This window comes from uncultured Lactobacillus sp., from assembly GCF_947367085.1.
GTDB lineage: Bacteria > Bacillota > Bacilli > Lactobacillales > Lactobacillaceae > Lactobacillus.
In genome coordinates, this window is record NZ_CANBCP010000009.1 from 1 (window position 1) to 55,723 (window position 55,723).

A 55,723-nucleotide genomic window follows, 5' to 3' on the forward strand; every position below is an offset into this window, starting at 1 on the left:
GGGTTATAGCCAAGTGGTAAGGCAATGGTTTTTGGTACCATCATGCGCTGGTTCGAATCCAGCTAACCCAATAGTTCGAAAGAACACCCAACCCGAGAAAAAGAGGTCATCAATCTGATGACCTCTTTTCTTTGTAATCTTAATTAGAATCCTGATTCAACTTCACCACGCCAATTAATGAAGCCATCAGTGATATTAGTTATATTTTTGTAACCCTTATTTAGTAATAACCTACAGGCATGTTTTGAACGTATTCCTGTATGGCAGATGAAGTAGTATTGATCATCTTTAGGGAAATTAAATTGATGAATTTCTTCAACAGGAAAATTAATACTTTCAGGAACATGTCCAAAAGCAAATTCAACCGGTGTACGTACATCGATTAAATGAATGTTAGGATTATCGCGTAAAAGTTCTTTAAGTTTTTGTGTTGATATCTTGTGCATTTTTAACCTCCAAAAATTATTTAAACAACAAAATTTGTTCAACTATCGAAATTTTTATGAATTTTTTAAGAAGAAAGGACCGCTAAATGACAAGACTAGTTAAAGTTGGTGTACGTGGAGATGGAATCGACTGGAAAACTGCACTCAAAACCTTAAAAGCAGATGATGTCTTGTTGCTTGCACCAGGATATTATCAATGGCCTCGAGGTTTGGATGTGACCGATATAACTATCAAAGGAACTGGGGCTAGTCCAGAAGATACAATTATTGAAACATTTTTTACCTTAGGCCCGGATTGTAATTTCTTCACAGTTGAGAATGCCTGTATTCAAGCTAAAGCACGTAATAACGCAATTTTTGTCGAAGAAAGTACAGATACATATTTAACACTTAGAAACGTAGTGATCCGCGGAAATGAAGATGATACTGCTGGTATTGCAGTAAATGGACGATGCACGTTAGAGCTGTTTTCTACACAAGTATTAAATGCTAGTGTGTCAATGTTTAAGAAGTCTAACTTTAGAATTACAATGAATGACTCATTAATCGACTATCCTTCTGAAAAATATTCTGCTTTGGGTATTCAAGGTAAGGGAACATCGATTATTTCACATTCACATATCAACGGAAGTATCAGTACTTATCCAGAATCTAATAGTGAGTTAGATCTCAATAATTCACTGGTTAAAACAGCTTTAATTCATGGGTCAACTTGGGTAAATATGCTTAATTCTGAAATTTTATCACGACAGGATGCGGGTCTTTATATTTCTGATGAATCTTGGGTAAATATCGTAAATTGTAAATTTAAAGGTGGGGTATTTATTGATAAAAATACGCGCACCATTATGCAAAATACCCAGCTGGATCGGATAATTTGTTGTGATGAATCAAAACTTACATTGATCAATTGTGCAATTATCAGCCATGCAGATTTTCAAGATAATAGCATTTGTGATGCTATGCGCAGTGCTTTTTCTGGGAGTGAAGAGTTCGAATTCTTTATTGCCTTGAATAAAAACGCATCATTAACAGGTAAAGATTTAGTTTTAAATCCTAATAATACAGTGATGGCCGTTCAAGATGATGCTAAAGCAAAGCTGGGTATTCTATCTCTTAGCAGCAAAGACTTAGATATTGAATGTAATAAGCGCACTAATATTGAGATTTCTGGTGTTAGATGGAATGCCAAAAAAAGTGATAAGTAATGGTGTTTACCAATTAGACCAATTTAAGATACAATAGTAAACGGAAGAGTATTATTAAGATAGAGGTGGATGTCATGCAAGAACCAATGTATATCAAAATTCATAATCAAATAAAAAAAGACATTGAAAACAAAAAATATACTGTTGGACAAAGAATTCCTGCAGAAAGACAACTAGCCTTGAAATTTAATGTTTCTCGAATGACTTTGCGTCAGGCGATTAAGACTTTAGAAGATGAAGGGATTTTAGAACGTCGACTTGGTAGCGGAACTTATGTTGCAAGTCAAAAAGTTCAAGAAAAAATGTCTGGAGTAATGTCTTTTACTGATATTACTAGATCAAATGGTCAAGTTCCTTCAAGTAGGTTAATTTCTTATCGCGTGACTAAACCATCATTATCAGAAAAAGAAAAATTGAAGATAGAAGATACCGATTTAGTTTTAAGAATGGAACGGGTGCGTTCAGCTGACAAAGTACCAATTTGTTATGAAGTAGCGACTATTCCATTTAAATTAGTTTCTAAATTTTCAAAAGATGAAATTTCAACTAGTTTGTACAAAACTTTAGAACAAAAAGGTAATTATAAGATAGGAAATGTAGTGGAACATATTGGAGCTAGTGTAGCTAGTGAAAATGATGCGCGACTTTTATCGGTGCATAAGGGTGAAGCATTGGTAACTAGAAGACAGGTAACTGAGTTATCCAATGGTATCCCATTTGAATATGTTCGTGCATCATATGTTGCAGAAAGATTTGAATTTACATTTGCTAAGTAAAAATTAGAAATAAGCAAAAAAGGGTAGTATCCATGTGAATACTACCCTTTTTTGCTTATTTAAGATCTTCTTTGATTTTTGTGGTTGAGATACCTGGTGTTCTTGGCAAGTAAACTACGTCGCAATAAGGCTTTAAAAAGTCGAATTGACCTTTCCAGTCATCGCCCATGACAAAAGTATCAATGTCGTATTTTTGAACATCTTTGACTTTTTGATCCCAATCTTGTTCAGGAATAACCTCATCAACATAACGGATCGCTTCTAAGATGTACTTTCTTTCAGCATAATCGTTGTAAGCTTGCTTATGTTTTTTGAACTCATTGAATTCATCAGTTGATAAACCCACAATTAAATAGTCGCCCAATTCTTTAGCACGCTTAAGCAGACGTACATGGCCGTAGTGTAATAAATCGAAAGTTCCGTAAGTAATTATCTTTTTCATAGTTGTCTCCTTATAGATATTTATATTTTAACAAATGAGAAGTGAAGAAATAGTAAAAGTTTTAATTTTTTTAATTAAAGATTAGGGAGTTTGATAGAATATTTATAATTAGGAGAAATTATGAAAAGCTTTTTATTTACTGTTTATTTATCATGTATCAAATTTCTATTGAAATTTACAAAAACTGATGACAATTTATATGTTGTTTTAAATGGCGGAGGCCGTTCTGGCTCTAATGGATATATTTTCTATAAATATTTAAAGCAAAATCATCCTGAAATCCAGGCCGTTTTAGTTGAGCCTTGGCCGACAAGTCACTTACCTTGGGCTACATGGAAAAAAATCGGTCAAGCTAAATATTTATTTACCACTCATCAGCCATTTAAAATTAAGAAGAGCCAAGTTTGTACTTGCTTTTGGCATGGTATCCCTTTAAAGAGAATGGGCTTTATGGCAGCTAATGATAGTTATCAAAACGATGTCAAAAACATGCGCATTTGGCAAAAACAAGCTGATCGCGTTGTATCAAGTAGTCCTTTATATGAAACATTAATGACGTCTTGTAGTGCAATCGAAGGTGAAAAATACATCGAAACTGGGTTCCCAAGAATTGATGCTTTATTTACGCCTGCTATTACAAAACAAAAGCTGTTAAAAGATCTTTTTGATACTGACGACTCACAGGCAAAAATAGGTATTTATATGCCAACTTTTAGATTTGAATTGAATGATGCTAGTGTCATGGAAAAAATTAAATCTGGAAACTTTTTTGCTTTTGATGATTTTGATGGCGAAAAGTTAAATAAAGAACTGCAAAAATTGCATCAATATTTGATTATCAAACTACATCCTTATGAAATGAAGCTAGTAGCAAGCAAAACGCACTTGTATTCAAATATCTGCTTTTTAAACAATTCTTATCTAACTGATAAAGATATTGATTTATACGAAATGTTAGCTAGCACAGATTATTTAATGACAGATTTTTCATCAATTTATTTTGACTATCTCCATTTAGACAAGCCGATCTACTTTGTAACTAATTATCTTGAGCAATATCAAAAAATTCGTGGTTTATTGCTTGCACCATATGAAGATGTGGTGCCAGGCAGATGTATTAATGATCAACATCAAATGATTAAAGCATTAAGTGTCGGTAAAGATGATTTTGAAAAGACGAGAAAATATTGGCTCAATTTAACATATACGATTGATAGCCAAGGTAATTGTCAGCGTAATTTTGAGAAAGCTAATAGTTAGGTGAGAAGTTTTGAAAAAAACATTACTCAATATTCTTTATAATGCTGTATATCAGATATTTTTGGTTTTGGTTCCTTTAATTACAGTTCCGTATTTATCTAGAAACTTGGGACCAAGCACCTATGGTATTTATAGTAATGTTAACAATACTATTCAATTTTTAATGGTATTTTGTTCATTATCTATTTCTTATATTGGGATGCGGACGATTTCTCGTACTCGCGCTCATTCAACTCCACAAGAATTAACTGAAGCCTTTTGGGGATTATGGTATTTCCAAGCTTTAGCAAGTGTAGTCATGATTTTAGCTACAGTTGCATTTGTGACTATTGTCAAAGTTAAATACTGGAACTATATCTTATTGATGGTGCCATTTATGATTTCGGCTCAACTTGATATCTCCTGGTTTTTCCAAGGATTAGCCGAATTTGGGAAAGTGGTTCTTCGTAATACAATAGTTAAGCTATGTTCTGTAGTCTTAATTTTTGGCTTAGTTAGAAATCCTAGTGATTTGTGGAAGTACTTATTGATTATGTCTTTGTCGACATTAGCTGGGTCAATGGTTTTTTGGATTAATATTCGTGAATACGTTGGCAAGCCCGTAAAACATTTTTATCGACTAAAAGAATCAGTGATTGCAATTATCACTTTATTGATCCCACAGATTGCAACGCAAGTTTATACATCACTTGATAAGCCAATTTTAGGACTTTATCAAAATTCCACACAGGTTTCTTTTTATGATAATTCGCAAAGAATTTCAAATATGATCTTGGGAGTTATTACAAGCATCACTTTAGTTATGATGCCAAAAATGGCGGCAGAAGAAAAAGAAACACAAAAAGTTGTTTTAAAAAAATCTCTTGAAGTAACTGTCATGTTGGGGTTAATCTTTGCTGTAGTTGTAATGGTTAATACCAAGCAATTTGTGCCATTCTTTTTTGGTAATAAATATATTCCAATGACTAATTTGATGTTTTGGTTTACATTAACAATTGTCATTATTCCTTTAGGGGGAGTTTTTGCCAATCAGTTTGCTTTAGCTAATAAACGCGATAAAGAATATGCTATTCCAGTTGTTATTGGGGCAATTTGTGAAGTTATTTTGACTTATTTCTTAGATCGTAGTCTAGCTGCTACGGGAGCTTTAATTGCAATCTTAATTACAGAATTAGTTGTATGTATATTGCGGGTTTGGATTGTAAGAGATGACTATGAATTTGGATATGTGTTTCATGATATTCCCAAATATTTCTTGATTGCACTAATTTCATTTGCAATTGGGATGGTTATTCCAAATATTATTCCATCTGCATTTTTGAATATGGCATTTAAGTCTATTATTGTAATGGCAATATATGCAGGATTAATGTTTATCTTTAAATTTGATCTTAATAAGGACATAATTTTATTAGTTAAGAAGTTTATGAAGAAGGCTTAGGAGGATGTTATGCCTAAAGTTAACGTTTTGGGAGTAGATTTTGATAATTATTCTTTAGAAGAATTCAAGGATCAATTTATCAGTCGCATTAATAACCATTTATCGACGATGATTGTGACTGCTAATCCAGAAATTGTTATGCTTGCTCAGCAAGATCATGACTTTATGAAGTTACTTCAAAATGATCCTGACTTTATTACTGCTGATGGAATAGGTGTGGTTTTAGCGGGCAAAATGCAAAAAACACCTTTAAAAGAAAGAGTGACAGGCTATGACTTATTCACTTGGTTCATGCATGTTGCTAGCTTGCGTAAATTACGCGTTTATCTAATTGGTGCCAAGCCTGAAGTGATTGAAGCTGTTAAAGAAAAAATTGCTAAAGAATATCCCGGCATCGTCTTAGTAGGCGCTCAAGATGGCTACTTTAAAGAAGATCTCAATACTATGGCCAAAAAAATCGAGGCAACTAAGCCAGATATGGTTTTTGCGGCAGTTGGTTTTCCTAAACAAGAACAACTAATTTCTATTATGCGCAAAGACAATTTACCTGCTTTAATGATGGGAGTTGGCGGCAGCTTTGATGTGTTCTCTGGACAAGTAAAACGTGCACCAGAAGCCTTTCAAAAGACTCATCTTGAATGGTTTTACCGTTTAATTACAAATCCTACACGTTTTAAAAGAATGCTTGCCTTACCTAAATTTGTAGTAGAAGTACAAAAAGATAAAAAGAAAAAGTAAGTAATAAAGCTAGTATTAGAAAGAATAATCATAGATGAAAGTTTTACATGTAAATGCGGGTCTTGAAAAAGGCGGAGGCTTATTTCATATCGTTAACTTATTAACTCAGGCTAAAGAAAGTGGTGAAGATTTTGAATTACTTACTTTAGCAGATGGTCCAGTTGCCAAAGCCGCTCAAGCTGCTGGTATTAAAACAACTGTTTTGGGTACTAAGAGCAGATATGATTTAGGAGCTTTAAAACGGTTAACTAAGTTTATTAATGACAATAACTTTGATATTGTCCATTCTCATGGTGCTCGTGCAAATTTATTTGTCGATTTAATCCATAAAAAAATTGATGCCAAATGGATCGTGACTGTCCATTCCGATCCTTTGAGAGATTTTGAAGGTCGCGGATTTTTGGGCGATATATTCACTAAGTTAAATATCAAAGCTTTGAAACAAGCAGATGGGGTTTTTGCTATTACTCAAAATTTCGCTGATCTGTTAGTTGATAAGATAGGCTTACCTAAAACTAAAATTTGCGTGATTTATAATGGCATCTTTTTTCATCCAGATTCTCAAATCCCGCCAAAATACGATCATCCATACTTTAACGTCGTAAATGTTGGTAGAACAGAAAAAGTTAAAGCACAAGATATGCTCTTGAAAGCTTTAAAACAGACAGGCGACCCTAATATTCATTTGCATATTGTGGGGGATGGCTCGCAATTAAATAATTTAAAGGCATTAGCTCGTGATTTGGGCATTAATCAGCAGGTAACTTTTCATGGCTTTTTGAGTCATCCAGAAATTGTAGAACTTTATCGGAAGATGGACTTAGCAGTTCTGACATCATATTCAGAAAGCTTTCCGTTAGTCTTGCTTGAAGCAAGCGATAATTTATTGCCAATCTTGTCTACTAGTGTTGGGGATGTGCGTAAGATGATCCCAGATGATGAACACGGCTTTGTGATTAAGATTGGTGATCAAAACGATCTGAGTGATGATTTGAATAAAGCTAGCCAAATGAGTAAACAGCAACTTAAACAAATGGCTAAAATTGAAAAAGAGTACTTGAGCCATAATTTTTCTATAAAAAATCAATTAGTTGCTATTAAGAATTACTATGAATTAGTGCTGGATGAAAAATAAAATGATTACAAAAACTCGAAAGCTAAACATTTTAGTAGGAATTGTTTTTTTACTGCCAATTATTGTATTGTCCGTAACCAATTTTGATAATAAATTACAATATGCCTATATTGGAGATTGCGTAATTGGATTAGTTTTACTATTAGCGATTTTTAGTACTGATTTACGTGATCTTGATCAATGGTTTTTAGAAAAAACAACTAGTACGCTGACAGTTTCTGTAGCTTTAATAAATCTTGGCAGTCAGTTGGGGTTATACAGTGTCAGTATCGGTAATTTTATTTTTGAATTAGCACTTATTTCATATGCCTTGAGTTTGTATTTTACGGAGAGACATTTCAATATCAAAAACCTGATCTTGATTACTTTAAATATGAATACATTAGCCAATTTTATGACCAGAAGTGGTGATATCGCTATACTCGTAATTTCAGTTTTGGCATTGGTTTTATATTTTGAAAGATTTCTAATTACGCACACGGAACAATTTAGGTTATTAATTTTACTAACTTATCTAATTCCAACTTTGATTGCAATTGTTTGGTTCATACCTGAATGGCCAATTATTCACCTTAACAATCTTAATTGGTTGATTGAAGCTATTGGCGTAGTTTTAATCGTTTTGATCGCGATTTTTTTGTTAAGAAATAGAGAGAAATTAGTCTTAACTAGTCATATTATCTTTGGCACCATTATTTACCTTGGAGTAAGTGAATTAGCATTATTATTTGCTCAACCACAAATCTTGAGCGTCTCTTTTTTAGTTTTGATGCTTTTAGTTTATCTAAGCTTATTAAATTTCCTGGGAAATATCGAGCTTGCTAATACTCAGCGCAAAATTTCGGTAATTATTCCAACTTATAATGGAGCGGATACAATTGTTGAAACTTTGCAATCTGTGAAGATCCAGACTTATCGTGATTGGGAAGTCGTGATTGTAGATGACGGTTCCACTGATGATACTGAAAATGTAATAAAACGATATTTAGCTTATAATAAACTGCCTGTAAGATATATTAAACAAACTAATCAAGATCAATTGAATGCGGTGAAACATGGCTTGAAATATATCACTGGTGATATATGTTATATTTTGCATTCTGATGATGTCTTATATGATACGAACGTCTTTTATCGGGCAATGAGTGCATTATGTGGCGAGCGATGTGATGGAATCTTTATTGGTATTCAAGAAATTGACGCCAAGGGAAAGTTAGGCAAGATCTTTCGAACGAAATCTTATTATGATAGCAAAACCACTGTAGCTAAGACTGCTTTAGGATTAGGAAGAAATCCCTATGTTGATTTTACTTATTGGCGGCGCGAAGTTTTTGAAAACCAAGTTAAGCAAAATTATTTAACGGATAATTTACCTGCCTGGTATGATGCAAAGTCTAACTTTGGGCTAAAACTTGTTAATAGCAACTTTATTGGTTTAAAGTATCGAGTATTTGAAGGTAATTATTTAAACTCCGCTGATGGTAGTGTTAATGTTCTTTCTGGAGAGTTGCGCACTTTACACCATATTTTAAGTCGCTTAAATATTCCAAGTTTTAAATTGCAATCAATTTTTTATCGGGCAATGAACAAGTTTGCACTTTCAAGTATTTGTCCAGTTTTGTTTAAGCAAGGAAGAACTAGTTTAAAAAATATTACTCCAAGTGTAGTTAGCCGGCGGGTAAAAGATTTATCTAATCCTTATGTCAAAGCAATTGTTGACTTCAGCCAGAATTATAACGAAGAAATAGAAAAAGATATTGCTATTCCTGCTGAATTAAAAATCTTTGATGGAGCTGATATACGTTTATTTAATCGTCAGCTTAGTCAAAACCAGCTTGATCCCTTCTATTTTGAAATGATGAAGACTATTGGACAAGGAACTGGTAAAATGCGAGTAACACGTCATGATAAAGAAAAACTAGAAAGAATTCTAGAATTTTTCACGATAAAAGATTACGTAAAAATTGAGGTAAAAAAATGATTCCAAAGATTATTCACTATGTTTGGGTAGGTGGCAATCCTAAACCTAAGAAAATTCAAAAATGTATGAAAACTTGGAAAAAGCATTTGGGTGACTACAAGATTATCGAATGGAACGAAAGTAATTTTGATATCCATGAAAATAAGTATGTCGAACAAGCTTATAAGGCAAAGAAGTGGGCTTTTGTTTCTGATTACATTAGAGCAAAGGCAATTTATGAATATGGTGGTATTTATTTAGATACTGATGTCTTAGTATTAGATGATTTACACGACCTTTTAAATAATCGTGCTTTTACCGGATTTGAAAATAAAGATAATCCTTTCACTGCTGTCTTTGGAGCGGAACCACACCATCGCTTAATTAAGGATATGCTTGATTATTATAATGATCGTGATTTTGAATTTGATAATCAAGATCAAATGGCAGGCGTAAATACTGTTTCAGTTTCTGATATCTTAAAAGAAAAATATGGAGCTAAGCCTAATAACAAAGAACAATGGCTTACTTATGGCATTCATGTTTATCCAGATGGTATTTTATGTAATCCATCTAAAAATTCTAAAACAATTCATGTCTTTACTGGAACTTGGATGGAAGGTGCTAAGCCTTTGAAGCGTAAGATTGTAACTAACTTAAAACTCCAAATTAAGACACCATTTGAAGCCGGTTTATACGCTAAAGTATTTAGATAATAAATTAGCATTGTTAATTTGACAATGCTTTTTTGATATCTGCGCGTGTTTGATTATAATTATAGACAAACAATAGAAAGTTTATTTAGTGAGGAACAATGTTAAATACAAATATTGATCAAGATGATTCATTGATCTTACACACAGATTTATACGAAATTAATATGATGTACACTTATTTCAAAAAGGGAATGAGTGAAAGAAATGCCGTATTTGAAGTCTTCTTTAGAAAAGAACCATTTGGCAATGGATATGCTTTAAATGCGGGTTTAAGTCATGTAATTGATTACTTAAATAATTTTCACTTTAAAGAAAGTGACTTGCAGTATCTTAAAGAACAAGAAGATTATGATGACGATTTTATTGATTATTTGCGTAATTTGAAGCTTAAATTAACTGTTCGTTCTGCTTTAGAAGGTGAGCTAGTTTTTGCTAACGAGCCAATTATGCAAATTGAAGGTCCGCTTGCTCAATGTCAATTAGTCGAAACAGCGATCTTGAACATTATTAACTTCCAAACTTTGATTGCAACTAAAGCCGCTCGCATTAAAGTGGCTGTAGGAAACGACAGTTTGATGGAATTTGGTACTCGTCGCGCTCAAGAAACTGATGCTGCAATTTGGGGAACTCGCGCAGCTTATATTGGTGGTTTTGATTCAACAAGTAATGTTCGTGCAGGAAAATTATTTGGTATCCCTATTTCAGGAACACACGCACACTCATTAGTAGAAAGCTTTAACAATGAATATGAAGCTTTCAAAGCATATGCGCAGACTCACAAAGATTGTGTCTTTTTAGTAGATACTTATGATACTTTGCGCAGCGGGGTTCCAACAGCTATCAAAGTTGCTAAAGAAATGGGCGATAAGATTAACTTCTTAGGTGTCAGAATTGATTCTGGTGATATGGCTTATATTTCTAAGAAAGTTAGAAAACAGCTTGATGATGCTGGTTTTAGAGATGCAAAGATTTTTGCTTCGAATGATTTAGATGAAAAAACTATCCAAAACCTTAAGATGCAAGATGCCAAAATTGATGTTTGGGGAATTGGTACTAAGTTAATTACTGCATTTGACCAACCTGCTTTAGGTGGTGTCTATAAGTTGGTCGCAATTGAAGATGAAAACGGCAAGATGCGTGATACTTTGAAAATTTCCTCAAATGCAGAAAAAGTTTCTACCCCAGGTAAAAAACAAGTCTGGCGTATCCAAGCCAATTCTGAAAAGAAAAATGAAGGTGATTGGGTATCAGGTTATGATGAAGATCCACGTGATTTTGAAGCACTATTTATGTTCCATCCGCAATATACCTACATCAATAAGGTGGTCACGGACTTTACTGCGCGTCCACTTCTTCAAACTATCTTTTTACAAGGTGAACAAGTTTACCATGAACCTAGCTTGAAAGAAATTAAGGACTTTGCTGCTAAGAACTTAGATGGTTTATGGGATGAATATAAGAGAAGCTTGAATCCGCAAGACTATCCAGTTGATTTGTCACAAGAACTTTATGACCACAAGATGAATTTAATCAATGATATCAGAAGCAAAATTATGAAACGAGGCTATTAATTGATGAGACCCTTACAAGAAAAGATCGTTGCTTATGAACACGTTAAGCCTGAAATAGATCCAAAACAAGAAATTAGAAAGTCTATTGACTTTCTCAAGAATTACTTAAAAGAGAATCCTTTTTTAAAGACCTATGTCTTGGGAATTTCAGGTGGTCAAGATTCGACTTTAGCAGGTAAGCTTGCGCAAATGGCAATTAGCGAAATGCGTGAAGAAACTGGTGATAATTCTTATCAATTTATCGCTGTGCGTTTGCCTTACGGTAAACAAAATGACGCTAGTGATGCTGCAGATGCTGTTGCTTTTCAAAAACCAGACCAAGATTTGATTGTAAATATTAAAGAACCAGTTGATGCTTTAGTTAAAGTTGTTGAAGCTACAGGTCAAAAAATTACCGATTTTAACAAGGGCAATATTAAGGCTCGGCAAAGAATGGTCGTTCAGTATGCGATTGCTGGTGCAAATTCTGGAGCAGTAATTGGAACAGACCATGCTGCAGAAAACTTTTCTGGCTTTTACACTAAATATGGTGATGGTGCAGCAGATATCACGCCTTTATTTCGGTTAGATAAGCGTCAAGGCAAGCAAATGCTCAAAGAATTAGGATGTCCGAAACACTTATACATGAAAGCTCCAACTGCCGACTTAGAAGAAGAAAAGCCAGACTTACCAGATGAAGTAGCGCTTGGTGTAACTTATGATGAAGTTGATGATTATCTTGAAGGTCGCCAAGTTAGCGAAAAAGCTGCTGAGCAAATTGAAAAATTGTGGAAAAAGAGTGAACACAAACGTCACTTGCCTGTAACTATTTTTGATGATTTTTACAAGAACAAGTAACTTGATAAAAGATCATATCTTTTAATATAATAGTATAGGTAATAAGGGAGTAACGGCAAGCGATTGCGACAAGCCCAACAACCGAGAGCGCTGACTTTCTGGACTTGTCTTAATGAGTGAGACTTATGCGCCAGAGATGGGCATAAGTCTTTTTTCTTAGGGAGGAAAGTTTTGAAATATTACGATAAAAATATTCCAGAAGTTGAAAAAGACCTTGATACGTCTTTAAAAACGGGATTAAGCAATGAAGAAGCTAAAAAACGTTTAGACAAATATGGTGAAAATGCATTAGCTTCAAAGAAAAAGCGAAGTATAATATCACGCTTTTTTGATCAGTTTAAAGATTTTATGATAATTGTCTTGATCATTGCAGCCATTGTATCTGGTATTGTTGCCCAGGAATGGACTGATGCCGCAATTATCATGATCGTTGTTTTGATTAATGCTATTCTTGGAACTTTTCAAGAAGCTAAATCAGAAGCAGCTATTGATGCTTTGAAAGAAATGTCGACGCCAAGTGCACATGTAAGACGTAATAATGTTATTTTGGAAATTCCAAGTACGGAAATTGTTCCTGGTGACGTTGTCTTGCTTGAAGCAGGTGACGTAATTCCAGCTGATATGCGTTTGACAGTAGCTGAAAGTTTAAAAATTGAAGAGTCTGCCTTAACTGGTGAATCGGTCCCTGTTGATAAAAGCAGTGAGACTTTGCCAGATGGTGAGGTTGCATTAGGCGATCGGATTAACATGGCTTATGCTAACACCAGCGTAACTTATGGACGTGGGGAAGGTATTGTAACGGCTACAGGGATGAACACTGAAGTTGGTAAGATTGCCACAATGCTTAACAATGCCGATGAAACTGATACTCCTTTAAAGCGCAATTTGAACCAGCTTGGTAAAACTTTAACTATTATGATATTGGCAATCTGTGTGGTTGTCTTTATCGTTGGGGTCTTAAAAGCTAACCCGGCTGATCGAAACTCAACTTTGATGATTAATATGTTCTTAGTTGCGGTTTCTTTAGCAGTTGCTGCAATTCCTGAAGGTTTGCCAGCAATTGTCACAATTATCTTGGCCTTGGGTACCCAGACAATGGCCAAACATAAAGCAATTGTTAGAAAGTTGCCAGCTGTTGAAACCTTAGGTGCCACTGATATCATTTGTTCTGATAAAACTGGTACGTTAACTCAAAATCAAATGACTGTGGAAAAAGTCTACTATAATGGTGTAATCCACGATCAAGATCAAGAAATTAAACAAGATAATCCAGCACTTCTTTCGATGATTTTGGCAAATGATACTCAAATTGAAGAAGGCGGCCGACTTTTAGGTGATCCGACTGAAACAGCTCTAATTCAATATGCATTTGATGAAAATATTGATGTTCAGACACTTTTAAAAGAAGATAAACGAATTCAAGAAGTACCGTTTGATTCAGTTCGTAAGTTGATGTCAACTGTGAATAAGTTTGGGGATAAGTATTATGTAGCTGTTAAAGGCGCTCCGGACGAATTATTAAAGCGTGTAACTAGCGTAGAAATAAATGGTAAAGTTGACCCAATTACTGATCAGCAAAAACAAGATATTTTATCTGCCAATAAAGATATGGCTGAAAATGCGTTGCGTGTACTAGGGTTAGCTTATAAATATGTTGATAAGCCTTATGATGATCCGACTACAGATAATGTCGAACAAGATCTGATTTTTGCAGGCCTTGTCGGTATGATTGACCCAGAAAGACCAGAGGCAAAAGCTGCTGTAGCTGAAGCAAAAAGAGCTGGCATTAGAACTGTAATGATCACTGGTGACCATCAAATTACAGCGGCCGCAATTGCTAGTCGTTTAGGAATATTACAAGAAAGTCCTGAAAAAAATAAAGCGGTTATTACTGGTGCGCAATTAGATAAATTGTCAGACGATTACTTTATTAAGCATGTTCAAGACTACAGTGTATATGCTCGTGTTTCTCCAGAAAACAAAGTAAGAATCGTAAAGGCATGGCAGGCAAACGATAAAATTGTTGCGATGACAGGTGATGGTGTAAATGACGCACCAAGTTTAAAACAAGCTGATATTGGAATTGGTATGGGAATTACTGGTACTGAAGTTTCCAAAGGTGCTAGTGATATGGTCTTAGCTGACGATAACTTTGCGACGATTGTTGAAGCTGTTAAACAAGGACGTAAAGTCTTCTCTAATATTCAAAAGGCTATCTTGTACTTAATGAGCTGTAACGTAGGTGAAGTTTTAACAGTCTTTATGATGACGATGCTAGGCTGGGATATTTTAGAGCCTGTGCAATTATTGTGGATTAACTTAGTTACTGATACCTTACCAGCAATTGCCCTTGGAGTTGAACCTGTTGAAGCCGGAATTATGGATCGCAAGCCGCGTGGTAAGAAATCTAACTTCTTTAGTGGCGGTGTAGCAAGTTCCATTATTTATCAAGGTATCTTAGAAGGTATTTTAGTTTTAGGAGCTTACCAATTTGGTCTTCATGTTGGACCACATGTAACTAATCCACAACTGCAACATGCAGATGCATTGACAATGGCATTTTTAACCTTAGGTTTAATTCAGCTATTCCATGCATTTAATTCAAAATACATCCACCAATCAATCTTTAGAGCACATACTTTTTCTAATAAGTGGTTTAACGGTGCAATTATTATTGCCGCACTTATCATGTCTGCTGTAGAATTGCCATTTATGACAAAACTATTTGATGTTACTGAGTTAGATGGAATTCAATGGCTCGTTGTCTTATGTGCGGGTGTATTGATGATTTTAATTGTTGAAGTAGTTAAATTAGTTCAACGCTCAATGGGAAAGAAATAATAAATTTCTCTTAACAATTTGACCTCAAGCAAATTTTTGCTTGGGGTCTTTTTTGTTTTGGTTTAAAATGCACGTATGAATGAGAATGAATTACAAAAATTAGTTGAAGTTATTTCATTAAAATATTTTAACCGTCCCTTTATTCACAAAGTAAAAATAAATAATCGCATGCGTACGACTGGTGGGAGATACTTCTTATCAGATCATCATATTGATATTAATGGCCATTTTTTAAAACCCGAATACTTTCAAGACCTAATAGGAATAATTAAGCACGAATTAACTCACTATCATTTGCATTTATTAGGCCTTGGGTATAAACATCAAAATCGTGACTTTAAGATTTTATTAGCTAAAGTTGGAGGCTCGCGTTATGCACCAGATATTGGATTAAGAAATAGGCGCAAGATCAATTACGTTTATGAGTGTCAAGCTTGTCATTTTCGATATCCTCGGGTTCGCAGAGTTAATACTGCGCGTTATCGTTGTGGAAAATGTGGTGGAAAACTAAAATTGATTATTAATAATAAATAAAAGTGAAAAAGATGTTTGCTTATTTTGCTTAATTCTGGTATATTATTGAAGTACGCGGGCGTGGCGGAATGGCAGACGCGCAAGACTAAGGATCTTGTGATCGCTTTTAGATCGTGGAAGTTCGAGTCTTCTCGCCCGCACTGGATAAGGGAGTCGTTGATGCGGCTTCCTTTTTTGCTAGAAAAATAATGAAGGTTAAGGAGCTTGCCGATATGACAAGTAAAAAAGTACAAAATATTACCATCGGGGCAATTTTTGTTGCTATTTTAATTATTCAATCTTTCGTGCCATATTTAGGATATATTAGAATTTTGCCAGCTTTGCCATCAATTACTATTATTCCTTTGACAGTTGCAATTGCAGGTGGTTTATTAGGTACTGGATTTGGAACTGCTATGGGACTTGTTTGGGGAGTATTAAGTTTAATTTTGGCTTATACTCAGCCTGGCGACATGGTATCTTTGATGCTATTTCAAAATCCGTTTATTGCCATTGTACCTAGAGTGGCAGCGGGGTTTGCAGGTGGAATGATTTCGCTTGCAGCTAAAGAAGAAAGTAGACGTCAAAAAACATTTATTTTTGGGCTAAGTGGATTAGCAGTATCGCTGATTAATACTTTATTGGTAATTACACTGACCAGTTTATTTTTCGCTAATAATCCCGCCGCCCTTCTTCATAATTTGGGTCAAAGTACGTCGCAAGCTCCATTAATTTGGATTTTATTAGTAGCTTTAGGGATGAACGGAGTAGTTGAGGCAATCTTTACTGGCGTGGTTACTCCTATTATTGTGATGCCGTTAAGACGTTTTTTAAGTAAGAAGAGTCGATAAATAATGCCGAGAAGGTCAAGATCAAGAAGCAATAAAAATAATTTATTACTACTGAAGGTTTTTGCGTTTGCAATTGTTTTTGTTGTCTTACTTGCTGGACTTTATTATCGTCATCAAGTGTTAACTAATCAGCAGCTTCAACAGCAAGAAATGCTAAAAAAACAGGCTATGCAAAGTCGTAGTAATTTTATAAAAACTATTGCGCCAATTGCACAAAATGAAGACAAACCCTATGGGATCTTGCCTAGCGTGACGATTGCTCAAGCCGCTTTAGAAAGTAATTATGGTCAAAGTGAATTAGCTAAAAAATATAATAATTTATTTGGAGTAAAAGGTAGCGATCCTAATACTAGTCAAGTTATGACAACACAAGAATTTGTGAATGGCCGTTGGGAAACAATTCATGGTCGCTTTCAAATATATGATTCTTATCAAGCAAGTATTCACGCACACACTATGCTTTTTGTAAATGGGACAACTTGGAACTCCAAACAATACCAACATGTCCTAGCAGCCAAAGATTATCGAACGCAAGCTAAAGCTTTAGAAACTGATGGTTATGCGACTGATCCTGGCTATGCGAATAAAGTAATTCAAATTATTGAGGAATATAATTTAACTCAATACGATAATTAATAGCTCATCGAACAGATGAGCTATTTTTTGTTATAATGGATAGGTCAATTTTTACTGTTTTTTGTTTAAGTAGATGGGGAGCAAAATGAGCGAAGAATCAATTTTACAAGGCTTAAATGAGCAGCAAAAAAAAGCTGTTAAGTGTACTGATGGACCACTTCTAGTTGTCGCTGGCGCAGGTAGTGGAAAAACATCGGTTTTAACTAGAAGAGTAGCTTATCTGATCGAAGAAAAGAATGTGGCTCCTTGGAATATTTTAGCGATTACTTTTACCAATAAAGCGGCTAGTGAGATGCGTGAACGCGTACAAAAACTTCTTGGACCGGTAGCTGAAAGTATCTGGATGTCAACTTTTCATGCATTGTGCGTCAGAATTTTACGTAGAGATGCTGATAAAATCGGCTACTCAAAGAGTTTTTCAATTGCGGATTCAGCAGAACAATTAACTTTAGTTAAACGAATTCAAAAAGAATTTAACATTAATCCTAAAATGTATGATCCAAAGGCAATTTTGGCTACTATCTCAAATGCAAAAAATGACTTGATGACGCCTGATGCCTTTGAAATGCAAGCTAAGAGCCCATTTGAAAAGGTGACAGCCAAGGTATATCGTGAGTATCAACATCATCTGCAACGTGATCAGATTATGGATTTTGATGATTTAATTATGCAGACGCTTGTTTTATTCAAAAAAGATAAGGCTACTCTGCATTATTATCAAAATAAATTCCGTTATATCTTAGTCGACGAATATCAGGATACTAACCAAGCTCAATATGAACTTTGTCATATGTTAGCAGCTCAATATAAAAATATCTGTGTTGTTGGGGATGCCGACCAGTCAATTTATGGCTGGCGTGGCGCTAACATGAACAATATTTTGAATTTTGAAAAAGACTATCAAAATGATGAAGTTCACACTATTAAGTTAGAGCAAAATTATCGTTCAACCGGCCACATTTTAGATGCGGCTAATGCGGTGATTAAGCACAATTTTAAACGTAAACCTAAAAAGCTTTGGACTGATCGCGGGGAAGGTCAAAAGGTAAATTACTATCGTGCCCAAAGCGGCAATGATGAAGCTCACTTTATTGTTTCTAAGATTCAAGAAGAAATGAAAAAAGGAGAGCGTAAGTACAAAGATTTTGCAGTTCTTTATAGAACAAACGCTCAATCTCGTAACGTCGAAGAAGCCTTTGTTAAATCTAATGTGCCTTACAAGATTGTTGGTGGTCACAAGTTCTATGACCGAAAGGAAATTAAAGATATTTTAAGTTACTTGAAGATAGTAGCTAACCCTGCTGATTCGATGAGTTTGAACCGAATTATTAATACTCCTAAACGAGGAATTGGGCCAATCAGCATGGCAAAGTTCAATAGCTTTTTAAATGAACATGATTTTTCTGTTTTAGAAGGTTTTCAAAATTTGGCTCTAGCTCCAATTAGCGGCAAGGTAGCTAAGACATTTGCTGAATTCGGTAGCAATTTAGAAGATGCTATCAAGTATGCAAAAGATCATAGTGTCACCGGATTAACTGAGAAGATTCTTGAAGATTTCGGCTATAGTCAAGCTTTGAGAAATGAACATACAATTGAAGCAGATACCCGTTTGGAAAACTTAGATGAATTCTTGACTGTAACTAAACGTTTTGATGATAATTATGAGCCAGAAGACGAAGATTCAACAGCTTTGGGTGATTTTCTATCAGAAGTGACCCTGCTGAGTGATCAAGATGATTTGGCCGATCAAGAAAATCAAGTAGCACTGATGACTCTACATGCAGCTAAAGGTCTGGAATTTCCAGTAGTCTTTTTAGTTGGGATGGAGGAAGGATTATTCCCATTAGCTCGCTCATCTCAAAGTGAAGATGATCTTGAAGAAGAGCGTCGTTTAGCATATGTAGGAATTACGCGTGCTGAAAGAGAATTATACGTAACAAATGCTTTTTCAAGAATGCTTTATGGACGTCCACAAAATAATCCGCCTTCTAGATTTTTAGATGAAATTGAAGATAAAGATATCGACAATATTTCACCAGATAATAACATTATTGATGTTTCTTCACGTAACTTTACTAAACAAACAATTCCTTTTGCCAAGTTAAATGAAAGAGCTCATGCTCAAGTTTATACTGCTAAGAAAGCTTCTGGAGCAGTTGGAGCTGATAAAAAATCTTGGAATGTTGGCGATCAAGTTGAACATAAAGCTTGGGGTAAAGGAGTCGTCGTCAAAGTCAATGGAACAGGCGAAGATATGGAATTAGATATTGCCTTTTCTGGAATGGGAATAAAGCGCCTTTTAGCTGCATTTGCACCAATTAAAAAGCTATAATTATAGATAATTGAGTTAGTAAAAAAGGATAAAATTATGGCAAAGATATCGTTGCAAGAAGCTAGCAAAAAAGTCTCGGATTTGAGACAGCAATTAAATAAATGGGCCGATGCATACTATGCAAAAGATGCCCCTGTCGTAGAAGATGCAGTTTATGACAAAAGCTACAATGAATTGCTTAAGTTAGAAAATGAATTTCCACAGCTCAAAAGTAGCGACTCAATTACTCAAAGAGTCGGTGGAGAAATTAAGAGCGACTTTTCTAAAGTAAATCATGCAGTCCCGATGCTTTCAATGGGGGATGTCTTTTCTAAAGATGAGCTAAAAGAATTCGATGAAAGAATTCAAAAAGCTGTTGGTCATCCTGTGGCTTATAACGTTGAATTAAAGATCGACGGACTTTCTTTATCGCTTGAATATCAAGAAGGTAAATTAGTCAGAGCGTCGACACGTGGAAATGGTCGGATTGGTGAAGATGTTACAGCTAATGCTCGCTTTATCAAAGATATTCCACAAACTTTACCTGAAAAGATCACTACCGAAGTACGTGGTGAATGTTTTATGGGTAAGGAAGAATTTGCGCGCTTAAATGCGTTAAGAGATAGTGAGGGTGAGCAGATTTTTGCTAATCCTCGTAACGCTGCAGCTGGTTCACTACGCCAGCTTGATGCCAAAATTACCAAAAAACGTGATTTGAGTACTTTTATTTATACATGGGTTAATCCACCTCAAGATGTTACCAGCCAGCATCAGGCTATTGAAGAAATGGCGAAATTAGGCTTTCATACAAATCCCACTGGTAGAAGATTTGAGAGTATGGATGAAGTTTTTGACTTTATTGATGAATATACTCAAAAACGCAATAGTTTAACCTATGGAATTGACGGGATTGTTTTAAAAGTTGACGACCTATCCTTGCAAAAAGATCTCGGTAATACTGTAAAAGTGCCACGATGGGAAATTGCATATAAATTTCCACCTGAACAACAAGAAACAATTGTCCGTGACATTGTTTGGACAGTTGGACGCACTGGGGTTGTTACACCTACAGCAGTGATGGATCCGGTGCAGCTTGCCGGAACTACTGTTTCTCGAGCCGTTTTACACAATCCTGACTTATTAAAAGAAAAAGATGTTAGAATTGGAGATACAGTCTTGCTTCATAAGGCTGGAGACATTATTCCTGAAATTTCACAGGTCGTCTTGTCTAAACGTCCAAAAGATAGTAAGCCCTATGAAATTCCAACCAGATGTCCATCTTGTGGTGAAAAATTGGTTCATCTTGAAGGTGAAGTTGCCTTAAGATGTGTTAATCCAATGTGCCCTGCGCAAGTTGAAGAAAGAATAACGCACTTTGCATCTCGTCCTGCCATGAACATCATGGGTTTAGGACCAAAAATCGTTAAACAACTCATTGATAAAGGATTTGTGAAAGATGTCGCTGATTTATATCATTTAACTGATGATCAATTAAGTCAGTTGGATCATTTTAAAGATAAAGCAATCAGTAATTTATTAACTTCGATAAACAACAGTAAACAAAATTCAGTCGAGTTATTACTTTTTGGGCTTGGAATTGACCATGTCGGTGCAAAAGCTGCACGCTTAATTTCTGAAAAATATAAAAACTTAGGAAAGATTATGGAATTGACCGTGCCAGAATTGACAACAATCGATACAATAGGAGAGACGATTGCTGATTCAATGGTTGAATACTTTAAACAGCCTCAAGCACAAAAATTGGTTCAAGAGCTTCAAGACGCTGGAGTCAATATGGACTACTTAGGTCCAGTTGAAAGCGAAGCTGCTGATAATTTCTTTAAAGATAAGACGGTTGTTTTAACTGGAAAATTAGCTGATTTTACTAGAAGTGAGTTTACTAAAAAACTACAAGCTTTAGGTGCTAAAGTTACAGGTTCTGTATCCAAAAAGACAGATTATGTAATTTATGGTGAGGATGCAGGGTCGAAATTAACTAAGGCTCAGCAGTTAAGTGTCCCAACTTTGACAGAAAAAGAAGCAATTGCCCAAATTAACAAATAGAAGGATTTAAAAAATTGAAAAGATTTTTAAAGATAACTGCTATTTTTGGAGCGCTCGTATCGTTAAGTGCTTGCGGTAATTTAAAAAATTCAGATCTGGCTAATAACCCTACCACTTCAACGACAAAACAAAAGAACTACCAAACTACAAGTACCAATAACAATGGTTACAATGTTTTGCTTAAAGATGGCAAATATTTAACTAGTCCGATTGAAGGAATGACCGCTAATACTAGTGATAACACAGTCGATACGCGTGCACTTGAATCTGGCTTAATTACACTTTCTAAGAATGAATTTGCTACTAATAAGTATGTATTTCAAGAAGGTCAGCAGCTTTCTACTGCCACAGTAACTGATTGGTTGAATCGTAAATCAAAAGATAATAAAGAAGGGTTAAATCCAGCAAAAAGCACCAGTAAAAAGTCTTATTCACCGATTCTTTTGGATCAAATAATTGAACAAGATTATTTACAAAAATCTGGTTCTAGCTATAAATTGGGTGGAATGAGTTTAGGTTTAGCCTTGAATTCAGTTGATTACTATACTGAAGGTAAAAAAGGTATCGAACGACATGTTGATATTTCTAGCGCTCGTCAAAATGAATTTGGTAAAAAAGCGGCAGATGACATTGTAGCTCGACTAAGAAAGCACAAAGCTACTAAATCAATTCCAATTATGATCGGTTTATTTAGAAAAACTGGAAAAGATTCTCTTGTTGGAGGGAATTACTTTGCATATGGAATTGCGAACGCAAATAGTAGTAAAATAAATGAATGGAAAACAGTCAATTATCGCAGTCAAGTATTGCCAACTGTTGGAAATGAAAAAGCAATCAATTCGACGGATGCAGCAGCCTTTAGTAATTTTAAGGCCGCAGTTCAAGGCTATTTCCCTAACATTAGTGGGGTAACAGCAACAGTGCATTATCAAGGTAAAGAGTTAATTCAGATGAATATTAATATTACGACTCAATTCTTTGGATATGCTCAAATTCAGAGCTTTTCAAGATTAGTTGCTTCATCTGCTAAAAAATATCTACCTGCACATGCACCAGTTGAGATACAGATTAATTCTGTTAATGATATTCAGGCTTTAGTTGCAAAGAATTCCGCAGATGACAGTTACTATGTCCACGTCTTTGGCGGTGAATAGGAGGCAAACGGTGAAAATTACAAAAGAAAATATAAACCACGTTGCAAAATTATCGCGACTTGAATTTAGTGATGATGTAATTGATTCATTTACAAAACAAATGGGTGACATTATCAATATGGCAGATCAATTAGCTGAAGTAGACACTGAAGGTGTTGAAGAAACAGTTCAGGTAGTAGATCGTGATACTGTCTACAGACAAGATAAGCCGCAGCATTGGGAAAGTAGAGCTGAATTAATGGAAAATGTTCCTGAAAAGGCAGACGGATTCATTAAGGTACCAGTGATTATTGATAAGGATGATAACGAGTAATGAATTACTTAAATGAAAACATTGACTCTTTAAACAAGAAATTAAAAGACGGTGAAATTTCAGCTGAATCTTTAGCAAAAGATACAATTGAAAACATCAAAAAAACTGATGAAAAGTTAAATGCTTGGATTACTGTAAAAGAAGATGCAAAACCTGCAGAAAATCTTGATTTCAACGCTAATAAGTTAGCTGGTATTCCAATTGCCATTAAAGATAATATTATTACTAATGGAATTAAGACTACTGCAGCAAGTCATATGCTTTACAATTACATGCCAATGTATGATGCCACTGTAATTAGCAAGTTAAAGAAGGCTCAAGCTACAATTGTGGGTAAAACAAACTTAGATGAATTTGCGATGGGTTCATCTACTGAGCACTCATACTATGGTGCAACTCATAATCCTTGGAATTTAGATAAAGTTCCTGGTGGCTCTTCTGGTGGTTCTGCCGCAGCAGTTGCAAGTGGCCAAGTCGTTGCAGCACTTGGTTCAGATACTGGTGGTTCAATTAGACAACCAGCTGCTTTTAACGGTATTTTTGGTATTAAACCAACTTATGGTCGAGTATCTCGTTGGGGTCTTATCGCATTTGGTTCTTCACTCGATCAAATTGGTGTAATGACTAAGCGTGTTAAGGACTCAGCTGAAGTATTAAACGTTATCGCAGGTAGTGATGAACATGATTCAACTGTTTCTGAAAAAGAAGTTCCTGATTTTACTAGCTTTATTGGTCAAGATGTTAAGGGCTTACGCGTAGCAGTTCCTAAGGAATATATGGATGCAGTAAGTGGTGAAATGCGTGAAGTTATTCAAAAGCAAATCGATAGCTTAAAAGATGCTGGCGCAATCATCAACGAAGTATCATTGCCACATACTAAGTATGTTGTTCCCGATTACTATATCATCGCTTCAAGTGAAGCTTCTTCAAACCTTCAAAGATATGACGGCATCCGTTATGGATATCGTGCAAAAGACACTAAGAACTTACTTGATGTTTACGTTAAATCACGTTCTGAAGGTTTTGGTACAGAAGTTAAGCGTCGTATTATGCTTGGTTCATTTGCATTATCAGCTGGTTCATATGACAGATTCTTTAGACAAGCAGCTAAAGTTAGAACTTTGATTTGCGATGACTTTGACAAGATTTTTGCTGAAAATGATGTAATCGTTGGACCAACTATTACTGAACCTGCATTTGGCATTGGTGAAGAAGTTTCTGACCCAATCAAGATGTACAACAACGATATCTTAACTATTTCTGCAAACTTAGCAGGTGTTCCTGCAGCAAGTGTTCCAGCTGGATTAGTTGATGGTATGCCTGTTGGATTGCAAATTATGGCTAAACGTTTTGATGAAGGAAATGTCTTTAAGACTGCTGACTTTATTGAGCGTACTAATAAATTCTATGAAAAAACACCAGCTGGAATGGAGGATTAATTAATGAATTTTAAATCGACTATCGGATTAGAAGTTCACTTCGAATTAAAGACTAAGAGTAAGATTTTCTCTCCATCACCAGTAACTTATGGGGCAGAAGTCAATACTGCAACTAACGTAATTGACTGGGCAATGCCTGGTGTTTTGCCTAAGCTTAACAAGGATGTTTATCGTTTAGGTATTATGGTCGCATTGGCAACTCATTCTCATATTTTGCCAACAACTCACTTTGACCGTAAGAACTACTACTACCCAGATAACCCAAAGGCTTACCAGATCACTCAGTTCTTCCAACCACTTGCTCGCGATGGTTATATCGAAGTTGAAGTTCGCGGCAAGAAAAAGCGTATCGGTATTCACGAAATGCACATCGAAGAAGATGCTGGTAAAAACACTCACGGAGCTAATGGATATTCTTACGTTGACTTAAACCGTCAAGGTGTGCCACTTCTCGAAGTTGTTTCTGAACCAGATATGGAAGATCCAGAAGAAGCTTACGCATACTTAACTAAGTTACGTCAAATTGTTCAATTTACTGGTGCTTCTGACGTTAAGATGGAAGAAGGATCAATGCGTGTTGATACCAACATTTCTATCCGTCCTGCTGGTCAAAAAGAACTTGGTACTAAGGTCGAAATGAAGAACTTGAACTCATTTGACCACGTAAGACGCTCACTTGCTTATGAAGAGCAACGTCAACAGCAAGTACTTCTTTCTGGTGGAAAAGTTCAACTTTCTACTCGTCGTTTTGATGAAGCAACTGGTAAGACAGTTTTAGAGCGTGTTAAGGAAGGTGACGCTGATTATCGTTACTTCCCAGAACCAGATATTGCACCATACCACATTAAGCAAAGCTGGATTGATGAAATTAAAGAAACTCTTCCAGAATCACCATTTGAACGTCGCAATCGTTACATCAATGATTACGGCATTAAAGCTTACGATGCAGATGTTATTTTGCAAACTAAAGAAAGCTCTGACTACTATGATGCAGCAGTTCAAGCTGGAGCAGATCCAACTTTGGCTGCTAACTGGTTGAATACGCAAATTAATGGTTACTTGAATGAAAACCAAATTGGCATTAAGGATATCAAGCTTACCCCTGAACATTTAGCTGAAATGATCAAGATGATCAAGGATGGTACTATTTCCACTAAGATCGCTAAGAAGGTCTTCAAAGAATCTATGGAAAATGGTACTGATCCTAAGAAATACGTTGAAGATAAGGGTATGGTTCAATTATCAGATCTATCTGTCTTAGAGCCAATGGTAACTAAAGTGGTTGATGATAACCCACAATCAGTTGAAGACTTTAAGAATGGTAAAGATCGTGCTATCGGCTTCTTAGTTGGACAAATTATGAAGCAGACTCGCGGTAAAGCTAACCCTAAAGTTGTCAACGAACTTTTAAACAAAGAATTACAAAGTCGTTAATATTGGAAGGTGAAGGCAATGGCAAAAAAAGCAAGATTGATTTATAATCCTGTTTCTGGTCACGAGCAAATGATCTCGAATGTAGCTGATATTTTAGATGTATTGGAGCAAGCTGGCTTTGAAGCTAGTGCATATCGAACCACGCCAGAGCCATTGTCTGCCCAAAATGAAGCAAAAAGGGTTAGTTTAGAAGGCTTTGATTTAATTGTGGGTGCTGGTGGCGATGGAACGATCAGTGAAATTGTCAACGGAATTGCTCCTTTAGAAAAAAGACCAAAACTTGCAGTGATTCCAGCAGGAACTACTAATGATTTTGCTCGGGCATTGAAGATTCCTCGTGATAACTTGGTCGATAGTGCTAAGGTTATCTTAAAAGGAAAAACGCAAAAGATGGATATTGGCCGTGCTGGCGAAAAGTATTTCATGAATATTGCAGCTAGTGGTTCTTTAACAGAACTAACTTATGGAGTTCCGTCAGAGTTGAAATCAGTCTTAGGTTATACCGCATATTTGCTTAAAGGTGCAGAAATGCTGCCACATATCTCAAGCAATAAAATGCGATTAATTTATGATGAGGGCGTGTATGAAGGCGACATCTCAATGTTTTTATTAGGGATGACGAATTCAATCGGTGGATTCGAACAGATCATGCCAGATGCTCAATTATCTGATGGATTATTCCAATTAATTGTAGTTAAAACCGCCAATCCAATTGATATGCTTAGACTTATGGCGATGGCTTTAAATGGAAAGCATATCAATGATCCTCAGGTTATTTATACTAAGACTAAGTCACTCAATGTCGAAGTTTTAAATGAACCTAAGGATGGAAAAAAGATCCCTGTTAACTTAGATGGGGAAGTTGGAGGATATCTTCCAATTGATTTTGAAAATTTAAAACAACATATCGAGTTTTATGTTGGCTAATAAAAAGGCTTCTGAGTAGAAGCCTTTTTTGTGTGTCTAAATTTGACCAATTTATCAAATGAACAACCATTACTGTATTAAATTAGAGGAGGGTTGTAATGTTAACCTAAAAAAATGATAGACTACTATTATATAACAAATGAGTAAAAGTCGATATAAAGATGGGGTATTGATCTTGATTAAAAATAAAAACCTCTTGAATGTTATAAAAAGAGTGAGTTTTAGCTTAATGATTGTATTTATATACTTAATGGGTACATACATTCCTCTTCCTTTTGCGGAAATTACCCAACAGTATTCGCATACCATTCATCAAACTCCACTTTCTATTTTAGGAGTGTTTACGGGTGCAAATTATGCCAGACTATCCATCTTTTCCGTAGGAATTAATCCTTTAATGTTTGTCATGCTAATAGTTCAATTGCTGACAATGACGAAGCTGTTCGGTTTTGATGCGTTATCACAAACTCAAATTGAAGCTTTTATGCAGTTTTTGACTTTAGTTTTTACTATTATTCAGGCAATGCTCTTAGTTTTTGGATTAGTGAGCCAGCGCAACTTCTTAAGAGATTTTACGATGATCACCATTTTGACAGCGGGATCTTGTCTAGTAGTTTGGCTTTGTTTTAGAAATATTAAATATGGCGTCGGTGCAAGTGCGCCAATAATTCTGGCAAGTATTTTAAATGGCGCTATTCCAAATATTATCAATAACGTTCGAATGCTTTTAACTTTCAAGTATGCATGGCTTTGGATAACTATCTTATTTGTCTTTATCTTACTTTTTATTTTATTCTGGATGGCATTTAATAAAGCTTACTATCCTCTAGAAGTTATCAATCCTAGCCTACCTTCCAAAAGTAAAGCAATGTTAGTTCCGATTGGATTAAATATGGCTGCAATGATGATGTATATGGTAGGGATGGCAATTTTAACACTTCCAATCATGCTCACCCCATATTTCCCGGAAAATAAAATTCTCACGAGTTGGCAATTTTCCGCTATTTTTTCAACAGTTATGGCAATTTTATTATTTTATTTCTTTACTTTTGTTTCATTTGATCCAAAAGATGAAGCCAAGGGTCTTAGAAATAGCCATAATTATATTCTAGGTATAAAGCCGGGGTTGCCTACACAAAGATATTTGAGAAAAATAGTTTTGATTATCGCTTTTCCAGGTGCAATTTTAAATGCAGCGCAATTAGTTTTAGGGCTATATGGAGCCCGTTTTTTAGGGCGATATGCTGGTTTTGCGATTATTCCAATGAATATCGTAATGATTGTAATGTTTATGAGTGGGATAAGAGACCAAGTTGCAGCTCTTTTGTTCCCATATAAATATGATCGACTAGAAAGAGAAGAATAAGATGGAGTATTTCATTCCTGCTTGGCATGATCAATATAATGATTGGTCAATTAGTATACCCGCCATCGATGCTTTAGATGCTACAGGTTACATGCGGATCTTAAAGAATAATAAGCACCAACTTGGCTTGATAGTTTCTGATTATCAGCCTCAGTTAACTACGAAATTGAATCAGGAGTCTTTTTATCCCGATAAGTTATTTTCAATTTATGACTATTTACAAGGAATTGATACACTGCAGAGTAAAGTTGTAGAGTTAAGCGACTTTAATTGGCCAGAAAATGCAATTTTTGATTTTAGTCCTTTTAGAACTCTAATTGTCCAAGAAGATAAGTTAATTGCGACTGTTTTTTATGATCTCGAAGGGAAAATTTTGAGGATTACCTATAAAAAGAAGACTGGTGAAGATGACTATACTTTATTGATGGATAGTCGCGGATTTGTTTCTTCTAAGATTAATCAAACAGATCAGATCTTTTATGATCCTTATGGTAATTGGAGGTTTAAAAGAGATTATTCTTCTGGAGAAGTCACTATAAATACAAATTTTAACTTTTGTCAAAAAAATAAGTATATTTCTATGAAGCACCTCATTAATGAAGTATTGAAATCATATCTAATTGCTAATATTCAAGATAATGATAATTTACTGGTCAGTTTAGATGAAGATGCTAGTTTTGATATCTCTTTATTGAATAGTTATAAAGCTGCGTATATTGTTAATGAAAAACTTAACTATGAAAATCAATTAAGTAAGATCAAATCCAAAACATTGATTGTCAATAGCTCCGAATTAGCAGATAAGGTAAAAAAACAAACTAATGATGAAGCAGATGTTGATGTTATTCCAATATACAATTCTCAATTTCAGCTCGGACATAGTGCTAGAGAAAAGATTCAAACTATTGTATTTTTTGCAGAAAATGCAAATGATGAGGATATTGCCGAAATCATCTTGAATTTATGTAAATATGTAAAAAAAGATTATAAGAATAAAAGAATTATAGTTTTTACGTATAGTTTGCAGAAAAATAATCTAGTTAACGAAGTTGTTGAAAAAATAAAGAAGGAGCATTCAGATGAATTTGTGATTAGTGAAAAGCGAGATAATAACGAAAATGCTGATATAGTAGGTCTGAACCAAAAAAAGCTTGCGGCGGTGATTGAACTTAAAAGTTTACGTTTAACTAATATTTCTGAATTGCTTGAAAGTATGGATCGGGCAAGAGTTTTAATTAGTTGGGGAAAAGCTGACGAATTAATGCAAATGGCGGCTATTAGTATCGGAATCCCACAAATTCAGAATTTTGCTTCTAATACAGTTAAGGATCAAAAAAATGGTTATCTTTGTTCAAAAATAGAGGATATTAAAGTAGCACTTGATAAATATCTGAATAGTTTGACGAATTGGAATAATGCGGTTGTTTACAATGTTGATATGATGAATAAATATTCCGAAGAAAATATTATGAAGCGCTGGCAAAGGATTTTAGGTGACAAGCAATGAAGGTTCTACAGCTAGGATTGGAAAATTGGGCCAATTCGTATCAATTAAGTGAAAACTTAAAATGGTATTTCAATGATTTTCCACCAATGGAAAAGGAAAAAATAAGAGATAAGGATAATAAAATTAAGCTAAAGAGAAAAGTAATCTCTTATGATGTAGTATTGATCACGGGTAAAGCTGACCTAACTCAAAAGAACTGGAAACGATTAAAAGAATTAGTTCCATCATATCATGTTCTCTATTTACCTGAAATAAAAAGCCAGCTTGATCAAGCTGGACAACTTTTTCTAAAAGAATGTGCAGCACAGGAAATAACGCAAGATCCTCAAACTTTAATAGATAAACTTGAGGTACGGTATTTTTCTGGTCAATCTGGGATGAGAATTTTTCCTACGACTTTAAAATTAAATGATCGCAAAATAAGCTCTTTTGAATACTTAGGTACTGGAGAACTAAAGCTTAATCTAGATACACATGGACAATGGATGGATATAGGTACATACAAAACTGGGATTTTTATTGATCCAAATAAGTTAATAAACTTATGGTTGTCTATTAAGCTAAATAATTTTAAAGCTCGACTGAGAATTTTTGTACAAAATCCAGGAACTGATGGTGATCCGAAAGATCAACGAATTATCGATCTTACAGATTTTCAAAAGGATGAATATTTTTCTCAAATTCAGCCAAGTAAGCAGTATCGAACGGCTACAATCGGAATAGAAGTTAATGGTAGTGGTGAGCTAATCATTGGAATTTTACACTCTCGTTGGGGTAGAGACGGAGTAGGCAATTTTTTAACTGGAGGGAAAAGATTGGTTAATCCAACTAATCGAGAAGATATTGCTTACTACTTTAACCTGGGTGATTTAAAACCACCATTGAATGTTTATTTTTCAGGCGCGCGTGAAGCAGAAGGCTTTGAAGCTTATTTTTTGTTTAAGAGTTTTAAAGCTCCGATGCTTCTATTTACTGATATGAGAATTAGTATCGGACAGTTTTATGATGATCAAGATGGCTATATTGGTCAGCAAGTTCTCAAGACTATTAAAGATACTTTAGCAAAACTAGGCTTTAAGTCGTCAGAGTTGACTGTAAGCGGAATTTCGATGGGGACTTATGCAGCTATTAAATATGGCGCCCAGCTAGCGCCTTATGCGATTGATGTTGCTAAGCCATTGATTAGTTTAGGTTATATTGCAAGTCGTATGGCTCTGGATAGACCAGATGGCTTTGATACTATCTTTGATATTGATCAGCAAATTAAAGGTTCTCTTACTAAAGAAAATTTAGAACAATTAGATCAAGATTTTATGGATGAGTTTGATAAAAATGATCTATCAAAAACCAGATTATTTGTTGGCTATATGAAAGATGATGATTACGACGATCTAGCCATTAATAAATTCAGAAAATCCCCCGCAGTCAAAGAAGCCTTACAGTTTTCTGCTAAAGGTTTTGCAGGACGACACAATGATGATCCGGCGGTTAACTATTGGTTTATTGATAGACTAACGGCAATAATGAAAGAGTTTGGTCCAAGAGATTAAGATGAAAAATATTATTAACCAAATATACTGGGAACAAATAAGTAGTACTTATATGGCTGGTACCAAATTAAAGAAAACAAGTGATGATAAAGTGTTTTTTGAAAATTTATTGATGACTCCGGGTAAGAAAATCATGGATTGGTCATCTAGACTTAATTATCAGGTCTTTAAAGAAGTTCCGAGTCTCCCGATCTTACAAAATGGCAAAAAATATCAAATAAAGTTGTCATTAAGTGCTAAACCGGTGAATACAGTTATTTTTTGTCTACGCTTTTTTGACTTACAGATGAGTGAAATAAGTAATATTGTTTTTTCGAGCTTGGAAAAAACTTTTACTTATCCCCAAAATGCCGTCTCTTATACATTTGAAATTCTCAATGGGGGATGCAGTGAGATTGAATTCTCTAAGTTTCAAATTGGAAATGCTGCGTTATCTGAAAATTGCTTTGAAGATTTATACCTGATGCCGCTAAATAAAAATGAGCTGGCCTCAAAATTAGTTTTAATATTAGTGGCAGATAGTAAGCGAAGTCGTGAAATAGAGCAAATAAAATTAGATTCTAATATTGAAGGACAGTTTTATTTAGTATATACAAGCTGGCAAAAGCGCAATCAATTGGAGTCATCTCTCAAACAGTGGCTAAAATCGCATCCATATGATGAATCTTTTATTTTTACTAACAAGGCAAGTCTTAATCAGAAAATAGATAATTTGAGCAGAGATAATAAGAACGTGAAGATAATTGATATGGGTGATGAATTTTCACTCAAAGATAAGAAAGCACAATGGTTTGTACCGTCTGCTATCCAAATTAATCAAAATCAATTGGTCAAAGATGCATTAAAATATTTTAAAGGGTAATAATATGTTAACTGATACGCTCAGATTAAAAAAGCCACGAAAAATTCTAAAAAAGATCAATAAGCTTGCTCCTAAAATGAGGAAGATGAGTGATGAGGAGTTAAAAAAGCAAACCCAGAGTCTTCGAGCTCAGCTTGAGAATGGAAAAGAACTCGAGGATATTTTACCTGAAGCTTTTGCTACCGTTCGGGAAGCTGATTATCGTGTTTTAGGTTTATATCCATATGATGTTCAAGTATTGGGAGCAATTATTTTAAGTCAGGGTGCAATTGCAGAAATGAAAACTGGAGAAGGAAAAACTCTAGTTGCAACAATGCCCTTGTATTTAAATGGCTTGACGAAAAAAGGTGCGATGTTAGTTACACCGAATGGCTATTTGGCTGCTCGAGACGAACATGAATTAGCTCCAGTATATAAATTTTTAGGCTTAAGTGTGGAATTGGGCTTTTTGGATGATGGTGATGATGAAAAAAAGGCTACTCCAGAATTGAAACGTAAATGGTATAACGCAGATATTACCTATACCACTGCTTCTTCATTAGCGTTTGATTATCTGTTTAATAATTTGGCTGCAGACAAAGAAAACCAATATTTAAGACCCTTTAATTACGTTATTATTGATGAAGTTGATGAAGTGCTATTAGATGATGCTCAATCGCCATTTGTTGTTTCTTCAAGACCGACGGTTCAATCTAATTTATATGGCTTAGCAGATCAATTTGCATGCTTGCTAGATCCGGAGAAAGATTATGAATATCGAAAAGACGATGGAATTTTTTGGTTAACTGAACATGGAATTGAGAAGGCCGAGCGCTTTTTTGGATTAAAAGATTTGTTCGATCAAAAAAGTCGCCCTGTTTATCGTCATATCATTTTGGCGTTAAGTGCTCATTTATTGATGCGTAAAGGACATGATTACTTAGTAGTTAAGGGAAAAGTTATTTTACTTGATGAAAAAAGTGGACGTCTTAAACAAGGAGTTCAGATAAGTACAGGTTTGCATCAGGCAATTGAAGCAAAAGAAAAGGTAGACTTAACTGATATTCAAAAAACAGCCGCTTCCATTACTTTTCCAGCCTTGTTTAGTCTGTTTAATAAGGTTAATGGTATGAGCGGCACCGCTAAAGTTAATGAAGAAGAATTTTTGAATATTTATAATTTGAGGGTTATTTGTATTCCTACACATAAACCGGTTATAAGAAAAGACAAAAAGCCGCTTTTGTTTTTAACTACTCGTGATAAATTGATGTCGGCTATTGATTATGTGGTCAAGCTTCACAAAACGGGACGTCCGATTCTTTTAGTAGCGGGTTCAGTTGAAAATTCAGAAATAATTTCAGAATTACTACTTAATATCGGGATCGCTCATAATGTCTTAAATGCTTATAGTGCTGCCTATGAAGCCCAAATTGTAAAAGGAGCGGGCCAAAAAGGTGCAGTTACAATTGCAACAAATATGGCAGGACGTGGTACAGATATTAAGTTAGGTAAAGGGGTTAAAGAACTTGGTGGTTTAGCCGTAATTGGGACCGAAATGTTGCCTAAAAGAGTTGAACTACAATTAGCAGGACGTGCAGGCAGACAAGGAGATCCAGGATCTAGTCAGTTCTTTATTTCATTAGAAGATGATTTTATTTCGGGACATAATACAAGCCGCCAAAAACGTCATTATCGTAGATTAATTAAGAAGAAAAAGAAGGGCAGAAATGTCGTTGTTCTTAAATCACCAGTCTTAAAATTTAGTTTGCATATGTTGCGAGACCGTGTAGCTTCTATGCAGGAGCTCGAACGAAGTCAGACTAATAAAAATGAGCTGATTCTTTCTTTACAGAGAAAAAATTACTATGATTTGCGTAATCGAATCATGAAACAGCAAAACTTGCAGGGCAGAATTGATCAAATAATTGATCAGGCAATCAGCTACTATCTTGAAAAATATAAAATAACAGATCGAGATAGTCTAAAGTATTTTATTAATCAGCATGTAACTTATAATAAAGTTGTTATCCCAGATGACATTAATGGTTCAAAAGAGATAAAGCAATATTTGAAATCGTTCGTGTATCAGCTTGTTGAAGAAAAGAAAAAGATCTTAATCACCGATAAACAGATCAATGATTTTTATCGTCAAATCATTATTTCAGCGATGGATAGTTGCTGGATCGATCAAGTTGACGTAATTGAAAAATTAAAGATATCGGCTCGTGGTTGGAATAGAGCGGGAAGGCCGCAAGAGCTGCTCCATCATCAAGCAGCATTTAAATTATATTTAAAATTCTTAGATAAGATTACTTTGGCGGTTTTCAATAATTTAATGCTTAGTCGAATCAATGTTAATGAAAAAGGACAATTAATAGTAGTGTTTAACTAATTGAGGTAAAAAATGACAGTATATAACGTAAACTTAGGTATAGGTTGGGCAAGTTCTGGTGTGGAATATGCTCAAAAATATCGCGATCAGAGCTTTACAGAAGCAGGGATTGAAGCCAAGTTTATTTTTTCAGATTTGATTTTAGAAAATAATATTGAAGATCTAACCGCTAACTTGGGCTTTAAAGACACGAGTATTATCTGGTTGTATAACTTTTTTACTAATATAAAAATAGCGCCTTCTTCATATAAACTAAGTGATTTAGAAGCCAAGATTGATTTAAAAAAGTACCCTAAAAAAATAAGTGAGGACGGCAAAGAAGTTTTCTATTTAGTAAATAACGACCTTGTAATTATGGCACGCTTGAATAATCTAGACAAAAGAACCATTGACCAGGTCGTATATCGCCGTAAAAATATTATTTTAAAAAGAGAGTTTTATTCTTACACTAAATACGCTAGTGAGTATTATTTGGGGACAGCTGCGAATAATAAAGTGGCCTTTAGAGAATTCTATAATGAAGATGAATCGGTTGCTTATACTCAATATCTGAATAATGATAAGGAAACTTTTGAATTTTCGGATGGTGAGATCATCTATTCTAAAGATGAGCTTTACTTAAAGATGCTAAAAAAGCTGCGTTTTACTAAAGATGATGTTATCTTGCTAGATCGAGAAGATGAAGATGCTAATTTGATCAATGGTCAATTAATTTTTCAAAATCATGGCCAAGCAAAAATAATAGTCGTTGTCCATGCAGATCACTACGACAAGCACTTTACTAATAATGATCATATTTTGTGGAATAACTTTTATGAGTATCAATTTTCTCATGCTAAGGAAGTGGCGAGCTTTGTAGTTGCAACCCCAACTCAAAAGCAGGTATTAGAAGATCAGTTTAAAAAATACTATGGCTATATTCCGCGTGTTGATTGTATCCCTGTTGGAAGCTTATTAGAATTAACGTATCCTAATAAGAAGCGGATGCCGTTTTCTTTGATTACTGCTTCTCGATTAGCCAAAGAAAAACATTTAGATTGGCTAGTGAAAGCTGTAATAGCCGCAAAGAATCAAGTGCCAGAATTAAAATTAGATATTTACGGTAATGGTGGACAAGCAGCTGTTTTAAAAGAGATGATTAATAATCATCAAGCTGGTGATTATATTCACTTGATGGGGCAGAAGGATTTAACCAAAATTTATGCAAATTATGAAGCATATATTGCGGCTTCTACAAGTGAAGGCTTCGGCTTATCTCTTCTTGAAGCAATTGGATCTGGATTAGCGATGATCGGCTTTGACGTACCATATGGAAATCCTACTTTTATTGATAATGATAAAAACGGCTTTTTATTGCCATATGATGAAGACTGGAACGACTTCAAGAAGATAGAACTTTTAACAAAGGCTATTATTAAGTTATTTAAAGAGAGTGATTTAGCCGAGTTTAGTAAAAAATCATATGAAATTGCGACACCATACCTTACTAAGAAGGTGGCCAAGCAATGGAAAAACTTACTGGAGGAAATAGTAAATGATTAATTTATTTGAAAATCTTGATGTTGAATCGGCAGATTTTTTAAGATCGCAATTGTTTGCAAATATGAAGATTCCTTCAGTGGTTATTCATGATAATGGCTTTTTGCCTAAAGAAGTTGATTCACCGGTTAAGTTTTATTGTAAGGTCACCGATAAAAATTCTCCATTGTACTTTGATCGATTGACAGTACCAAAGTTTTATCGAATTACGGCAACGGCTCAAAATGCGCAAGTATATGATCTTCATCAAAAAAGAGCAGATATAGTTTTTACAGCTGCTGATAATACTCGCTTGGTTAAAGAAGTACGCTGGTTAGATGACCAAGGAAATTTAAACTGGATTGATCATTATAATCGCGAAGGTAGACTCTTTGCGAAAACTTATGTCACAAATGGTCAAGAGGTTGTGCGCAAATACTTTGATAACGAAAATAAAGAAGTTATCACCCAATATCTACTTGCCGGGGATGTCTTCCTACATTTAGAAGATCAAGAACTTCACTTTGCCAGTTTGGTTGAATTCGTTCAGTTCTTCTTAAAAGAAAGAAAATATAACCTAGATCATATTTTTTATAATACTTTGAATCAGTCGATGCTTGTGAGCTTGGGTATTAAAGAAAATGGTACTGACACATTGTTTTGGCATGAAAAGCTCAATGATGACTTGCCAGGCAATATGAAGTATTTGGCGGCCAATAAGACTAGAACTAAGCATGTGGTATTTCAAAATTATGCTGACTGGCAGAACTGGAAAGACCGTTTGCCTAAGTCAGATAATTTAGATTTTAGGTTTCTTGGAATGATTTATCCTCATCCTCGAGGAAATAAGTTGCGTCCAGAGGTAGTTATTTTGACTAATTCTGATCAGATTGAGCATTTGACCGAAATAGTCGAATCTATGCCTAATATTACTTTTCATGTGGCTGCGATTACTGAAATGTCGGATAAGTTATTAAGCTTTAACAAGTATAATAATGTGCAATTATATCCAAATGCGACGCCTAAACGAATTCGTCAGTTATACCAAGAATGTGATATCTATTTAGATGTTAACCATGGTAATGAGATTATGGATGCTGTTCGAGGTGCGTTTGAGCAGAACATGTTAATTATGGGATTTACGAATACAATACATAATCCTAATTTTATTGATCCAGAAAATGTTTTTGAGTTAAATGAAGTAGATAAGATGGCAAACAAAATCAGAAGTGCCTTGGAGAGCACTGATAAAATGCGTGAATTAGTAGATAAGCAACGTTTAAGTGCAGGCGATACAACAATTGAAAAATATCACAGAGCATTTGAGGATATAACAAATGAGTAAAAAGAATCTGACACTTGCTGAGAGGCACGCTCTCAAACGTTTAGATAAGGTTGAGCAGAATCAACAAAAAGCCTATGAAAAAAAGCCAGAGCCCTTTCCATGGAAGACTCTCATCATGGGAGCATGTTTTGTAATAATTCTTATTTTATTTCTGATTCAAATATTTATTAAATAATATAAAAATAAAGCCAAAGCGTTATATTGGGTTAAGCTTTGGCTTATTTTTATGAAATTTATTTTGATATAAGAGTTTAATTTAATAACAGAAAGTGTATTATAGATATGTAATTATTATAATAAATGATAGCATAAAGTTTTTATTATAATGCTTTTGAATTAGGGATAAATAATTATTAGAGGTTAAGTATGAAAAGACTACATTTTGGAAAGAAAAGAAATTCTGAAAAAATAAAGCAATACACTGATCCTAATCGTTTGAAAGAAGATAGGGACGATCCTAAAGCATATCTTAAGGAACTTGCCGGCTTAGCTACAATTCTTGGAGCCGGTGCTACAGGTGCAACGATTTTACCTAATGATCGTGTTTATGCGGCACAAACTTCTGTTGATCCGAAGTCACAAATTGTGGGATCTGTATCTCATAGTACTCAAACAGGAACTTCTGATAAAGCAGCCAGCAAATCTAATGAAAAAGAATTCAGCATCAGTAATTCTGAGGCAAAGAGTATCTCTGCATCAACTTCTAAGAGTATAAAGCTTTCACAAAGTGCTTCAACTTCTTTAAGTCAGTCTGAAAGTATGCTTAGTTCTTTAAGCTTGGCCAAAAGTGAAGAAAAAGAGAGAAAATCTAATATTCAAAAATCGGCTACTTCGCATAAGTCTGTCCACAAGCAAGCTAACTCAGAAGTAGTGAAAAATAGTGAAAATAGTCAATCAACGGCAGATTCGACCATTGTGTCTAACTATGGCTCTACTTCTAATAACCTTGAAACTAAAGCTCAAGCTAGTCTTGATTTGAGCAATGATATTTCTTCGCTTGCTAAGTTACCGTTAGCTACAAATAAGATAATACATAGTAATAATTCTACCTCTAACTCTAATAATTCAAATTCTCAATTACCAATTACCTTAGCTGCTAAACTTATGACATTAGCAGCAACTACTGATACTGTCACAAAGCCAACATTTACTGGTACAGTAATGATTAAAAATGCTGATGGTAGTGCTGTTAATGAAACTACATTTAAAGATGGAGCAGTTCCTAGTTATACTTTTCGGTTGTCAACTTTTGGTGATTCGACTGTTACTAATCCGCAATTTGTCGTTATGATACCGAAGGGATTCACAGCACAGACTAGCGATTTTTCTACTTTAACTGGCGCTGAAGGATCTAATATCTTTGGAGGAGGATCTTTTGCTGGTCCTTATAATGGTACAAGTTCTATTAAAGAACTTGGTAATTATGGGCCAAATGGCGAACAACTATTTCTCATTACTTTAACTGGCCAGACGCCTACATGGGGTAATAATTATGGTGGTCAGATTAAGTTAACTTTAGATCCTAATGCAACTGGTTCAGCTTCATATAGTACATGGGGAGCACCACTTATTTCTGAATTAGCTGATGATGCTAACTCTAATACCAATCAATATAATTCAAGTAATTATGGTGGTGGTCCATATACTTTCAAGGTAGATGGACAAGATCTAAATGTTATTAAAAATTCTTCTGGGATTAATGGTACTCAAGGCTCAATTAGTTACATCTTAAATAACAGTAGAGTTTTACCACAATTTACAGGTACAGCTTCTTTAGGGAGTCTAAATGCTAGTGGTAATTTTGTGTCGGCTAATGATACTAATTACACTGCTGACACGCCAGCAACTGAATTACCTACCTTCAATGTTCGTTTATCGACAAGTGGAACCTCTAATGTTAATAATCCACAATTTATCGTTACAATACCTAAGGGATTCAAAGTAACAGGCAGTAACTTAATTTCATCTGATGCTGTAAGTAAGTATTTCAATGGTAATTTCAAAGGCAATAATAGTTTTAGTGCTAGTGACTACACTGTTGAATCACTTGGAACTAATAGTAATGGTGAAGAGGTTTATAGTGTAAAGTTAAACTTTAATCCATCTGAAGGTGATAATAAAGATTTAGGTTTGCAGTATAAGTTAGCTGTAGATTCAACTGCAAAAGGTAACTTCAAATATGATAGCAATACGCCGTTAGTAACTGAATTAGCTAGTGATGCTCAAAGTACAGCAGGAACTACCCAAATTACTGTTAATGGCACAACTTATGACGTTGTTAAGAGCAGCAATCCAACTAATGTAAGCTACTATGTAAATGATGCCCAACTTCCACAATTTACTGGTACTGTCGCCTTTGGTAATTTAGATTCAACAGGTAAATTTATTCCTGGAGATAACATTAACTACACCTCTAAAACACCACCAGCAGATCTTCCAACTCTTTCTGTTCGTCTTTCTACATTGGGGAGTTCAACAGTTAATGACCCACAATTTGTTGTAATGATTCCTAAGGGATTCAGCTCAAGTGTTTCTGATTTCAATTTAATAAGTAAAAATGTAAGTAATTATTTCGGTGGTAACGGATTCTTTAGTGGAACTAATAACTTCACCTCTAATGATTATTCCGTTGAAGATTTAGGAAAAGTTGGTCCAAATGGGGAACAGCTATTCAAGATAAAGTTAAACTTTAATCCAGGCTGGGGTGCTGCGAAGAACTTTGGTGGACAATTTAAATTAACTTTAGATTCAAAGCAAACAGGAGTTTATAACTACGGCAGTACTGGTGCACCAATCGTATCAGAACTTGCAAGTGATGCAAGTTCATCAAAAGATAATACTTATACTTTTGATGCTAATGGTCAAAATATTGAAGTTGTTAAAAGTGGTACGCCGGGTGTTAATTACGCCATTAATACCAATATAGTACCAACATTTACAGGTACAGCAATTCTGGATGCGAATGGTAAAGACTATAGTGGTGACTCTGTGCCTAGCTATAGTTTCCGGTTATCAACAAGTGGAAATTCCACAGTGCAAAATCCTAAATTTATCGTAATGATTCCGGATGGCTTTAAAGCAGATGCTAAGGATATTACCTTTCAAATGGGTAATTATCCAGGAACTGCTTCAGTCAAGGCATTAGGTAATTATGGACCAAATGGGGAGCAGATTTTTGAAGTTTCGTTAACGGGTACAACACCTAACTTTACAACTGCTTCAGTAATGGGACAGATCAAATTAAGTCCAAACTTTAATGGTGAAAATGGTGGTAGTCACACTTACTCTAATGCTACTGCTCCGCTTGTATCTGAAGTTTCAGATTATTCCTCAGCACCTTACGGTTCATATACTTTCCATACAGATGACGGAGAGATCAAAGTTGCTCAAAGTCTACAAACTGTAAACTGGACTAATGCAGGCACTACTGCAGCTAATAGTAGCGCTAGTGTTACCTACGCAATTCAAGTAGGGAAAGAAAAATTACCTACTAGTGCCTATACTATTAGTAATATTCAAGCCAAACCTGTTGCTGGAGCGACGAACAATAATGCAGGATATGAACAGCTTAGTTTTTCTTTCACACCTAAAGAAACTCTCAAAGAGGGCCAATATATTGATGTAAATTTAGGATTACCAGGTGCTAACGGAATTGAATTATACGACAGTAAGTTGGGAGCCAATATTCCACTTAAAGCTCCTGATGGAACTCAGGTGGCTACTGCTTATAATATGGGAACGTATTATAGAATAGTCTTTAATTCAGCAGCTACTACTTACACTAGTGGTAATAATAACCTAACACTTACACCAATTTTACGTTGGGGAAATCCGCAATCGCAACAACCATCAATTAGCCCAAATCAAGCCAGCAGTAATACAACTGATTTAGGAAAAGTCTTTGTTTACCAATATACTGATAATGAAACTCTAAATGGACAAAAATTTGCCTATACTCCTACTAATGATGTAACTATAAATGGCCAAACATATGCGAGTGGTCTCCATATTCAAGGACAATACGTCTATGATAAGCAATATTTGGACTACAACAAGGAAACTGGCGCTGTAATTTATTATAATAACAATAGAATTTGGAGTCCGAATAATGGTGTTTCTATAAATACCAATTGGGCAAACTCACCAGCTTTTCAGATTGCTACTAGTGGAGCAACTAATCCTGAGGATAATACAAGTACTGATTTTGATATAACGGTTACTGTAGGAAATAGTAAAGAATTTAATTATAATTGGCTTACTGACCAGGAGATGGAAGAACAGATTAAAAAACTGTATGCCTGGTATGTAAACAATAAGTTAAGTAACGAGGTTGCTGGGGACTCTACTAATAAAGTTTATTTGAATAATGAGTTAAAACAAGATAAACAGACAACTTCTCCTATTACTGTAACCGATGAAGAAACAATTACAGATGGTAAGACCACTCGAATTTATCATATTAAAATTGCTGATCCAACAATTAGATTAAAGGGATGGATTATACCTCTAACAGTAAGTGCTTCTGGGTTTACGATGCCAGATGATATCAAGTCATATCAAGAGGATTTGGATAAGTCATCAACTGTAGATAAGAATAACTATACTAATGTTGCGAAGAGTGGGGCTGCTACAAGTAACACGGCACTGCAAGAGGCATTACAAAATACAGCTCATCCAGTTATGAGTATAAAGAATAATTCTTCTGATAAGACAGTTCCTCTACCAGATACAATTAATTGGGATACTTGGAAAGCTGGAATTGCATATGATTCTAACGGAAATCTTTCTAACTCAAGTGATTCTGCTAATACTAGAATGGCTACACTTGTGTTTGTTGATGATACAGATCCAGCTCATCCAATTACTATTACCACAACAACTACCAAAGGACCATCAGATGGAGAGATTGTTTTCAAGGATGCTACAACGACGTTAGAGGGACTTGAAAAACAAGGATATATCCTTGAAAAAGTTGTTGACAATCAAACTGGTGACACGATTACCCCCCCCATCTGGGGTAAATGTGTCCCAGCTAAGTCAGTATGGATATGGTAAGTTGGTTGATGGACCTAATAAATTTACTGTCTATTTACGTAAGATAGATGAAACAAGTATTAGCCAGAGTATCAGTACATCTATTGAAAATAGTAGGAGTACATCTCAGTCAATTAGTCAGGACGCATCTACTTCACACAGTGAAAGTTTATCCGCTTCTATTAGTGATGCAGTAAGCAATTCAGCAAGCCGAAGCGATAGTTTGTCAAATTCGGCAAGTCATAGTGAAAGTTTGAGTAACTCGGCAAGCTATAGTGAGAGTTTGTTCAACTCAGCAAGCTATAGTGAAAGCATATCTAACTCCGCAAGTCACAGCGATAGTTTGTCAAATTCGACAAGTCATAGTGAAAGCTTGAGTAACTCGGCAAGTTATAGTGAGAGTTTGTCTAACTCGATAAGTCAGAGCGAGAGTTTGAGCAACTCGGTAAGTCAGAGTGAAAGCTTGAGTAACTCAGTAAGCCAAAGTGAAAGCCTGAGCAACTCAGTGAGTCAAAGCGAAAGCTTGTCTAACTCAGTGAGCCAAAGTGAAAGCTTAAGTAATTCAGTATCGCAGAGCGAAAGTTTGAGTAACTCAGTGAGCCAAAGCGAGAGTCTGTCTAACTCAGTGAGTCAAAGTGAGAGTCTGAGCAACTCAGTAAGTCAAAGCGAAAGCTTGAGTAATTCAGTCAGCCAGAGCGAAAGCTTGTCCAACTCAGTATCGCAGAGCGAGAGTCTATCTAACTCGGTAAGCCAAAGTGAGAGCTTGTCTAACTCAGTAAGTCAGAGCGAAAGTTTGAGTAACTCAGTGAGCCAAAGCGAGAGTTTGAGTAACTCAGTAAGCCAAAGCGAAAGTTTGAGTAACTCAGTAAGCCAGAGTGAGAGTTTGAGTAACTCAGTAAGTCAAAGCGAAAGTCTGTCCAACTCGATCAGCCAGAGTGAGAGCTTGAGCAACTCAGTAAGCCAAAGTGAGAGTTTAAGCAACTCGTTATCGCAGAGTGAAAGTTTGAGTAATTCGGTGAGTCAGAGTGAAAGCTTGAGTAACTCAGTAAGTCAAAGCGAAAGTCTGTCTAACTCAGTATCACAAAGTGAAAGCTTGTCCAACTCAGTGAGTCAGAGTGAGAGTTTGAGTAATTCGGTGAGCCAAAGTGAGAGCTTGTCTAACTCAGTAAGCCAAAGTGAGAGCTTGTCTAACTCAGTAAGCCAAAGTGAGAGCTTGAGTAACTCAGTATCACAAAGCGAGAGCTTAAGTAATTCAGTGAGTCAGAGTGAAAGCTTGAGTAACTCAGTAAGTCAAAGCGAGAGTTTGAGCAACTCGGTATCGCAAAGTGAGAGCCTGTCTAACTCAGTAAGTCAGAGCGAAAGCTTAAGCAACTCAGTAAGTCAAAGCGAAAGCTTGAGCAACTCGATCAGTCAGAGTGAAAGCTTAAGTAACTCACTAAGTCAAAGTGAGAGTTTGTCCAACTCGATCAGCCAAAGCGAGAGCTTGAGTAATTCAGTATCACAAAGTGAAAGTTTGTCTAACTCGGTATCACAGAGTGAGAGCTTGAGTAACTCAGTAAGTCAAAGCGAGAGTTTGAGTAACTCAGTATCACAAAGCGAGAGTTTGAGTAACTCGGTCAGTCAGAGCGAAAGCTTGAGTAACTCGATCAGTCAAAGCGAGAGTTTGAGCAACTCGGTATCGCAAAGTGAGAGTTTATCTAACTCCGTGAGCCAGAGTGAGAGCTTAAGTAACTCGGTCAGTCAAAGTGAGAGCCTGAGCAACTCAGTGAGTCAGAGCGAAAGTTTGAGTAACTCAGTCAGCCAAAGTGAAAGCTTAAGCGACTCTATCAGTCAGAGCGAGAGTCTATCTAACTCAGTCAGCCAAAGTGAAAGTTTGAGTAACTCAGTAAGTCAAAGCGAGAGCTTAAGTAACTCAGTGAGTCAAAGTGAAAGCTTATCTAACTCAGTAAGTCAAAGCGAGAGTTTGAGTAATTCGGTAAGTCAGAGTGAAAGCTTGTCCAACTCAGTATCACAAAGTGAAAGCTTGTCTAACTCGGTAAGTCAGAGTGAGAGTTTGAGCAACTCGGTAAGCCAGAGTGAGAGCTTATCGAACTCAGTATCGCAGAGCGAAAGCTTATCGAACTCAGTATCGCAGAGCGAAAGCTTGTCCAACTCTATATCGCAGAGTGAGAGCTTGAGCAACTCAGTAAGCCATAGTGAAAGTTTAAGCAACTCAGTAAGTCAAAGCGAAAGTTTGAGTAACTCGGTAAGTCAGAGCGAAAGTTTGAGTAACTCGATCAGTCAGAGTGAAAGCTTGAGTAACTCAGTAAGCCAAAGCGAGAGTTTGAGTAACTCGGTCAGTCAAAGTGAAAGCTTGTCTAACTCAGTAAGCCAAAGTGAGAGTTTGAGGAACTCAGTAAGTCAAAGTGAGAGCTTGTCGAACTCAGTATCGCAAAGCGAGAGCTTGAGTAATTCGGTCTCCCAGAGCGAAAGCTTGAGTAACTCGGTAAGCCAGAGCGAGAGTTTATCTAACTCAGTAAGTCAAAGTGAAAGCTTGAGCAACTCGGTGAGTCAGAGTGAAAGCTTGTCCAACTCAGTAAGTCAAAGCGAAAGTTTGAGTAACTCGGTGAGTCAGAGCGAAAGTTTGAGTAACTCGGTGAGTCAGAGCGAAAGTTTGAGTAACTCGGTATCTCAGAGCGAAAGTTTGAGCAATTCTGTATCACAGAGTGAAAGCTTAAGTAACTCAGTGAGTCAAAGCGAGAGTTTGAGTAACTCAGTAAGTCAAAGTGAGAGCTTAAGTAACTCAGTATCACAAAGTGAAAGCTTGAGTAACTCGGTAAGTCAGAGCGAGAGTTTGTCTAACTCGGTAAGTCAAAGTGAAAGCTTAAGCAACTCAGTAAGCCAGAGTGAAAGCTTGTCCAACTCGGTGAGTCAAAGTGAAAGTTTAAGCAACTCAATAAGTCAGAGCGAAAGCCTGAGTAACTCGGTGAGTCAGAGTGAGAGCCTGTCTAACTCTGTAAGTCAGAGCGAAAGTTTGAGTAACTCCGTATCACAAAGTGAGAGTTTGAGTAATTCAGTAAGTCAAAGCGAAAGCCTAAGCAACTCAGTAAGCCAGAGCGAGAGTTTAAGCAACTCCGTATCACAAAGTGAGAGTCTGTCTAACTCGGTATCTCAGAGCGAAAGCTTAAGTAACTCAGTATCGCAGAGTGAAAGTTTGAGTAATTCAGTGAGTCAAAGCGAAAGCTTGTCCAACTCGGTGAGTCAAAGTGAGAGCCTGAGCAACTCAGTAAGTCAAAGCGAAAGTTTGAGTAATTCGGTATCTCAGAGCGAAAGTTTGAGCAATTCTGTATCACAGAGTGAAAGCTTGTCCAACTCAGTAAGTCAGAGCGAAAGCTTGAGTAACTCAGTAAGTCAAAGCGAGAGTTTAAGCAATTCAGTATCACAAAGTGAAAGTTTGAGTAACTCGGTATCACAAAGTGAGAGTTTGAGTAACTCAGTAAGCCAGAGCGAGAGCTTGAGTAACTCGATCAGTCAAAGTGAAAGCTTATCTAACTCGGTATCACAAAGTGAAAGCTTGTCTAACTCAGTAAGTCAGAGCGAAAGCTTGAGTAACTCGGTGAGCCAAAGTGAGAGTCTGTCTAACTCAGTATCACAAAGTGAAAGTTTGTCCAACTCGGTATCTCAAAGCGAGAGTCTGTCCAATTCAGTAAGTCAGAGCGAAAGCTTAAGTAACTCGATCAGTCAAAGCGAAAGCTTGAGCAATTCAGTATCACAGAGTGAAAGCTTAAGTAACTCGGTCAGTCAGAGCGAAAGCTTGAGTAATTCGGTCTCCCAGAGCGAGAGCTTGTCCAACTCCGTATCACAAAGTGAAAGTTTGTCTAACTCGGTATCACAGAGTGAAAGTCTAAGTAACTCGGTCAGTCAGAGTGAAAGCTTAAGCAACTCAGTATCGCAGAGTGAGAGTTTGAGCAACTCAGTAAGCCAAAGTGAGAGTTTGAGTAACTCAGTAAGCCAGAGTGAGAGTTTGAGTAACTCAGTAAGTCAAAGCGAAAGTCTGTCCAACTCGATCAGCCAGAGTGAGAGCTTGAGCAACTCAGTCAGCCAAAGTGAGAGTTTGAGTAACTCAGTAAGTCAAAGCGAAAGCTTAAGTAACTCAGTAAGTCAGAGCGAAAGCTTGTCTAACTCGATCAGTCAAAGCGAGAGTTTGAGCAACTCAGTAAGTCAGAGCGAAAGCTTAAGTAATTCAGTATCACAAAGTGAGAGTCTGTCTAACTCGGTATCTCAAAGCGAGAGCTTGAGTAATTCGGTATCACAGAGTGAGAGCTTGAGTAACTCAGTAAGTCAGAGTGAGAGCCTGTCTAACTCAGTAAGTCAGAGCGAAAGCTTAAGCAACTCAGTAAGTCAAAGCGAGAGCTTGAGTAACTCGGTCAGTCAAAGTGAAAGCTTAAGCAATTCAGTCAGCCAGAGTGAGAGTTTGTCCAACTCGGTATCACAAAGTGAGAGTTTGAGTAACTCAGTAAGCCAGAGCGAAAGCCTGTCTAATTCAGTGAGTCAAAGTGAAAGCTTGTCCAACTCAGTAAGTCAGAGTGAGAGCTTGAGTAATTCGGTCAGTCAAAGCGAAAGCTTATCTAACTCGATCAGCCAAAGCGAGAGCTTGTCCAACTCGGTGAGTCAGAGTGAAAGTTTGAGTAATTCGGTATCACAGAGCGAGAGCTTGTCCAACTCAGTATCGCAAAGTGAGAGCTTGAGCAACTCAGTAAGCCAAAGCGAAAGCTTGAGTAATTTAGTATCACAAAGTGAAAGTTTGTCTAACTCGGTATCACAAAGCGAGAGTTTATCTAACTCGGTCAGTCAGAGTGAAAGCTTGTCTAACTCAGTAAGCCAGAGCGAAAGTTTGAGGAACTCGGTATCGCAGAGCGAAAGCTTGAGTAACTCGATAAGCCAAAGCGAGAGTTTGAGGAACTCGGTATCGCAGAGCGAAAGCTTGAGTAACTCGATCAGCCAAAGCGAGAGTTTGAGCAACTCAGTAAGTCAGAGCGAAAGCCTGTCTAATTCAGTAAGTCAAAGCGAGAGTCTGTCTAACTCGGTGAGTCAAAGTGAAAGTTTAAGCAACTCAATAAGTCAGAGCGAAAGCCTGAGCAACTCGGTCAGTCAGAGCGAAAGCTTGTCTAACTCAGTATCGCAGAGCGAGAGTTTGTCCAATTCGGTAAGTCAAAGTGAAAGCTTAAGCAACTCAGTGAGCCAGAGCGAGAGTTTAAGCAACTCCGTTTCCCAGAGTGAAAGTTTGAGTAACTCAGTGAGTCAGAGCGAAAGCTTGTCTAACTCAGTCAGCCAAAGCGAGAGCTTGTCTAACTCGGTGAGTCAAAGCGAGAGTTTAAGTAACTCAGTAAGTCAGAGCGAAAGTTTAAGCAACTCGGTATCGCAGAGCGAGAGTTTAAGTAACTCAGTATCACAAAGCGAGAGTTTGAGTAACTCAGTAAGTCAAAGTGAGAGCTTAAGTAACTCAGTAAGCCAGAGTGAGAGCTTGAGCAACTCAGTCAGCCAAAGTGAAAGCTTAAGCAACTCTATCAGTCAGAGCGAGAGTCTATCGAACTCAGTCAGCCAAAGTGAGAGTCTGTCTAACTCAGTATCACAAAGTGAAAGCTTGTCCAACTCGGTAAGTCAAAGCGAAAGCTTGAGCAACTCGATCAGTCAGAGTGAGAGTTTGAGTAACTCAGTCAGCCAAAGCGAAAGCTTGTCTAACTCCGTCTCCCAGAGCGAGAGTTTATCTAACTCGGTCAGCCAGAGTGAAAGTTTGTCCAACTCAGTATCGCAAAGTGAGAGCTTGAGTAACTCAGTAAGTCAGAGTGAGAGTTTGAGTAACTCAGTATCGCAGAGTGAAAGTTTGTCCAACTCAGTATCGCAAAGTGAAAGCTTGAGCAACTCGGTAAGTCAAAGCGAGAGTTTGAGTAATTCAGTAAGTCAAAGTGAGAGCTTGTCCAACTCGGTGAGTCAGAGCGAAAGTTTGAGCAACTCAGTGAGTCAAAGCGAGAGTTTAAGTAACTCAGTAAGTCATAGCGAAAGCTTGAGCAACTCAGTATCGCAAAGTGAGAGCTTGTCCAACTCAGTAAGTCAGAGTGAAAGCTTGAGTAATTCGGTATCGCAGAGCGAGAGTTTGAGTAATTCAGTAAGCCAAAGTGAGAGTTTGAGTAACTCAGTAAGTCAAAGTGAAAGCTTGAGCAACTCAGTAAGTCAGAGCGAGAGTTTGTCCAATTCGGTGAGTCAAAGTGAAAGCTTGTCTAACTCAGTCAGCCAAAGTGAGAGCTTGTCCAACTCAGTAAGTCATAGCGAGAGTTTGAGTAATTCGGTCAGTCAGAGTGAAAGCTTGTCCAACTCAGTAAGTCAAAGTGAGAGTTTATCTAACTCCGTCTCCCAGAGTGAAAGTTTGAGTAACTCAGTATCGCAGAGCGAAAGTTTGAGCAACTCCGTGAGCCAGAGTGAGAGTTTGAGCAACTCAGTAAGTCAAAGCGAAAGCTTGTCTAACTCAGTATCGCAAAGCGAGAGTTTGAGTAATTCAGTAAGCCAAAGTGAGAGCTTGAGTAACTCAGTATCGCAGAGTGAAAGCTTGAGCAACTCAGTAAGCCAAAGCGAAAGTTTGAGTAACTCTATATTGCAGAGTGAGAGCTTGAGTAATTCGGTATCGCAAAGTGAGAGTTTGAGTAGCTCGATCAGTCAGAGTGAAAGCTTGAGTAACTCGGTAAGTCAAAGCGAAATGAGCAACTCGATCAGTCAGAGTGAAAGCTTATCTAACTCGGTAAGTCAGAGCGAAAGCTTAAGTAATACGGAATCTCTGAGCCAAAGTGGAAGAAGATCTACCGGTGTTCCACTGTCTACGAGTCTAGAACCGTTCCCTCTTTCAACAATTGAATCGATCTCAACATCAATTTCAATTAGTATGAGTGAAAATATCTCAGATATCACAAGTATGTCTAATTCATCGAGTGAAAGTGTTGTCGATAGTGGATCGAATACTACTGTTTCAAACAGTGAATCTACTTCAACTAGTCATGAACCTGTTCCTGGTACTTCAACTAATACATTGATACCATCTACTAAACCTTCAAGATCTGTAGAAAGTAGAAACGTTGTCCATAATAGACAAGCACGTCAACATGTTCGTCAGATGAGAAATAGAGCACGATACAGTAGTCATCGCAGATTGCCACAAACAGGTAGTGCTAACGAATCAGAGTTATTACTTGGAGCAATTACAACTGCTTTAGGCGGCTTGCTTGGATTTAGACGTAATAAAAAACGTCGAAAAAGATAAAAAATAAGTCTTGAAACTTCAAAATGAGGTCTCAAGGCTTTATTTTTTTAGTTTAATTCTATTAATATAATAAAATAACGATTTAGCTCATAAATAATGATAAGATAAATATATAATGTTTACTTTTGTTAGCTTTAATAAAGAGGAAATTATTGATGAATATAATTGCGTTGAGTGGAAATTATGGATATTTGGATAAAATAGAAACTACGATTAAATCTATTTTATGGCATAACAAGAATGTAGAAATTCATGTGATAAATCCTGATATACCGCATGAATGGTTTATTAATCTAAATCAATATGCAAATCAATTTGGTGTTTCAATTATTGATGAAAAAATTGATCCACAAAGATTAGCTGATATGAAACCTTCATATGCTCACATTAATCAAATGGCATATGGTAGGTTTTTAATTCCACAACTTATTAAGGATGACAAAGTATTATATTTAGATTCAGATATTGTTGTTGACGATAATATTGAGGATATTTTTGATGTTGATCTGGGAGATAAGATGCTTTACGCAGTGCGTGATTACCATGCTACTGATCAATTTAATTCTGGCGTTATGCTAATAAATAATAAAAAATGGCGCGAAGAAGAAATAACTCAGAAGTTAATTGATATGGGAAAGCAGCATTTGCCTAATGGCGATCAAACTGTAATTAACGAGATCTTTAGAGATCAAATGGGTGATCTTGATCCTGCTTATAATTATCAAATTGGTTTTGAGAAAGATGCTTTTTGGAATAATTTTGATAGTGTATTTGCATATTTTGAAGAAGTTCAGCATCCTAAAATCATTCACTATGTTAGTGGTGATAAACCATTTAATCTTGTATCGAGCGGAAGTATGCGAGATAAATGGTGGCATTATCGTAATTTACAGTGGTCAGATATTGTAGATAAGTATGTGAAGTTTGATAGCAGCAAGCTTGGAAAACTTCATTTCAAAGCGCAAGCATTTTTATTTACAAGAGTAGCTGAAACACAAGATGTAGAAGAACTTATTAAAAGATTGCCAAATGTCCAATTCAATATCGCAGCATATACCCCGATGGCCTTTTTATTATTAGGATTAACAAAATACGATAATGTTCACTTGTTTCCAAGTATTATCGGCACGACTTTGACTCGCTTAATTGACACCTGTGATCTATATTTAGACATCAATTATGGTGGTAAGGAATACCAAGTTCTTCATCGAATTACGCCGAGAAATGTTCCAATGTTTTCTTTTGAAGCTACTAAGAGCCAAAATTTAGATTATGATAATTATCATGTCTTTCAAAATGGACAAGTTGATGCTATGGCTACTGCCATCGAAGATTATATTAAGAATAACCAAAATAAAGTAAATAAACCTTTATTCAATATTGATGTTAAAGATACAGGAGAGTCTCTTGATTTAATTGCAAAAGATCATAAATCTGTCGTGCGTTTTGGTGATGGAGAATTTGACTTGATTAATGGAAAATCTATTCCCTATCAACAATATGATGAAAATTTATCTAAGCATCTAAAAAATATTGTGTTAAGAGGAAATTATAATAATACCTTGGTATGTTTACCAGACGTTTTTAGAGATTTAGATCGATATGGCCACTATGCTCAAGGTTTCTATGAGGTATCCTTTTTCCCAGATAATGAAGCAATTCTGACTGATATTGAAAAGACAGGCAATTGGTATGGTTCTACTTTCATATCTAGACCTTATATTGATTTAATTGATAAAAGTAAAAGCCAACATTATTTTGATAAGTGGAAAGAAATATGGAATGGACACGATCTTTTAATAGTTGAAGGAAAGTTTACCCGTTCAGGAGTTGGCAATGACCTTTTTGACAATGCTAATTCAGTTGAGAGAATTATTTGTCCACCACGTGATTCTTACGCTAAAGTCAATGAAATTGAAGATGCTATTAAAGAACATGCAGCAGATAAGCTGGTGTTATTAATGCTGGGACCAACAGCTAAAGTAATCGTAGATGATTTGCAAGATTTAGATAATCAGATCATTGATCTAGGTCATATTGATTCAGAATATGAATGGTTCAAGATGGGAGCCAAATATAAGGTTAAGTTAAAGGATAAACATACGGCTGAATTTAACTATGATGAAAATATTGAACCAATTCAAGATGCAAAATATCAAGAAGAAATAGTAGCTAGAATTGATTAATGCAGCCTTTATCTAAAAGAAACTAGGAAAGTAAAGTTATGAACGTAATTGTTCTAAATGGTGATTATAATTATGTCGATAAGATAGAAACTACGATTAAGTCTATTTTGTGGCACAACGAAGATATAGAAATTCATCTAATAAATCCGGATATACCGCATGAATGGTTTGTTAATCTGAATCAATATGCAAAACAAATTGGTTCAATAATAATTGATGAAAAAATAGACTTTGGGCAACTATCAGAGCTGAATGCTGCTGGAGCAAGTATTAATAAGATTCGGTATGGAAAATTCTTAATCCCAGATCTGATTTCAGCAAATAAAGTGCTCTATTTAGATTGCGATTTAGTGGTTAATGGAGAACTTGACGATCTTTTTAATTTTAGTTTTGATACACCGATAGCTGCGGTACGAGATTTTAAAGAACCAGACCAATTTAATTCTGGCGTTATGCTGATTAACAATCAATTCTGGCGTGAAAATCAAGTCGGACATAAGCTGATCGAAATGGGGAAAGATCCTAATTTAATAGATAGTGATCAATCGGTAATCAATAATTTCTTTAAAGATAATTTTACTGAATTACCACCTACCTATAATTATCAGATTGGATACGAAAGAAAAGCTTATTGGAATGATATTGATAGCACTTTTGCATTTCTAGATCAGGTGAAAAATCCTAAGATAATTCATTACACCGCTGATGATAAACCATTTAACATGGTTTCAACTTCAGATATGCGACCAAAATGGTGGCACTATCATAATTTAGAATGGTCAAAGATTGTAGCTGAACATGTAGCTTTTGATGATAATAAAGTTGGAGAAGCTAAATTTGATGCAGAAGCCTTCATTTTTACGCAGTTTGCAGAAACACAGAATTTAGAAGCTTTGGTTAAAAAACTACCTAATGTTCGCTTTACTATTGCCGCATATACTCCAATGGCATTTTTGCTTACACAAATGGTTAAGTACGATAATGTGCGGCTATATCCAAGTATTGTTGCTAGAACACTGGTTGATTTGATGGATACGTGTGATATCTATCTAGATATCAATTTTGGCGCGGATGAAGATAAGGTTGTTAGAAGAGTAATGGATAGGAATATCCCCATTTATGCTTTTGAAACAACAAAGTCTGAAAATTCTAATTACAGTAATTATCGACTTTTTAAAGATAATGAAGTTGATGAGATGGTAAGTGATATTAAAGACTATCTTAATAAACCTACTTCTTTAAACTCAAAGCCGAGATTTAATATTGAAGTTAAAAGTATTGATGAAACGTTAAATTTTATTTTGAGGGATAGGAAGTCTGTTATTCGTTTTGGAGACGGTGAACTTTCTTTAATTCGCGGAAAAGGAATTACTTATCAGGAGGCTGACGAAAGCTTAGGAAAGAGACTTAGGTCAATTCTATTTAATGGAAATTATAAAAATACTTTAGTTTGCTTACCTGATGTGTTTGATCATATTGAGAGATTTGGACAATATGCACGAGATTTCTATGAAACGAATTTTATTCCTAATAATTATGATCTTCTAAGGGAAATCGAACAGACAAATAATTGGTATGGATCTAGTTTAATATCACGACCTTACATGGATTTGCTGGATAAAAGTAAGAGTGCTAATTATTTTGAAAGATTAAAACAAATCTGGCACAGACGAGATATTTTAATTGTTGAAGGTGATTTGAGTCGCTCAGGCGTTGGCAATGACTTGTTTAGTAAAGCTAACTCAATCAAGAGAATTCTTTGTCCATCGAGAAATGCGTATGAAAAAATCATCCAGATTGAAGAAGCGATTAGGGAAAATTCTGAAGATAGGTTAATTTTATTAATGCTAGGGCCAACGGCTAAAGTAATAGTTGACGATCTCAAAGATCTTAATAATCAAATGATTGATTTGGGACATATTGATTCAGAGTATGAATGGTTCACAATGGGAGCTAAATATAAGGTTCGCATAAGGGATAAGCATACAGCTGAATTCAATTCTGATGATAATATCGAATCGGTTTTTGATGAGGCTTATAAAGAAGAAATAATAGCAGAGATCAAATAATAGATTTGAACTTGGCAACCATAGAAAAGAGAAATTTTAACTAATAATGAATACAATAGCTCTAAGTGCGGATTACAATTATAGAGATAAAATAGAAACAACAATTAAATCTATTTTAGACCATACTGATAATGTACAGATTCATCTTATTAACCCAGATATTCCACATGAATGGTTCGTGAATATTAATCAATATATCAATCAAGTTGGCGCGAGTGTTATAGACGAAAAAATTGATCCGGGGCTTTTATCAGAAATTAATTATCCTGATGAACGAATTAGCAATATAATTTATGGTAAATTTTTGATTCCAAAATTAATCAATGCAGATAAAGTCCTCTATTTAGATAGTGATGTAGTAGTTGAAAATAATTTAAATAAGCTTTTTGAAATAGATCTTAGTGATAAAATGTTAGCCGCTACTATTGATTTTAGTAATCCACATATCTTTAATTCCGCCGTCATGCTAATCAATAATAAAAAATGGCGTGAAGACAATGTTAGTGAAAAATTGCTTGAGTTGAGTAAAGATCAAAGTAGGGCACATGATGATCAAAGTATTATTAATAACTTTTTTAAAGGACAAATTATAAAGCTTGATCCTTCATATAACTATCAAATTGGCTACGAAAATATTGGTTATTGGATTGCTCGTGGTCCGATTGAAGCTTATTTAGATGAGGTAGATAAACCTAAAATCATCCATTATATAACCGATGATAAACCTTCTAACTTACTTTCTAAGACTAGTTTAAGAGAAAAATGGTGGCATTATAACACCTTAGAATGGTCTGCCATTATTAGTAAGTATACTCAATTTGATAAGAAAAAAATCGGTGAATTGAATTTTGATGGGGAGGCACTCTTATTCACCCAGGTTGCTGAAACAAAAGATCTAGAATCATTAGTAAAAAAATTACCGAATATTCATTTTAATATAGCTGCCTATACCCCTATGGCATGGCTATTAGTAAAGTTAACTAAGTATGATAACGTTAGCTTATATCCATCAATTGTATATAAAAAACTAGCCGAATTGATTGATAATTGTGATGTTTATTTAGATATCAGTTATGGCCCGAAAGAAGCAAATGTCTTTAGTAATGTTATTCATCAAGATATACCAACCTTAGCTTTTGAAGCCACTAAAGATCCGAACTTACATCGGGATAATTACCATGTATTTAAAGATGATGAAGTTGATCAGATCGCTAAAGCAAAAGAAGTTTTATGCTGGTAAGAAGCATAAAACTTCTTTTGACAATATGTTCAATATTAAGGTTAAGAATACCAATCAGACGCTTGATCTCATCTTAAAGCATAAAATGTCAGTAATTCGCTTTGGTGATGGAGAATTTGACTATATTAATGGTAAGTCAATTGTTTATCAAGAATATGATGAGAAACTTGCAAAAAGGTTGCGAGAAATAGTTTTAAGAGGAAACTATGATAATACTATCGTTTGCTTACCTGATGTGTTTAGAAAACTTGATCGTTATAACCGTGGTTGGCAAGATTTATATGTATCGACATTTTTCCCCGAAAATTATGATTTGCTAAAAGGAATTGAAAAAAGTAATAATTGGTATGGTTCAACTTTTATCTCAAGACCGT

37 protein-coding genes and 2 tRNA genes are annotated in these 55,723 nt (G+C 35.6%); 37 read left to right on the forward strand and 2 right to left on the reverse strand.

What is annotated here, in order from left to right:
* Nucleotides 1–71 (forward strand) — tRNA-Gln (locus Q0Y70_RS02665).
* A gap of 72 nt (nucleotides 72–143) precedes the next feature.
* Here Q0Y70_RS02665 and Q0Y70_RS02670 read toward each other — a convergent pair.
* The gene (locus Q0Y70_RS02670; protein ID WP_297816195.1) at nucleotides 144–446 is read right to left on the reverse strand and encodes a rhodanese-like domain-containing protein; all 303 of its coding nucleotides are present in this window, start codon (nucleotides 444–446) and stop codon (nucleotides 144–146) included.
* A gap of 86 nt (nucleotides 447–532) precedes the next feature.
* On the opposite strand from Q0Y70_RS02670, the gene Q0Y70_RS02675 reads away from it, so the two are divergent.
* Both Q0Y70_RS02675 and Q0Y70_RS02680 read left to right on the forward strand, forming a co-directional pair.
* Nucleotides 533–1,654 carry a hypothetical protein gene (locus Q0Y70_RS02675; RefSeq protein ID WP_297816197.1) on the forward strand — a complete coding sequence of 374 codons (1,122 nt, stop codon included), beginning with the start codon at nucleotides 533–535 and terminating at the stop codon, nucleotides 1,652–1,654.
* Nucleotides 1,655–1,728: 74 nt separating this feature from the next.
* The gene (locus Q0Y70_RS02680) at nucleotides 1,729–2,430 is read left to right on the forward strand and encodes a GntR family transcriptional regulator (protein ID WP_297816199.1); all 702 of its coding nucleotides are present in this window, start codon (nucleotides 1,729–1,731) and stop codon (nucleotides 2,428–2,430) included.
* A gap of 55 nt (nucleotides 2,431–2,485) precedes the next feature.
* On the opposite strand, the gene tagD is transcribed toward Q0Y70_RS02680, so the two are convergent.
* Entirely contained in the window at nucleotides 2,486–2,872 is a 387-nt protein-coding gene (gene tagD, locus Q0Y70_RS02685) for a glycerol-3-phosphate cytidylyltransferase (protein WP_297816201.1), read from the reverse strand.
* Between the two features lie 120 nt (nucleotides 2,873–2,992).
* Between tagD and Q0Y70_RS02690 the strand changes: the two genes are divergently transcribed.
* The 34 genes from Q0Y70_RS02690 to Q0Y70_RS02855 form a co-directional block, all read left to right on the forward strand.
* Entirely contained in the window at nucleotides 2,993–4,132 is a 1,140-nt protein-coding gene (locus Q0Y70_RS02690) for a CDP-glycerol glycerophosphotransferase family protein (RefSeq protein ID WP_297816203.1), read from the forward strand.
* Between the two features lie 10 nt (nucleotides 4,133–4,142).
* On the forward strand, nucleotides 4,143–5,573 hold the full coding sequence (locus Q0Y70_RS02695; RefSeq protein ID WP_297816205.1) for an oligosaccharide flippase family protein: 1,431 nt from the start codon (nucleotides 4,143–4,145) through the stop codon (nucleotides 5,571–5,573).
* A gap of 9 nt (nucleotides 5,574–5,582) precedes the next feature.
* Nucleotides 5,583–6,311: a WecB/TagA/CpsF family glycosyltransferase gene (locus Q0Y70_RS02700; RefSeq protein ID WP_297816207.1), complete on the forward strand. Its 729-nt coding sequence runs from the start codon at nucleotides 5,583–5,585 to the stop codon at nucleotides 6,309–6,311.
* Between the two features lie 34 nt (nucleotides 6,312–6,345).
* Nucleotides 6,346–7,446, forward strand: a complete 1,101-nt coding sequence (locus Q0Y70_RS02705; RefSeq protein ID WP_297816209.1) for a glycosyltransferase — start codon at nucleotides 6,346–6,348, stop codon at nucleotides 7,444–7,446.
* Nucleotide 7,447: 1 nt separating this feature from the next.
* A complete protein-coding gene (locus Q0Y70_RS02710) occupies nucleotides 7,448–9,427 on the forward strand; it encodes a glycosyltransferase family A protein (protein WP_297816211.1) in 1,980 nt (659 codons plus the stop codon).
* A complete protein-coding gene (locus Q0Y70_RS02715; RefSeq protein ID WP_297816213.1) occupies nucleotides 9,424–10,122 on the forward strand; it encodes a glycosyltransferase family 32 protein in 699 nt (232 codons plus the stop codon). The genes Q0Y70_RS02710 and Q0Y70_RS02715 overlap by 4 nt, the downstream gene beginning before the upstream one ends.
* A gap of 98 nt (nucleotides 10,123–10,220) precedes the next feature.
* On the forward strand, nucleotides 10,221–11,693 hold the full coding sequence (locus Q0Y70_RS02720) for a nicotinate phosphoribosyltransferase (RefSeq protein WP_297816215.1): 1,473 nt from the start codon (nucleotides 10,221–10,223) through the stop codon (nucleotides 11,691–11,693).
* Nucleotides 11,694–11,696: 3 nt separating this feature from the next.
* Nucleotides 11,697–12,530, forward strand: a complete 834-nt coding sequence (nadE, locus tag Q0Y70_RS02725) for an ammonia-dependent NAD(+) synthetase (RefSeq protein ID WP_297816217.1) — start codon at nucleotides 11,697–11,699, stop codon at nucleotides 12,528–12,530.
* Nucleotides 12,531–12,701: 171 nt separating this feature from the next.
* Entirely contained in the window at nucleotides 12,702–15,371 is a 2,670-nt protein-coding gene (locus tag Q0Y70_RS02730) for a calcium-translocating P-type ATPase, PMCA-type (protein ID WP_297816219.1), read from the forward strand.
* A 75-nt stretch (nucleotides 15,372–15,446) separates the two neighbouring features.
* The gene (locus Q0Y70_RS02735) at nucleotides 15,447–15,905 is read left to right on the forward strand and encodes a SprT family protein (RefSeq protein ID WP_297816221.1); all 459 of its coding nucleotides are present in this window, start codon (nucleotides 15,447–15,449) and stop codon (nucleotides 15,903–15,905) included.
* A gap of 54 nt (nucleotides 15,906–15,959) precedes the next feature.
* Nucleotides 15,960–16,045 (forward strand) — tRNA-Leu (locus Q0Y70_RS02740).
* Nucleotides 16,046–16,117: 72 nt separating this feature from the next.
* Nucleotides 16,118–16,735, forward strand: a complete 618-nt coding sequence (locus tag Q0Y70_RS02745; RefSeq protein ID WP_297816223.1) for an ECF transporter S component — start codon at nucleotides 16,118–16,120, stop codon at nucleotides 16,733–16,735.
* A 3-nt stretch (nucleotides 16,736–16,738) separates the two neighbouring features.
* On the forward strand, nucleotides 16,739–17,371 hold the full coding sequence (locus tag Q0Y70_RS02750) for a glycoside hydrolase family 73 protein (RefSeq protein ID WP_297816225.1): 633 nt from the start codon (nucleotides 16,739–16,741) through the stop codon (nucleotides 17,369–17,371).
* An 85-nt stretch (nucleotides 17,372–17,456) separates the two neighbouring features.
* Nucleotides 17,457–19,703: a DNA helicase PcrA gene (gene pcrA / locus Q0Y70_RS02755; protein WP_297816227.1), complete on the forward strand. Its 2,247-nt coding sequence runs from the start codon at nucleotides 17,457–17,459 to the stop codon at nucleotides 19,701–19,703.
* Nucleotides 19,704–19,739: 36 nt separating this feature from the next.
* Nucleotides 19,740–21,746 carry an NAD-dependent DNA ligase LigA gene (gene ligA / locus Q0Y70_RS02760; protein WP_297816230.1) on the forward strand — a complete coding sequence of 669 codons (2,007 nt, stop codon included), beginning with the start codon at nucleotides 19,740–19,742 and terminating at the stop codon, nucleotides 21,744–21,746.
* A gap of 14 nt (nucleotides 21,747–21,760) precedes the next feature.
* Nucleotides 21,761–22,900 carry a CamS family sex pheromone protein gene (locus tag Q0Y70_RS02765; protein ID WP_297816232.1) on the forward strand — a complete coding sequence of 380 codons (1,140 nt, stop codon included), beginning with the start codon at nucleotides 21,761–21,763 and terminating at the stop codon, nucleotides 22,898–22,900.
* Between the two features lie 10 nt (nucleotides 22,901–22,910).
* Nucleotides 22,911–23,213 carry an Asp-tRNA(Asn)/Glu-tRNA(Gln) amidotransferase subunit GatC gene (gene gatC, locus Q0Y70_RS02770; protein ID WP_297816234.1) on the forward strand — a complete coding sequence of 101 codons (303 nt, stop codon included), beginning with the start codon at nucleotides 22,911–22,913 and terminating at the stop codon, nucleotides 23,211–23,213.
* The gene (gene gatA / locus Q0Y70_RS02775) at nucleotides 23,213–24,652 is read left to right on the forward strand and encodes an Asp-tRNA(Asn)/Glu-tRNA(Gln) amidotransferase subunit GatA (RefSeq protein ID WP_297816236.1); all 1,440 of its coding nucleotides are present in this window, start codon (nucleotides 23,213–23,215) and stop codon (nucleotides 24,650–24,652) included. The genes gatC and gatA overlap by 1 nt, the downstream gene beginning before the upstream one ends.
* Before the next feature lie 3 nt (nucleotides 24,653–24,655).
* On the forward strand, nucleotides 24,656–26,086 hold the full coding sequence (gatB, locus tag Q0Y70_RS02780) for an Asp-tRNA(Asn)/Glu-tRNA(Gln) amidotransferase subunit GatB (protein ID WP_297816238.1): 1,431 nt from the start codon (nucleotides 24,656–24,658) through the stop codon (nucleotides 26,084–26,086).
* Nucleotides 26,087–26,104: 18 nt separating this feature from the next.
* Nucleotides 26,105–27,013, forward strand: a complete 909-nt coding sequence (locus Q0Y70_RS02785) for a diacylglycerol kinase (protein ID WP_297816240.1) — start codon at nucleotides 26,105–26,107, stop codon at nucleotides 27,011–27,013.
* Nucleotides 27,014–27,152: 139 nt separating this feature from the next.
* On the forward strand, nucleotides 27,153–28,379 hold the full coding sequence (gene secY2, locus Q0Y70_RS02790) for an accessory Sec system protein translocase subunit SecY2 (protein WP_297816242.1): 1,227 nt from the start codon (nucleotides 27,153–27,155) through the stop codon (nucleotides 28,377–28,379).
* A 1-nt stretch (nucleotide 28,380) separates the two neighbouring features.
* Nucleotides 28,381–29,886 (forward strand): accessory Sec system protein Asp1, encoded by a 1,506-nt coding sequence (gene asp1 / locus Q0Y70_RS02795; protein WP_297816244.1) that lies wholly within the window; start codon nucleotides 28,381–28,383, stop codon nucleotides 29,884–29,886.
* Nucleotides 29,883–31,436 (forward strand): accessory Sec system protein Asp2, encoded by a 1,554-nt coding sequence (gene asp2 / locus Q0Y70_RS02800; protein ID WP_297816246.1) that lies wholly within the window; start codon nucleotides 29,883–29,885, stop codon nucleotides 31,434–31,436. The genes asp1 and asp2 overlap by 4 nt, the downstream gene beginning before the upstream one ends.
* A 1-nt stretch (nucleotide 31,437) precedes the next feature.
* Entirely contained in the window at nucleotides 31,438–32,298 is an 861-nt protein-coding gene (gene asp3 / locus Q0Y70_RS02805; RefSeq protein WP_297816248.1) for an accessory Sec system protein Asp3, read from the forward strand.
* Between the two features lie 4 nt (nucleotides 32,299–32,302).
* Nucleotides 32,303–34,669, forward strand: a complete 2,367-nt coding sequence (gene secA2, locus Q0Y70_RS02810; RefSeq protein WP_297816250.1) for an accessory Sec system translocase SecA2 — start codon at nucleotides 32,303–32,305, stop codon at nucleotides 34,667–34,669.
* A 12-nt stretch (nucleotides 34,670–34,681) separates the two neighbouring features.
* Nucleotides 34,682–36,211, forward strand: coding sequence for an accessory Sec system glycosyltransferase GtfA (gene gtfA / locus Q0Y70_RS02815; RefSeq protein ID WP_297816252.1), 1,530 nt, complete (start codon nucleotides 34,682–34,684; stop codon nucleotides 36,209–36,211).
* Nucleotides 36,204–37,532, forward strand: a complete 1,329-nt coding sequence (gene gtfB / locus Q0Y70_RS02820) for an accessory Sec system glycosylation chaperone GtfB (protein WP_297816254.1) — start codon at nucleotides 36,204–36,206, stop codon at nucleotides 37,530–37,532. Before gtfA ends, gtfB begins: the two co-directional genes overlap by 8 nt.
* Nucleotides 37,525–37,707, forward strand: coding sequence for a hypothetical protein (locus Q0Y70_RS02825; RefSeq protein WP_297816256.1), 183 nt, complete (start codon nucleotides 37,525–37,527; stop codon nucleotides 37,705–37,707). Before gtfB ends, Q0Y70_RS02825 begins: the two co-directional genes overlap by 8 nt.
* A 191-nt stretch (nucleotides 37,708–37,898) precedes the next feature.
* Complete coding sequence (locus Q0Y70_RS02830; RefSeq protein ID WP_297816258.1) at nucleotides 37,899–42,587, forward strand: hypothetical protein; 4,689 nt, start codon at nucleotides 37,899–37,901, stop codon at nucleotides 42,585–42,587.
* A gap of 6,709 nt (nucleotides 42,588–49,296) precedes the next feature.
* Entirely contained in the window at nucleotides 49,297–49,854 is a 558-nt protein-coding gene (locus Q0Y70_RS02835) for an LPXTG cell wall anchor domain-containing protein (protein WP_297816260.1), read from the forward strand.
* A 155-nt stretch (nucleotides 49,855–50,009) separates the two neighbouring features.
* Complete coding sequence (locus Q0Y70_RS02840; protein WP_297816262.1) at nucleotides 50,010–52,040, forward strand: SP_1767 family glycosyltransferase; 2,031 nt, start codon at nucleotides 50,010–50,012, stop codon at nucleotides 52,038–52,040.
* Nucleotides 52,041–52,078: 38 nt separating this feature from the next.
* A complete protein-coding gene (locus Q0Y70_RS02845) occupies nucleotides 52,079–54,109 on the forward strand; it encodes an SP_1767 family glycosyltransferase (RefSeq protein ID WP_297816265.1) in 2,031 nt (676 codons plus the stop codon).
* 46 nt (nucleotides 54,110–54,155) lie between these two features.
* A complete protein-coding gene (locus Q0Y70_RS02850; protein WP_297816267.1) occupies nucleotides 54,156–55,349 on the forward strand; it encodes a glycosyltransferase family 8 protein in 1,194 nt (397 codons plus the stop codon).
* Nucleotides 55,288–55,723 (forward strand): GT-D fold domain-containing glycosyltransferase (locus Q0Y70_RS02855; RefSeq protein WP_297816269.1); only part of this gene is annotated, 436 nt, incomplete at its 3' end. The genes Q0Y70_RS02850 and Q0Y70_RS02855, both read left to right, overlap by 62 nt.

What these genes read in the sequence shown, in the direction of transcription:
- asp2 (WP_297816246.1), top strand. Translation starts at nt 29,883, where the DNA reads ATGAAGGTTCTACAGCTAGGATTGGAAAATTGGGCCAATTCGTATCAA.
- Q0Y70_RS02690 (WP_297816203.1), top strand. Translation starts at nt 2,993, where the DNA reads ATGAAAAGCTTTTTATTTACTGTTTATTTATCATGTATCAAATTTCTA.
- Q0Y70_RS02830 (WP_297816258.1), top strand. Translation starts at nt 37,899, where the DNA reads ATGAAAAGACTACATTTTGGAAAGAAAAGAAATTCTGAAAAAATAAAG.
- Q0Y70_RS02710 (WP_297816211.1), top strand. Translation starts at nt 7,448, where the DNA reads ATGATTACAAAAACTCGAAAGCTAAACATTTTAGTAGGAATTGTTTTT.
- Q0Y70_RS02785 (WP_297816240.1), top strand. Translation starts at nt 26,105, where the DNA reads ATGGCAAAAAAAGCAAGATTGATTTATAATCCTGTTTCTGGTCACGAG.
- pcrA (WP_297816227.1), top strand. Translation starts at nt 17,457, where the DNA reads ATGAGCGAAGAATCAATTTTACAAGGCTTAAATGAGCAGCAAAAAAAA.
- secA2 (WP_297816250.1), top strand. Translation starts at nt 32,303, where the DNA reads ATGTTAACTGATACGCTCAGATTAAAAAAGCCACGAAAAATTCTAAAA.
- Q0Y70_RS02670 (WP_297816195.1), bottom strand. Translation starts at nt 446, where the DNA reads ATGCACAAGATATCAACACAAAAACTTAAAGAACTTTTACGCGATAAT.
- Q0Y70_RS02845 (WP_297816265.1), top strand. Translation starts at nt 52,079, where the DNA reads ATGAACGTAATTGTTCTAAATGGTGATTATAATTATGTCGATAAGATA.
- nadE (WP_297816217.1), top strand. Translation starts at nt 11,697, where the DNA reads ATGAGACCCTTACAAGAAAAGATCGTTGCTTATGAACACGTTAAGCCT.
- Q0Y70_RS02745 (WP_297816223.1), top strand. Translation starts at nt 16,118, where the DNA reads ATGACAAGTAAAAAAGTACAAAATATTACCATCGGGGCAATTTTTGTT.
- gtfA (WP_297816252.1), top strand. Translation starts at nt 34,682, where the DNA reads ATGACAGTATATAACGTAAACTTAGGTATAGGTTGGGCAAGTTCTGGT.
- asp3 (WP_297816248.1), top strand. Translation starts at nt 31,438, where the DNA reads ATGAAAAATATTATTAACCAAATATACTGGGAACAAATAAGTAGTACT.
- Q0Y70_RS02700 (WP_297816207.1), top strand. Translation starts at nt 5,583, where the DNA reads ATGCCTAAAGTTAACGTTTTGGGAGTAGATTTTGATAATTATTCTTTA.
- asp1 (WP_297816244.1), top strand. Translation starts at nt 28,381, where the DNA reads ATGGAGTATTTCATTCCTGCTTGGCATGATCAATATAATGATTGGTCA.
- gtfB (WP_297816254.1), top strand. Translation starts at nt 36,204, where the DNA reads ATGATTAATTTATTTGAAAATCTTGATGTTGAATCGGCAGATTTTTTA.
- Q0Y70_RS02680 (WP_297816199.1), top strand. Translation starts at nt 1,729, where the DNA reads ATGCAAGAACCAATGTATATCAAAATTCATAATCAAATAAAAAAAGAC.
- Q0Y70_RS02840 (WP_297816262.1), top strand. Translation starts at nt 50,010, where the DNA reads ATGAATATAATTGCGTTGAGTGGAAATTATGGATATTTGGATAAAATA.
- Q0Y70_RS02715 (WP_297816213.1), top strand. Translation starts at nt 9,424, where the DNA reads ATGATTCCAAAGATTATTCACTATGTTTGGGTAGGTGGCAATCCTAAA.
- Q0Y70_RS02705 (WP_297816209.1), top strand. Translation starts at nt 6,346, where the DNA reads ATGAAAGTTTTACATGTAAATGCGGGTCTTGAAAAAGGCGGAGGCTTA.
- Q0Y70_RS02735 (WP_297816221.1), top strand. Translation starts at nt 15,447, where the DNA reads ATGAATGAGAATGAATTACAAAAATTAGTTGAAGTTATTTCATTAAAA.
- gatB (WP_297816238.1), top strand. Translation starts at nt 24,656, where the DNA reads ATGAATTTTAAATCGACTATCGGATTAGAAGTTCACTTCGAATTAAAG.
- Q0Y70_RS02750 (WP_297816225.1), top strand. Translation starts at nt 16,739, where the DNA reads ATGCCGAGAAGGTCAAGATCAAGAAGCAATAAAAATAATTTATTACTA.
- gatA (WP_297816236.1), top strand. Translation starts at nt 23,213, where the DNA reads ATGAATTACTTAAATGAAAACATTGACTCTTTAAACAAGAAATTAAAA.
- Q0Y70_RS02720 (WP_297816215.1), top strand. Translation starts at nt 10,221, where the DNA reads ATGTTAAATACAAATATTGATCAAGATGATTCATTGATCTTACACACA.
- tagD (WP_297816201.1), bottom strand. Translation starts at nt 2,872, where the DNA reads ATGAAAAAGATAATTACTTACGGAACTTTCGATTTATTACACTACGGC.
- Q0Y70_RS02675 (WP_297816197.1), top strand. Translation starts at nt 533, where the DNA reads ATGACAAGACTAGTTAAAGTTGGTGTACGTGGAGATGGAATCGACTGG.
- Q0Y70_RS02835 (WP_297816260.1), top strand. Translation starts at nt 49,297, where the DNA reads ATGAGCAACTCGATCAGTCAGAGTGAAAGCTTATCTAACTCGGTAAGT.
- ligA (WP_297816230.1), top strand. Translation starts at nt 19,740, where the DNA reads ATGGCAAAGATATCGTTGCAAGAAGCTAGCAAAAAAGTCTCGGATTTG.
- Q0Y70_RS02825 (WP_297816256.1), top strand. Translation starts at nt 37,525, where the DNA reads ATGAGTAAAAAGAATCTGACACTTGCTGAGAGGCACGCTCTCAAACGT.
- secY2 (WP_297816242.1), top strand. Translation starts at nt 27,153, where the DNA reads ATGAGTAAAAGTCGATATAAAGATGGGGTATTGATCTTGATTAAAAAT.
- Q0Y70_RS02850 (WP_297816267.1), top strand. Translation starts at nt 54,156, where the DNA reads ATGAATACAATAGCTCTAAGTGCGGATTACAATTATAGAGATAAAATA.